43 protein-coding genes and 1 riboswitch (1 of these 44 only partly in view) are annotated in these 57,671 nt (G+C 53.0%); of the genes, 25 read left to right on the forward strand and 18 right to left on the reverse strand.

The genetic code is table 11. The annotated features are described in order from the left end of the window. The first annotated feature begins 192 nt into the window (after nt 1-192). From FF011L_RS15350 to FF011L_RS15365, 4 genes are all read left to right on the forward strand, one after another. The gene (locus FF011L_RS15350) at nt 193-969 is read left to right on the forward strand and encodes a cysteine peptidase family C39 domain-containing protein (RefSeq protein WP_145352523.1); all 777 of its coding nucleotides are present in this window, start codon (nt 193-195) and stop codon (nt 967-969) included. Next, nucleotides 966-2,444 (forward strand): RimK family protein, encoded by a 1,479-nt coding sequence (locus tag FF011L_RS15355; protein ID WP_145352524.1) that lies wholly within the window; start codon nt 966-968, stop codon nt 2,442-2,444. Before FF011L_RS15350 ends, FF011L_RS15355 begins: the two co-directional genes overlap by 4 nt. A gap of 98 nt (nt 2,445-2,542) precedes the next feature. Then, on the forward strand, nt 2,543-3,802 hold the full coding sequence (locus tag FF011L_RS15360; RefSeq protein WP_145352525.1) for a glutamate-cysteine ligase family protein: 1,260 nt from the start codon (nt 2,543-2,545) through the stop codon (nt 3,800-3,802). Then, complete coding sequence (locus FF011L_RS15365) at nt 3,799-4,521, forward strand: N-formylglutamate amidohydrolase (protein ID WP_145352526.1); 723 nt, start codon at nt 3,799-3,801, stop codon at nt 4,519-4,521. Before FF011L_RS15360 ends, FF011L_RS15365 begins: the two co-directional genes overlap by 4 nt. 382 nt (nt 4,522-4,903) lie before the next feature. Here the strand turns inward: FF011L_RS15365 and FF011L_RS15370 are convergent, their stop codons facing one another. From FF011L_RS15370 to FF011L_RS15380, 3 genes are read right to left on the reverse strand one after another with little or no spacing between them, the layout of a single operon-like run. Further along, nucleotides 4,904-5,950 carry a glutathione synthetase gene (locus FF011L_RS15370; RefSeq protein WP_145352527.1) on the reverse strand — a complete coding sequence of 349 codons (1,047 nt, stop codon included), beginning with the start codon at nt 5,948-5,950 and terminating at the stop codon, nt 4,904-4,906. Further along, a complete protein-coding gene (locus FF011L_RS15375; protein WP_246109432.1) occupies nt 5,950-7,899 on the reverse strand; it encodes a flavohemoglobin expression-modulating QEGLA motif protein in 1,950 nt (649 codons plus the stop codon). Before FF011L_RS15375 ends, FF011L_RS15370 begins: the two co-directional genes overlap by 1 nt. Before the next feature lie 7 nt (nt 7,900-7,906). After that, entirely contained in the window at nt 7,907-8,701 is a 795-nt protein-coding gene (locus FF011L_RS15380) for an N-formylglutamate amidohydrolase (protein ID WP_145352528.1), read from the reverse strand. Between the two features lie 315 nt (nt 8,702-9,016). Between FF011L_RS15380 and FF011L_RS15385 the strand changes: the two genes are divergently transcribed. Together FF011L_RS15385 and FF011L_RS15390 are read left to right on the forward strand one after the other, a co-directional pair. Next, complete coding sequence (locus FF011L_RS15385) at nt 9,017-9,487, forward strand: PA2169 family four-helix-bundle protein (protein ID WP_145352529.1); 471 nt, start codon at nt 9,017-9,019, stop codon at nt 9,485-9,487. A 513-nt stretch (nt 9,488-10,000) separates the two neighbouring features. Then, nucleotides 10,001-10,711, forward strand: coding sequence for a hypothetical protein (locus FF011L_RS15390; protein ID WP_145352530.1), 711 nt, complete (start codon nt 10,001-10,003; stop codon nt 10,709-10,711). 92 nt (nt 10,712-10,803) lie between these two features. On the opposite strand, the gene FF011L_RS15395 is transcribed toward FF011L_RS15390, so the two are convergent. Beyond that, complete coding sequence (locus FF011L_RS15395; RefSeq protein WP_145352531.1) at nt 10,804-11,697, reverse strand: PEP-CTERM sorting domain-containing protein; 894 nt, start codon at nt 11,695-11,697, stop codon at nt 10,804-10,806. Between the two features lie 259 nt (nt 11,698-11,956). Next, nucleotides 11,957-12,209, reverse strand: a riboswitch (cobalamin riboswitch). Here FF011L_RS15395 and FF011L_RS26370 point away from each other — a divergent pair. The 3 genes from FF011L_RS26370 to FF011L_RS15405 all read left to right on the forward strand — a co-directional run bounded on the left by FF011L_RS26370 (nt 12,168) and on the right by FF011L_RS15405 (nt 15,566). Continuing rightward, a complete protein-coding gene (locus FF011L_RS26370) occupies nt 12,168-12,659 on the forward strand; it encodes a hypothetical protein (protein WP_218932657.1) in 492 nt (163 codons plus the stop codon). It overlaps the preceding riboswitch by 42 nt. A 523-nt stretch (nt 12,660-13,182) precedes the next feature. Beyond that, a complete protein-coding gene (locus FF011L_RS15400) occupies nt 13,183-13,569 on the forward strand; it encodes a GxxExxY protein (protein WP_145352532.1) in 387 nt (128 codons plus the stop codon). Between the two features lie 1,289 nt (nt 13,570-14,858). Next, nucleotides 14,859-15,566 (forward strand): Crp/Fnr family transcriptional regulator, encoded by a 708-nt coding sequence (locus FF011L_RS15405; protein WP_145352533.1) that lies wholly within the window; start codon nt 14,859-14,861, stop codon nt 15,564-15,566. A gap of 46 nt (nt 15,567-15,612) precedes the next feature. Here the strand turns inward: FF011L_RS15405 and FF011L_RS15410 are convergent, their stop codons facing one another. After that, nucleotides 15,613-16,407, reverse strand: a complete 795-nt coding sequence (locus FF011L_RS15410; RefSeq protein ID WP_246109433.1) for a glycosyltransferase family 2 protein — start codon at nt 16,405-16,407, stop codon at nt 15,613-15,615. A gap of 327 nt (nt 16,408-16,734) precedes the next feature. Here FF011L_RS15410 and FF011L_RS15415 point away from each other — a divergent pair, with 327 nt between their 5' ends. Next, on the forward strand, nt 16,735-17,280 hold the full coding sequence (locus FF011L_RS15415) for a thioredoxin family protein (protein ID WP_145352534.1): 546 nt from the start codon (nt 16,735-16,737) through the stop codon (nt 17,278-17,280). A 7-nt stretch (nt 17,281-17,287) separates the two neighbouring features. On the opposite strand, the gene FF011L_RS15420 is transcribed toward FF011L_RS15415, so the two are convergent. After that, a complete protein-coding gene (locus FF011L_RS15420) occupies nt 17,288-17,746 on the reverse strand; it encodes a zf-HC2 domain-containing protein (RefSeq protein ID WP_145352535.1) in 459 nt (152 codons plus the stop codon). A 192-nt stretch (nt 17,747-17,938) separates the two neighbouring features. Here FF011L_RS15420 and nrtS point away from each other — a divergent pair, with 192 nt between their 5' ends. Next, nucleotides 17,939-18,169, forward strand: a complete 231-nt coding sequence (nrtS, locus tag FF011L_RS15425; RefSeq protein ID WP_145352536.1) for a nitrate/nitrite transporter NrtS — start codon at nt 17,939-17,941, stop codon at nt 18,167-18,169. Here the strand turns inward: nrtS and FF011L_RS15430 are convergent. Next, on the reverse strand, nt 18,148-19,722 hold the full coding sequence (locus FF011L_RS15430) for a hypothetical protein (RefSeq protein WP_246109434.1): 1,575 nt from the start codon (nt 19,720-19,722) through the stop codon (nt 18,148-18,150). The two genes, nrtS and FF011L_RS15430, sit on opposite strands and share 22 nt — an antisense overlap. A 392-nt stretch (nt 19,723-20,114) precedes the next feature. After that, on the reverse strand, nt 20,115-20,981 hold the full coding sequence (locus tag FF011L_RS15435) for a DUF547 domain-containing protein (protein ID WP_246109435.1): 867 nt from the start codon (nt 20,979-20,981) through the stop codon (nt 20,115-20,117). A gap of 238 nt (nt 20,982-21,219) precedes the next feature. On the opposite strand from FF011L_RS15435, the gene FF011L_RS15440 reads away from it, so the two are divergent. The 12 genes from FF011L_RS15440 to FF011L_RS15495 all read left to right on the forward strand — a co-directional run bounded on the left by FF011L_RS15440 (nt 21,220) and on the right by FF011L_RS15495 (nt 39,086). Then, nucleotides 21,220-21,495, forward strand: a complete 276-nt coding sequence (locus tag FF011L_RS15440; protein ID WP_145352538.1) for a hypothetical protein — start codon at nt 21,220-21,222, stop codon at nt 21,493-21,495. Between the two features lie 89 nt (nt 21,496-21,584). Next, entirely contained in the window at nt 21,585-22,760 is a 1,176-nt protein-coding gene (locus FF011L_RS15445) for a methyltransferase domain-containing protein (RefSeq protein ID WP_145352539.1), read from the forward strand. A gap of 111 nt (nt 22,761-22,871) precedes the next feature. Beyond that, a complete protein-coding gene (arsS, locus tag FF011L_RS15450) occupies nt 22,872-23,939 on the forward strand; it encodes an arsenosugar biosynthesis radical SAM (seleno)protein ArsS (protein ID WP_145352540.1) in 1,068 nt (355 codons plus the stop codon). Then, nucleotides 23,936-24,781: a phosphate ABC transporter substrate-binding protein gene (locus FF011L_RS15455; RefSeq protein ID WP_246109436.1), complete on the forward strand. Its 846-nt coding sequence runs from the start codon at nt 23,936-23,938 to the stop codon at nt 24,779-24,781. The genes arsS and FF011L_RS15455 overlap by 4 nt, the downstream gene beginning before the upstream one ends. Further along, the gene (gene pstC / locus FF011L_RS15460; RefSeq protein WP_145352542.1) at nt 24,762-25,628 is read left to right on the forward strand and encodes a phosphate ABC transporter permease subunit PstC; all 867 of its coding nucleotides are present in this window, start codon (nt 24,762-24,764) and stop codon (nt 25,626-25,628) included. The genes FF011L_RS15455 and pstC overlap by 20 nt, the downstream gene beginning before the upstream one ends. After that, nucleotides 25,621-26,499, forward strand: a complete 879-nt coding sequence (gene pstA, locus FF011L_RS15465; protein WP_145352543.1) for a phosphate ABC transporter permease PstA — start codon at nt 25,621-25,623, stop codon at nt 26,497-26,499. The genes pstC and pstA overlap by 8 nt, the downstream gene beginning before the upstream one ends. Further along, complete coding sequence (locus tag FF011L_RS15470; protein ID WP_145352544.1) at nt 26,496-27,368, forward strand: phosphate ABC transporter ATP-binding protein; 873 nt, start codon at nt 26,496-26,498, stop codon at nt 27,366-27,368. The genes pstA and FF011L_RS15470 overlap by 4 nt, the downstream gene beginning before the upstream one ends. A gap of 340 nt (nt 27,369-27,708) precedes the next feature. Beyond that, entirely contained in the window at nt 27,709-28,383 is a 675-nt protein-coding gene (locus FF011L_RS15475) for a hypothetical protein (protein WP_145352545.1), read from the forward strand. 700 nt (nt 28,384-29,083) lie between these two features. After that, complete coding sequence (locus tag FF011L_RS15480) at nt 29,084-29,962, forward strand: hypothetical protein (RefSeq protein WP_145352546.1); 879 nt, start codon at nt 29,084-29,086, stop codon at nt 29,960-29,962. Then, a complete protein-coding gene (locus tag FF011L_RS15485) occupies nt 29,959-34,704 on the forward strand; it encodes a PD-(D/E)XK nuclease family protein (protein WP_145352547.1) in 4,746 nt (1,581 codons plus the stop codon). Before FF011L_RS15480 ends, FF011L_RS15485 begins: the two co-directional genes overlap by 4 nt. A 393-nt stretch (nt 34,705-35,097) precedes the next feature. Beyond that, the gene (locus tag FF011L_RS15490) at nt 35,098-36,417 is read left to right on the forward strand and encodes a DUF1552 domain-containing protein (protein ID WP_145352548.1); all 1,320 of its coding nucleotides are present in this window, start codon (nt 35,098-35,100) and stop codon (nt 36,415-36,417) included. Nucleotides 36,418-36,560: 143 nt separating this feature from the next. Next, nucleotides 36,561-39,086, forward strand: a complete 2,526-nt coding sequence (locus FF011L_RS15495; protein WP_145352549.1) for a DUF1588 domain-containing protein — start codon at nt 36,561-36,563, stop codon at nt 39,084-39,086. 450 nt (nt 39,087-39,536) lie between these two features. Here the strand turns inward: FF011L_RS15495 and FF011L_RS15500 are convergent, their stop codons facing one another. From FF011L_RS15500 to FF011L_RS15545, 10 genes are all read right to left on the reverse strand, one after another. After that, entirely contained in the window at nt 39,537-40,043 is a 507-nt protein-coding gene (locus tag FF011L_RS15500; RefSeq protein ID WP_145352550.1) for an AAA family ATPase, read from the reverse strand. A 98-nt stretch (nt 40,044-40,141) separates the two neighbouring features. After that, entirely contained in the window at nt 40,142-41,485 is a 1,344-nt protein-coding gene (locus tag FF011L_RS15505) for an MFS transporter (protein ID WP_218932658.1), read from the reverse strand. Between the two features lie 169 nt (nt 41,486-41,654). After that, complete coding sequence (locus FF011L_RS15510; protein WP_145352552.1) at nt 41,655-43,388, reverse strand: DUF5060 domain-containing protein; 1,734 nt, start codon at nt 43,386-43,388, stop codon at nt 41,655-41,657. Nucleotides 43,389-43,568: 180 nt separating this feature from the next. Next, a complete protein-coding gene (locus FF011L_RS15515; protein ID WP_145352553.1) occupies nt 43,569-44,615 on the reverse strand; it encodes a nucleoside monophosphate kinase in 1,047 nt (348 codons plus the stop codon). A 276-nt stretch (nt 44,616-44,891) separates the two neighbouring features. Continuing rightward, nucleotides 44,892-46,184 (reverse strand): glycoside hydrolase family protein, encoded by a 1,293-nt coding sequence (locus FF011L_RS15520; RefSeq protein WP_145352554.1) that lies wholly within the window; start codon nt 46,182-46,184, stop codon nt 44,892-44,894. Nucleotides 46,185-46,480: 296 nt separating this feature from the next. Continuing rightward, a complete protein-coding gene (locus FF011L_RS15525; RefSeq protein WP_145352555.1) occupies nt 46,481-47,830 on the reverse strand; it encodes a DUF1552 domain-containing protein in 1,350 nt (449 codons plus the stop codon). Next, entirely contained in the window at nt 47,827-49,947 is a 2,121-nt protein-coding gene (locus tag FF011L_RS15530; RefSeq protein ID WP_145352556.1) for a DUF1592 domain-containing protein, read from the reverse strand. Before FF011L_RS15530 ends, FF011L_RS15525 begins: the two co-directional genes overlap by 4 nt. A gap of 482 nt (nt 49,948-50,429) precedes the next feature. After that, nucleotides 50,430-51,194 (reverse strand): amidohydrolase family protein, encoded by a 765-nt coding sequence (locus tag FF011L_RS15535; RefSeq protein ID WP_145352557.1) that lies wholly within the window; start codon nt 51,192-51,194, stop codon nt 50,430-50,432. Beyond that, entirely contained in the window at nt 51,191-52,120 is a 930-nt protein-coding gene (locus tag FF011L_RS15540) for an amidohydrolase family protein (RefSeq protein WP_145352558.1), read from the reverse strand. Before FF011L_RS15540 ends, FF011L_RS15535 begins: the two co-directional genes overlap by 4 nt. A 22-nt stretch (nt 52,121-52,142) precedes the next feature. Then, complete coding sequence (locus FF011L_RS15545) at nt 52,143-55,178, reverse strand: PVC-type heme-binding CxxCH protein (RefSeq protein WP_145352559.1); 3,036 nt, start codon at nt 55,176-55,178, stop codon at nt 52,143-52,145. Nucleotides 55,179-55,498: 320 nt separating this feature from the next. Here FF011L_RS15545 and FF011L_RS15550 point away from each other — a divergent pair, with 320 nt between their 5' ends. Beyond that, a complete protein-coding gene (locus FF011L_RS15550; protein ID WP_145352560.1) occupies nt 55,499-56,839 on the forward strand; it encodes a carbon-nitrogen hydrolase family protein in 1,341 nt (446 codons plus the stop codon). An 81-nt stretch (nt 56,840-56,920) separates the two neighbouring features. Then, nucleotides 56,921-57,671: the 5' portion of a neutral/alkaline non-lysosomal ceramidase N-terminal domain-containing protein gene (locus FF011L_RS15555; protein WP_145352561.1), read on the forward strand. The gene runs 584 nt beyond the window's last position; only the first 751 of its 1,335 coding nucleotides appear in the window; the start codon lies at nt 56,921-56,923; its stop codon lies beyond the right edge, outside the window.

Here is a 57,671-nt window from a genome sequence, read left to right on the forward strand (position 1 = left end):
GACGTTCTTTCACTTAGCGAAAGGCGGCAATCAATAACTCAGCTCCCTCCGTCCGACCGGAATTCATTGCGGCGGGCGTCCATTTGGTAAAAATGAGACTCGGTGTGACTTTCTCCCATATCCAAATTGGCCTGAGCAGTTCTATATTGCGCACTTAAATTCTTACGGGTACATTTTCACTTCGGAACGTGAATGAAACAAACCCTTCAGCTCCAAATTCAGACTCAGCCAAACGATAGCAGTTGCGGGCCAACTTGCTTGGCGGCGGTGTATCAATTTTGGAACGATCCAGTCGATTTGGATCAGCTGATTGGCTACTTTGGCGAATTGAGCGGCGGCGGGACCTTGGCGGTGCAGCTTGCCTGCCACGCTTTGCATCGCAACTATGACGCGAAGATCATTACGCACAACCTGCAAATCTTTGATCCAAGTTGGTTTTATGACCCACAGGGCCCTAGTCCCGAATGGTTGTCGGAAAAACTTCGACAGCAGTACGAACTAAAGAAAGAACGAGCCGACATCGATCGCGACCGATTGCGGGTCGCAACCGCGTCCTACTTGAAATTCCTTTCACTGGGAGGCCGGATCGCGATGCAGCCTGTCAGCGAAAGCTTGATCATGGCCATCTTGAAGCAGGGGACACCGATCCTCTGTGGCCTAAGCGCGACTTACCTCTATCAAGAAAGACGGGAACGATCCCAGGCGTCGAACGAACTCGGTGTTACCTCCGTTCCCGATGATATCGGTGGTGATCCAACCGGACACTTCGTCGTTCTGTACGGATACGATCCCGAAACCGAAAACGTACAGATCGCCGATCCCCTGCACCCCAATCCCATTGCACCGACCAACCATTACGTGGCGGCTCGATCGCGGGTGACAGCGGCAATCTTGCTGGGAATCCTGACTTACGATGCTAACCTCCTTACCATCACACCGCGCGATAGCGCGAAGAGAGTTCCTGAATGAGTGTCGTTCTCGTAGCCGAATCCAGAGACGACTGGTTAGGCGGTTTTGAGGGCGTTCAGACGATCGATCCAAGTGAGTACCTTTCACACTCCGATGGGGATCTTCGCCGTGGAACAAAAATTTACAACCTCTGCCGCTCCTATTCCTATCAGAGCATGGGGTATTACGTATCGTTGCTTGCCGAGGCTCGCGGCCAACGACCGATCCCCGACGTGATGACGATGCAGGACCTACGCGGAGTCGCCGCGGTGCGCCTGATCCCGCAGTCCCTTGAGGATGTGATCCAAAAATCATTACAGTCGCTGACCGCTGACGACTTCACGCTAAGCGTCTACTTCGGTGAAAACCTTGCCAAGAAGTACGACCGCCTAGCGAGAGAGTTGTACGGCCTATTTCAAGCACCACTACTCCGCTTTCGATTTTCGCGAAGGAGCAAATGGAGACTACGCCGGGCCTCCGCGATCGCGTTAAATGACATCCCGGTCAGCCATCGTGACTTTGTTGCATCCGCCGCCACACGGCACTTTGCCCGAGGCAATTCGCGCCGAGCCAAACGAGTCACCTCACGTTACGATTTGGCAATCCTTCATAATCCGGACGAAGGCCAATTGGCTCCGTCCGATCCCGTTGCACTCAAACGGATGCTTAAGGCGGCTGCACGTCTGGGGATCGCTGCAGAGTTGATCACACGAGAAGACGCGGGACGGTTGCTTGAATTTGACGCGTTGTTCATACGCGAAACCACGGCGATCAGCCACCACACGTATCAACTCGCCAGACGAGCTGAAGCGGCGGGGTTGGTTGTCATCGACGACCCGCTGTCGATCCTGCGTTGCACGAATAAGGTCTACCTCGCCGAACTGCTAAACCGGGCAAAAATACTAACACCGAAAACGATGGTCGTGCATCCTCGCAACATGGATCAAGTCGCCGAACAGCTGAAGTTCCCCTGTGTACTGAAACGCCCCGACAGTGCATTCAGCAAAGGGGTCGTCAAAGCAAACGATCCCGCCGAGTTAAGTGCTCGACTAGCTGAATTCTTTTGCGATTCGGAACTTGTCATCGCGCAGGAATACATGCGAACCGATTTCGACTGGCGAATCGGGATCCTAGACCAACGGCCTCTGTTCGCGTGCAAATACCACATGGCCCGTGGTCACTGGCAAATCGCGAAACATGCAGGAGACGAACAGACCAAGTTCGGTTCGGTCGAAACATTGCCTGTCGAATTGGCGCCACGAAAAGCGGTTGCAGTGGCTCTTAAAGCCGCAAATTTGATTGGAGACGGTTTTTATGGAGTCGACGTTAAAGAAGCCGAGGGTAAGTTTTTTGTCATTGAGGTAAACGACAATCCGAACCTCGATGCCGGCGTTGAAGATACGGTGCTGCGCGACGACCTTTACCGCCGCATCATGGAATCGTTTATTCGCCGGATCGAACAACGAAAACAGCCCAGCCTCCAGCGAATCCCCTAAAACATGTTTCAGAGGCTCCCCTCCGCATAACAGCCCACAACGCGTTTCGTTTCAGTCCAAGTTGTCCCAGCCCTTATTTCGCTTCTTAAGGCTTATAGATGTCGGTCCGCTCTTTTGGATTGTTTGAAGTTTTTGGCATTGAACTGGAATACATGCTGGTCGACCACCAGACACTTTCAGTAAAACCGATTGCCGACCAGGTCCTGGCTGCAATGGCAGGGTTCTCGTCAGGCGACGTCGAACGGGGCGCGATCACATGGTCCAACGAATTGGCGCTTCATGTGATCGAACTTAAAACCACGCACCCGGTCAAATCACTGGCAAGTTTGGCTGGCATCCTTCAAGAAGCAATCGACGACATTCGACCGATCTTGGACCGATTCGGCGCTCGCTTGCTGCCTTCGGCTGTTCATCCCTGGATGAATGCAAGCCAGGAAACTCGTCTGTGGCCTCATGACTACCACCAGGTCTACCAAGCCTATCACCGGATTTTTGACTGCCACGCCCATGGTTGGTCGAACGTCCAAAGCGTGCATTTGAATCTGCCCTTTCACACAGCGGAAGAGTTCGCTCAGTTGCATGCCGCCATCCGCCTGGTGTTACCGTTGCTGCCCGCGCTGGCGGCCAGTTCTCCCGTCCTGGAGGGAAGACTAACCGGACAACTAGATACTCGAATTTCGTTGTACGAAAATCACTGCCGGCAAGTCCCTTCATTGACGGGGCAGGTCATTCCCGAGGCAATATTTGACGAAGCGACCTACCGCAGCCAAATTTTGAATCGGCTTAAAGAGGACATCGCCCCGCACGACCCTGACGGCGATTTGCATGTCGATTTTTTGAATGCCCGTGGTGCGATCGCTCGTTTCGATCGCGGGTCCATCGAAATTCGTTTGATGGATGTTCAGGAATTCCCGCAAGCCGACATTGCGATCTGCGCAGCAGTCGTCGCCGTCGTTCGAGCATTATGTAAAGAGCGTTGGCTGCCTACGGCTGAACAAATGCTGGTCAACACGACACTCCTAAAAACAATCTTAGACCAGACGAGTAAAACGGCTGAAAACACTGTGATTGATGACGCCCTATTCCTCCGCCATTTCGGAATTCAGTCCAATTCGGTAACGGCAGGCCAATTATGGCGAGAGGTAATGAATTCGCTTCGCACCGACGATCCCCAGCTGAAGGCTCTCTTTCCGGAAATCGACGCATTGCTTTCCAAAGGCCCCCTAGCAAGCCGCATCGTGGCAGGGATTGGAGGTAACTTGACCAAGCCTCACCTACGGAGGGTCTACCAGGAGCTTGCAAATTGCCTGACCGAGGGGCGACCCTATTCACCTGCTCCAGCGAGTCAAAACCAATGACGACGCAGTCGATCTCCGTGATCGTCACCTGTGAACATGGAGGCAATCGAATCCCATCTCCGTACGGCACGCTCTTTCGGTCGGCCATCGCACAACAGGAATTGCAAAGCCACCGCGGGTACGACCCTGGAGCTCTCGCGATTGCGAAGATTCTTGCCAAAACATTTGCTGCCAACATTTTTCACAGCACGGTTTCGAGGTTGCTGGTCGACCTAAATCGATGCCTCGATTCCCCACAGTTGTTCTCGGAATTCGTTCCGGAGAGTGTCGAACAACGAAGTGAAATCCTTCGCCAGCACTACACTCCGTATCGACGACAGGTTACCGATGAAGTTGCCGCAAAGATTAGCGAAGAGGGCAGGGTGGTCCACCTATCGATCCACACTTTCACCGGTCAGTTTCGCGGAGAAGAACGAGACTTCGACATCGGAGTTTTATACGATCCCAAAAGGTGTTCAGAACGCAGGTTCGCGGAGAGAACGCTTGAATCGTTAAGGCTCCGAAGGTTCGCCGCGTTTGCCAACCGCCCCTACCTTGGGACCGATGATGGGCTGACAACCACGCTTAGGCAAACGTTTGCCGCCGATCAGTACATCGGCATAGAAATCGAAATCAATAACCGAATCGCAAGTCTTAGCGAAGCGACTCAGACCGATTGGGCGAAGCGTATCGGATCCGCCTGCATGGACAGTTTGCTGGACGCTGCATCCGAAAGATAAAACGCAACTGCAGCCATTGGCGGATTTCAATTGGGATGCTGTGATGCAAGGCATTGGACCACAAAATCCCAACCCGCTGCGTCAGCGAGAGACAGCAATCACGGAAAGCGATCCCTCGCTTACGCATTTTGAAGTTGCGTTTTAGAGGTGATTGCTGTGGTCAATCGTCCTGCTTTCCGAACTCTTGCGGAGGCCTCAAATCATTCGGCTATTCCAGCACCTTTTTAGCTCCAAGTATCGAGAGTTCCGTTTCCGGGCTCGCCCTGGCGGACTCGCAATTGGCAGCTACCTTATTGGGCGCTCAATAGGCTGTTCTCCGCTATCACCAAAATCGCAACGATAAACTTCCTGTTCCACACGGATTCGCGGTCGCCCAGTGAGACTACAGAGTCGCCAAATTTCGATTCAGCATATTGGCACCGTAATACCGTCGATACTTTGCCTTGCGTTCCAAGTCGTGAATGACGGTTTCTGTAAAATCGACGCCGGTGAGCGCTTTGCAGCTTCCCAAGCCTCCAGGGCTGAACACGTTGATCTCCATCAGCTTATCTTCCACGATATCCAAACCGACCAGGAACATTCCATCCTGCACCAGTTTCGGGCGAACCATTTCAACCAATTCCAACATTTTGTCCGTGACTTCTGCTTCGACTCCTTTACCGCCCGAGTGCATGTTGCTGCGAGCGTCGCCCGTGTCGTTTCGGCGGCGGAAAGCCGCGTATTTCCCGTCTTGTTGTAGCGGGCGACCATTCAGCACGAACATCCTGACATCTCCGTTGATGGCAGCGGGCAGGTACTCCTGGGCAATGCAGTAACCATCACGGATCACCGCTTCGATCATCTGATTCAAATTAGCTTTCTCATCTTCGCCGATCAAGAAGACGCTCTGCCCACCCGACCCCTGCAACGGCTTAATGACAACCTTGTCGTGCTGCTCGGCGATGAACGCCTTAATGTCGTTGGCATCGCGACTAATGCAGGTCCGAGGCCGCACCTGTTCTGGAAAATGTTGAAAGTAGGTCTTGTTTAGGGCGTTTGCCAAGCTGAATGGATCATTCAGCACGATCACCCCACGAGACGCGGCAAGCTGCCCAAAAAGAATCCCTGTGGTTTGAGCCCACGGTCGATCGGTCGCATCGTCGGAGGGATCGTTTCGAAGCAACAATACATCAAGATCATCTAGGCTGATCCGTTGGCTCGGCTCGTCCGGATCTTGAATCTTTCCAAGATACTCTTTGAGCGAATCATACTTGCCACCGTTAGCGGATCGAACATGTGCCTGTATCGATCCATCAGGTGCATAAATAAAGTCGCCGACCCCCAACAAAAAGCTCTCGTGCCCCATGTTCACGGCGGACATCGCCAATCGCGTAGTGGTGAAGCCCGATTGTTCAGTCATGACGTCATTGACAACAAATCCAATTTTCATCAATCGGTATCCGTAAGGTTGAGGACCGACTTGCCACGAACAGCTTCAAGCCGTTCGCGACATTTAGGGTCGTCCCAGAAACGAGGCAATAATTTTGGCGGCGTGATAATGCCACGGCGCCGCAGTTCCTGAATGTAGGGAATGTGTTGCAAGCCGATCTTTCCGACGTACAAGGGTTCAATGTCGTGCCCTGCTGCCAAGTATTCCAACAGATTTCGCAAGCCGCGAAGGTAGATCACATCTTTGGTTAATCCACCACCACGAAAGACCCTCAGCGTCGTGTTAAATGCCGACCGGTTCTTGAAACCGTAACGTTCGTTCAGTGTATCAACGACTTTTGCAAACGGTGTGCCGGAGACCAACAGGTCGGTCGCGATAACTCTTGCCGCCAAAGTACGCAGGCGACTGACCGTCAACCCGCCAACCAAATACTCTGCAAGAACCGCTAGCCCCTCTTGAAGTTCGTCGTAGCCAGCCAGCCCTGCGCTTAATTGCCTAAAGGGTTGGCAGCGACCATTAAAATAGGTCAGCAGATGCGTTCCAATTTCGTGATGCAGCAGTGGTCCAACGCGAGCGGCAGAAATATTGATCGAATCCGAGATGAGCAGTCGATCCTTCGACACCATAATCCCGGACGCAATCGTCTTGGAAATTTCAACACTTGGGCTGAATTCGCACATCTGTTTCTGGTAATAGCGGATCTCCTCGCGAGCAGCGGCTGCAAGCTGTGTCGCATTGACACACTCGGTCGCTGTCACGTCCTCTTTGCCGCACAGTCCAGTAGAGGCTCTAGCGCCTTTCTTTGACCGTTCGAGTATTGCCGTAGCAAGTTCCACAAGCGGATCCTCGGGGCCCCCGTAAAGCTGCAAACTGCTAGAGAGAAAATTGGAATACTGTGGATGATCGCCGATCGTCGTTTCCGGCAGATGTAAATCACGGAGCGACGTTAATTGCCGATCAATCTCGTCCTGTTTCTCCCAGAAAAGAAAAGCAAGGGTGGGGTCTTCGACTCGCTCGATTTCGATCGAAAACAACCTGCGTTTCAATAGGTTCGGATGATAAGGCAAGTGGCGGTATTGAAGGGGTAGCAGTTCGTTATCTGCGTCTTTGCAATAGTGATCACGAATCCTATCCGCATTGGTGGGAGTCACCTGGAGCAGGTAATCGAAAGAATCCGATACATCACACAACTGTTTGTCGACCACTCGCGCCGCCTTGACCAATGCCGAAGGCCCAAACGTCTGATGGTGTGTATCGCTGGGCTTTTCATCCCCGCTAGTGAATTCGGCAACGGCTCTGCGATACGCCCGGGCGAGTTGTTGGCGCAGACGCTGCAGGACGAGAGGAAAGACCTTGCCGGAATCTCCATCAAGATAGAAAGGTCTAACTCTCAAGCAGATGGAACAATGGGTCGTTCCACTGGAATCCGACGATAGACCACGGCTGAGGATTGTCTCGCATTTTGTACTCCGATCGACGCGGGCCGGTCGATCGCCGACCTGAATCGCCGACAGTTCTTTCTCCATAACATCTAGCGTCGATGGCAAAAAGGACTCATCCACCGAAGAGATCTGAAAGTCGAACGCAAGCGTATCGTCAACCGTCACTTCAATCAGCAAGAAGAGACCGAAGTGCTCCTGCATCGCACCGCGAATCTGGTCTACAAGGTACGTAAGACCTTCGTCATGCGACGGTTCCCCAGACGCGAACAGATACGCAGCTTCGGTTGTAACCAACTGGTGATTAAGGTCGGTGCCGGCTGCGGCCGAATCCGCCCCTGACCGAAAAACACAAAGAAATGGCAATTGGCGATCCATACGCAATCGCCCGCCATTGGGCACATTCCTGCGGACTCGCTGATTCTTAGCCAAACGTTCACAGGATGCATCCGCAGTCGATTTGTAAGCCGATGTGATTTCAACCATATCGTTATTGCTGTCGCGTTTCACTTGAATACTATTGCTCCTTCATTGCCGTGAGCGCGTCACGCACTCCTGGCAAAGTCGATCTCAGTGCATTGTAAATAGCTTCGACCTCGCTTGGGTCGGCTTCTCCTTCCCATTCATCCATGAAGAATTTTTTGAATTCAATCGAGATCGCGCAAACTTGCTTGGGAAAGGTTTGGTGAATCCATTCAGCGAAATGCCCTCCTAGAAATTTTACGTTCTCACGAACATCAAGATTGCGTCCACGGAAATCATAAGCCCGCAGGTCCGAGATAAACCGATCCACGACGGGCCCCCAGTATTCGCGATCCATCGTGCCAGTCCCGATATTCACCTCTGGGTTTTTCCTAGCATCCGCAGGAGGCCCATCCGCCCCATCGCGGCGGTGGTTGTACGTGTGCAAATCATAGACGACCACCTTGCCATATTCTTCAACCATTTCGCGAAGAAGCTCTTCGACATCTTCGTAGAATTGGTCGTATTCGGCCAACGATGCATCAATCATTTGCTGCTTAGGGGGGGTATCCCAAACCTTCATTCCCCAGGCATCGGCTGGCGTTTCATAGACCGCCTTATCTCGGGGACGATTTAGATCGACTTCAAATCGAGACCGCAGACCAACGATTTGCGTTTTCGCAATTTGAGTCCATTCGCCAGTGACCGGATCTTCTTCCCGGAGCTGCTGTTCCTCATCGATCGCCAAGTGGCGCTCGATGTTCTTACGCGTGTCGTGGCCGTTGTGGATCGCCGCCGCGACGACGGGCCCCGTGCCGCGCTGAAAAATGCAATGGGGTGAAAGTGACACGAGACGGTTCCTAAATGAAGGAAGTGAGACTTCTGTTTGTCAACAAACCTATCAAAGCGATCAGGTTGGATCTCGCGGGAGGGTAGCGAATCCCGTACCGATCCAACCGAACCGGTCGCTTTAAGCGCTGGGTCCACAACTGCCAATCCGATCGATTCCCGCTCAACTTAGGGCCGTTGGGCTACGCAAACCGGGCTAAATGACCATCGGCACATACTTTGCTTATCCATTTCAGCATTCCCCGCTGCCGTCGGAAGATGTCACGGGTGCCGATAATTTTTCATGACTAATTCCAAAGCTAACAGGATAACGAAAATGTCTTACGAAACGAAAACCGATTTGAACGACACGACCATCGAAAAACTGCAAAAATTGATTCAGGCAAACATCGACGCTTGTAACGGATTCCGTGAATCAGCCGAAGAATTAGACGATCCAGCTTTGTCAGCTCTTTTTCGTGAACTGGGCGATCAACGCTCGGAGTTGGCTACGGAATTACAGGAGTATGTTGTCTTCAACGGAGAGGTACCCGAAGACGACGGCAGTGTTGCCGCGAAGACCCATCGCATTTGGATCAACATCCGAGCCAAATTGAATGGCGGAGATCCCTATGTCATTTTGATCGAAGCCGAACGAGGCGAAGACCACGCAAAAGCAGCCTACGAAGATGTATTGAAGGAGACCGCCGGCAGCGCGATGAATGACGTCCTCACACGACAATATCGGGTCGTCAAAGCGGGGCACGATAAAGTCCGAGATCTGCGAGATTCATTCGCCAAGAAATAGGCAGCCTTTTTAGTGAGCCGCTGGAGACGTTAAAGGTTTGGGCGACGGTTGAGAGCTCCCCCCTCTCGTCGCCCCTGAACGCTTGCGGAAAAATGGTTTGGTTTCCAGTGCTTGCCGTCGGAATTTCTTTAGCCTAGCGGCGGCAGATGCTTCTCAGCGACGCGTGCCCTGTACCATCTGCGTTGGCATCTGCGGGCGCCCTCCCTAGCGGATCGGCATAAGGCGACCGGCAAATGCATCATGCTTTCAACACGATTGCCGGGCGGCTCGCACCGTTCCGCCAAAAAAGTTGGAAACATTGGGTTCGAACCGCCGGTAGAAAAAGAAAAAAGCAAAAGGGCCCACGACGAGGTCGTTTGCCTGCGATATCCGGACAAACCACAAAATCGCAAGTACAGCTTTCGAAGATTCAATCGGTGTTGCCGGTTGCTTCGTGGCACCCCAAATTTGGGGAGTAGGTTTCAGCGCCCGACCACTCCTCTTGCGAGCAAAGACTTTCCCATGGCGCGCCCGATGAACCCCATCCTTCGATTAGTGATTGCCGTTTCGATTGCAATCCCCATCACGATCGCTGCTCTTCTGATGCTTGTGGAGTCGCCGATGGCCATTGTCGACAACGTCGTCAGCAAACTGCCTGTCGAAACCGTCTCATGGACTGGACGCCAGCCAGCAGAGCCTGCGGTGGTCGGGACTTGGCCGCCCTTGAAAGGCGAACGTTATCCCGAATTGCTCCTCAACGATCAAAACGGAGACGCCGTCCGATTGAGCGATTTTGCGGGCAAGGTGATCTTTCTAGAGCTTGCCGCGATACCGTGCAAAGGCTGCCAAGCGTTCGCAGGTGGTCAGCAATTCGGCGGCTTTGGCGGGGTCCCAGTGCAACCCGACCTGCAATCGATCCATCACTACGCCAAGCGTTATGCCGGAGTCGACCTAGATGCGGACGACGTCGTGTTCGTGCAGTTGCTGTTGTATGGAAGTTCGATGAGCAGCCCAACGCCTGAAGAGGTCGCAGGCTGGGCAGATCATTTTCAAATGGAACGAACCGACAACAGAATCGTTCTTCGTGGCGACCCATCGATGCTAGGCGTCGAAACCTACGAAAAGATCCCAGGCTTCCACTTGATCGATGAGGACTTCGTACTCAAATTCGACTCCAGCGGCCATCATCCCGAAGATGATCTCTACCGCGATCTACTCCCCGCCTTGGGGCGCATGACCAACTAGATTCGTCCCCAAAGAGTCTTGCGGATTCCGCGTCCAGTTATCGAGCGACGAACGCCCGACAACTGGAAACGCTGAACCTGCTGTCAAATATCTTATCCTGCCCGCCCAACAGACAGGCGTTTTCGGTTTCTCTTAAACGCGATCAAACCTATCGACAAAGCGAGTATGGCGAAGCTGCCCGGTTCAGGGACGGACGCCACATTCAGCACGCCAACCCCCAAACCAGGTCCGAGTCGAAAATCGAAGCCTCCGGAACCACTTGTCACCCAGTTGTCTCGAATTGGATTGCCTAGGCTGTCCGTAAAAGCACCATTCCCAGGGATGTCGAACATCCGCACAAACTGAATGTTGTTTAGATCCAATAAACCTGCGGCGACCAACGGGTCAGTGCTGAGGTCATCCAAGTCGAACGGAGTCCCGTAACCGGCAGCATGTTTTCCAGCCAGGTTATACACATTGGTAACATCGAACCCGACAAATGATGTCCCAAAACCGCCGGCCAACGGTCCGCCGTTTAAATAGATGCTGGGAAACCTGGCAAAGTCTGTCCCATTACTAGAAACATCGACATAAGCGAACTCCGCAAACAGACCAGACACGCCGTCGCCATTGGTGCCGAACCGAAATCCATTTTCGAAAACTGCAAAATCAGCGCCACTACCGTTCCGTATTCCAGTTGGAAAACTAACGGTCAAATAGCCAGGCGAGACCCCCGCAGCGATCTGAGTCGCATCAAGATCGCCCAAGCTGTTAAAACCACCCGATTGATTGATCACCGTTGCACCACGCGGAGCAAAAGCGGTTCGATCCGGATCGATTGCATCGGCCCATTCAACAAACCGAACATCCCCCGAGGCTATCGCTCCATCGATCAAGTTGAAGGTGTCGGTAGGTCCTGAGTAGATTCCCGCCAGGGCTGTGGAGGGAAAGAGCAAACAGACAGCCGTCAAGGCTGTCAGAAAAGGAAACGGAAACGAGTAAAGCATGGAGTCATTCCTTCGCCATCGGAACCCAGGTCAGCGATACCTTCGACAGGCGCGCAACTTCATCTCAACCGAACATTGACTCAAAACTTCAAGAGGTCAATGCACGGATCAAAAGTGCACGCGGACGAGGAATCACAACACAGGAACGTGAGTATCAAGCAAATCCAACGAGCCGCGAACTACCGATGTAACCGCTAGGTTTCCATCCCAAAGGTCCCGCAAAGCTCATTGCAACGATCGCCCCAATCCAAGAGGGCACGTAACCGTCTGTTCCGTGGTAGGTCTTCTGACTCACTGCCTATCAATTTCCCTAGCTTTCTCACCCGGTTCCCCAAGCAATAGCTCTTCAATCAAGAAGGAAAGTTGACTTTAAAGCGTCGAAAAAAACGCCTAACGGCAGTTCACAGCGGCTGGACCGTCCCGGACTCACCTTCGCAAAAAGGCTCACCGGAGTTCCCTGTTCGCGAACCTTGAAAGAAACAAGATTCGCCACCACGAACGGGCGTGATTCTAACCAGCCGAACAGCCCAGTCAAGCACCGCCACCCACCAAGAAAACCACGTCGTCCTCTCCACGCAAAAGTAAAACAAGAAAAGAGTTTCAACCGCGAAAAACGCAAAAGACGCGAAAGAAAGAAACACCAACTTAAAAACCTGCCTGACCTTCGAGAATCCGTTTTCGCGTATTTCGAGTATTTCGCGGTTGAAAAAATCAGCAGGCACGGCTCTCATCGGCAACCAAAACAGGGAAAGGATTTCAACCGCGAAAAACGCAAAAGACGCGAAAGAAAGAAACACCAACTAAAAAACCTGCCCGACTTTCGAGAATCAGTTTTCGCGTATTTCGTGTATTTCGCGGTTGAAAAAAATCAGCAGGTGCAGCGCCCAGCCGCAACCAAAACAAGAAAAGGATTTCAACCGCGAAAAACGCAAAAGACGCGAAAGAAAGAAACACCAACTTAAAAAACCTGACTGGCTTTCGAGAATCCGTTTTCGCGTATTTCGAGTATTCCGCGGTTGAAAAAAACAGCAGGCGCAGCGCCCATCCGCAACCAAAACAGGGAAAGGTTTCAACCGCGAAAAACGCAAAAGACGCGAAAGAAAGAAACACCAACTAAAAAACCTGCCTGACTTTCGAGAATCCGTTTTCGCGTATTTCGTGTATTTCGCGGTTGAAAAATCAGCAGGCGCAGCTCCCCATCCGCAACAAAACCGGGAAAGGTTTCAACCGCGAAAAACGCAAAAGACGCGAAAGAAAGAAACACCAACTTAAAAAACCTGAGCTGACTTTCGAGAATCCGTTTTCGCGTATTTCGTGTATTTCGCGGTTGTAAAAATCTGCAGGCGCGGCTCCCCATCCTACGTCTAAACGGTGCCGCGAACTCTTCCTCTTTGTAGAATCGTTTTTCTGCGATTTCACTCTCGACGTGCCTTACCCGTACGTCGCCCAGATGATCTATGACTCAACAAATGGGGAGATAGAAGAATGAGTATCGTGTTCAAAGACGAATCGTATCGCATCATGGGTGCATGCTTTGAAGTCTACAAAGAAAAAGGCTGCGGGTTCCTTGAGTCGGTGTTTCAAGAGTGTTTGTCACTTGAGTTTGGTTTCTCAGAAATCGCATTTCTCGAACACCCCGAATTGAAACTGAGCTACAAGGGCAAACCGCTTCGGCAAGTCTTTAAACCTGACTTCCTTTGCTTTGGAAAGATCATCTTAGAAATCAAGGCGGTTTCCTCACTAAATGACGACCACCGCGCCCAAGTACACAACTACCTCAAAGCCACCAACCTCGAACTTGGTTTACTCGTAAATTTCGGTCATTACCCCAAAGTCGAATACGAACGAATCGTGCGTCAGCAGAAAAACTAGCTGACAGGGTTTTAACCGCGAAAGACAAGGACTCCAACGGAATCCCTGAACTAGTATTCGGGATTCCGTTTTCGCGTCTTTCGAGTATTTCGCGGTCGTAAAAAATCAGTCGGCGATACCCCCAACTGCAACCAAAGCAGTGAAGAGTTTCGACCGCGAAAAACGCTAAATACGCGAAAAAGGGCACGAACAAATACTTGCTCCGTTTTTCAGGAAACACTCTTTCGCGTCTTTCGTGTATTTCGCGGTTGTAGAAATCAGTCGGCGATACCCCCAACTGCAGCCAAAGCAGTGAAGGGTTTCAACCGCGAAAAACGCTAAATACGCGAAAAAGGAGCACGAACAAGTACTTGCTCCGTTTATCAGGAAACACTCTTTCGCGTATTTCGCGGTTGTAAAAATCAGTCGGCGATACCCCCAACTGCAACCAGAGCAGTGAAGAGTTTCAACCGCGAAAAACGCTAAATACGCGAAAAAAGGGCACGAACAAATACTTGCTCCGTTTTTCAGAAAACACTCTTTCGCGTCTTTCGTGTATTTCGCGGTTGTAAAAATCAGTCGGCGATACCCCCTACTGCAACCAAAGCAGTGAAGAGTTTCGACCGCGAAAAACGCTAAAAACGCGAAAAAGGGCACGAACAAGTACTTGCTCCGTTTTTCAGGAAACACTCTTTCGCGTCTTTCGTGTATTTCGCGGTTGTAAAAATCAGTCGGCGATACCCCCTACTGCAACCAAAGCAGTGAAGAGTTTCAACCGCGAAAAACGCTAAATACGCGAAAAAGGAGCACGAACAAGTACTTGCTCCGTTTATCAGGAAACACTTTTTCGCGTCTTTCGTGTGTTTCGCGGTTGTAAACAATCAGTCGGCGATCCCCGACTGCAACCAGAGCAGTGAAGAGTCTCGACCGCGAAAAACGCTAAATACGCTAAATACGCGAAATACGCGAAATACGCGAAATACGCGAAATACGCGAAAGATAAGAACTCCGATGGAATCCCGAAACGGGTTTTCATGATTCCGTTTTCGCGTGTTTCGTGTATTTCGCGGTTGGTCCATTGTGCGAGTGCTGATGGCGGGCTCGCTGAAAACTTGTTTTTACGGGGCTCCTTTCTTGTCAATGGAATCCTTCCGGATCAGACGAACTGCTTGTTTTTCTTTCTGATTATCTTTTTTGTGTCAGGACTGTAAGAAAAGAGTGGTTGCTGCGTCTTACGAGAGAACATTGCGATTATTTGGGCATGCGTGTGCCTGGAAACGCAGAATCAACTCGGCGGAGAGGAAACCAGTGTGCCTCAAAAAATTTGGCATCTAAAGAACAATGAGCTCTTTAGGAAGCTGCATCCAGACCAATTGAGCAAACTTGAATCTCGCTGCCGAGCTCGAGTCTTTGCGGCCCGCAGCCCGGTCTATTTGCCCAGCCAAACCGCTGACAGCGTGTTCCTGCTTGCCAGTGGGATGGTCAAGGTCTGCAACCTCACTAGCGATGGCAAACAATCGATCCTGGCGTTTGTTGAACCGGGAGAACTGTTCGGTGAGCTGGCGATCTTTGAATCGGAACAAAGGGACGAATACGTCGAAGCGATCGAAAAATCGACCGTCGTGATGATTCCTGCCAGCGAGATCCAAGAACTGACCGCTACCAACCATGACGTCTCCATTGCCCTAACGAAAATGATTGGGATAAGACGCCATCGCGTCGAACGACGACTGAAAAACCTTCTCTTCCTCTCGAACCGTGATCGCTTAGTCCATCTTCTGTTGGACCTAGCCGAACAATTCGGCATCTGCGAACCGGAGGGAATTCGCCTCAGAATCAAACTGGCTCATCAAGAAATTGCGAATCTGATGGGCAGCACCCGCGAGACAGTGACGATCTTGTTGGGGCAACTGAAATCGGAAGGGCTGGTCGAAGTCGGCCGACAACGGATCACTCTCGTGCACGCCGACCAACTGGCAAGCTCCGTTCAACGCAAGGTCCCAAGCTTGAACACTTAGGCCGACCTGATCGCCAAAATCCCCCTACAAAAATACTGTCATCCGATCACGACAACGCCGACTTCTGTAACGGAAGCTGTCGGCTTAACGCACCTGGCATAAGCCCATATTTGGCAATCGTGAAGAGGATTTTGTAACCCGCCTTAACCGAACCGCTCACCGTCCCACTGATCTTGCTTGTGCCGACTCTGGCCCGATAGGGAACAGGAATTTCCAGAAACCGCACCCCCAGCCTTGCCGCTTTGATCTGCATTTCAATCGTCCACCCAAAGTTCTCATCCTGCATATGCAGATCGCAAAGCCGATAATAGGTGATTGCTCGAAAAGGCCCGAGATCCGTGTATCGAGCCCTAAAGAACAGCCGCATCAGAGCGCAAGCGAACTTGTTTCCGAAAACGCTCTGCGGAGGCATTGCCCCCGGCTCACGTTTGCCCAGCAGACGCGAACCAAGCACAAAATCGGCTTTCCCGGCAGCGATCGGATCGACCAACTGAGGCAAAAGGTCTGAGTGGTCGCTGTAATCAGCATCAACAAAGGCAATCACTTTCGGTGACGCTTTGGCATCATTAATCAGCTCGCGAAGTTTCGACAAACCTTTAAGACATGCAGAACCGTACCCGCGTTTCGATTCGCTCACCACGATCGCACCTGCATCCTGGGCAACCTGAGCCGTCCGATCCGTCGACCCATTATCGACCACGATCACACCGGCAACAGCTGGCAAATCACGTAAAACCAAACCGACCGATTTTTCTTCGTTAAGCGCAGGGATAACTACCCAGACCGAATCTCGGAGATAGCTGGCGATATCGTGCATTTTCTCAGCCCCGGGCAGAGTCATTTATTTCGTAGGTGGGGTCGTGTTAGCGAAGCCGGCCTGACTGTCGCACATTAGAGGCTTCGGTTCTGTGAGGTCCATCACACTCGCGGCGACGGCAGATTTCCCGATTGCGTATGCGAGCTCACGAAGCACCACCTCGATTCGGACCGAATAGAGTCAGCAGGATCGAACACGCGCTGCAGACGCTCGGCCGACGGCTCAAGAAACCTGTGTTGTTTTTTAAGCCGTCCTTGCTGATTTAGGCGGAGAGCCTTTGCCAATCGCAATTGATTCCTATACCGATCAAATCGCTTGTCATTAGAAATTCAACTAGCAAAAAGATATCCCATGAAAACGATTTCCCTGGCCGCCCTGGTCGCCTCGCCTATCGCCATTCTGCTTTTGTCCGGATGCACCAACGTAGGAGCCCTGGCGTTCCGCAAACCATCCTCGACCGAACCACCGCAACAACTGACTGAATCCGTTGCTGCTCATCGACCCCAGGCAAAAGACATTCAGGTAACCGAGCATACGGAAACCTTTGTTAGCACGCCATCCGCAAGAGAATCCTACCAACCGGCTCTCGTTACGCTTGGACGCGGAGAAGACCTACAGGCGAAGGTCAACGAAGCTACTGGACCGGTTCTGCTTGATTTTTATGCCGATTGGTGCGGCCCTTGCAAAGTGCAGAGCAGAATCCTCCATGACCTGGAGCAGGAAGCTGCAAATCGTGGAACATTAATCATCAAAGTCAACATTGACGACCACCCGGAGATCGCCAGAAGCCTACAAGTCGAAGGGATCCCTACCTTGATCATGATCAGGGACGGTCAAATTGCGAATCGACAATCAGGCGTTGCCAACAAAAGTGAATTGACCGAGTGGATGCGGTAGAAATGCTTTAACCATCGGTGCCGAACGCAAACAAGACAACCAATGATTCACCATCGTCCGCAGGATTTTCAACGCGGCTTGATGCGGCTACGGGCGTTCCAGAATCTTGCATTGCTTCCAGCTTCGTTCGGCAGGCTGGACATTTTTGGAAGTGGACCGTAAACGCATCCTGTTTCACCGGCTCCAATTCCCCTAACGCGAACTCCAGCATGGAATCTTGGACTTCGCTACAGGTCACGCCACCAAAATCGAACTCACCAACCGGGTTTTGCAGACTAGGCGAACTGGCAACACCTCCAAAATTCCAGGCGACCAACACCAGCATCACCGTTAACACGACAGGAGGACCGAACCGCACAACCGATTTGCGGCGTCGTTCCGCTTTCAGCCGTTTCATCAAGCCGGTAATCGTCCCTGGGGCACAATCTTCCCAATCTGAATTTCCATCAAAATCTTGGCGGACCATAAGCTCATTCCCGTATTAGCTTCGAAGTGAGTGGCTGCAATCTACGAAACCGTTGGTTGTTTCACGTCTTCGTAGATACCTATCGTCGCCTCGTAGCGGCCTAGCGTCTGTGTAGAATCTAACATCGTTGCTTTTTCCTTTCATAATGGGCTGTCGAATAGAAGCCCGATCCAGGGGCCGTTGGTCGATCAAATGCATGAGTGGTTTCGTTTGGCTTTTTCCCGATCAATTGTTCTGCGTGGGCTTGCCTATAGCGTTGTCGTCGGGACGATCCTGACAGCGATCAATCACGGCGATAACCTTCTTAACGGCCAGCTTGAAACGCGGCATTTCCTGAAAATCGCGTTAACGTACACGGTTCCCTATATCGTTTCGACTCTTTCAAGCGTGGCTGCGTTGAATCAGTCCGTTGAAAACGCGTAATTCCGTTTGCTCCTTCGCCAAACATACATGCCGATCAGAACGGCGAACCAAGGGGCAAATTCAAGCCAAGTCACCACAAAGTCGTAGAACGCTGCTCCCGTATAAGGCGTTCCTAAAACGGCGGTCGACGGAAAGTGGTAGACCAGCCAAAACCGAAAATAGTAGATAAACACGAGACCGCTGACCGCTATCCAAGCACGTCCACGAGCAAAAGGCAGCAGTGGCAACGCCCAGGTCCAGTACCACGGATTGAGAGTGGGGCAAAGCAGCCAAAACCAAGCAATCGTCAAGAATGCAGCCTCGCAAAACCGCAAGCTGGTTGTGGCCGATCCCCACCAGGAAAGAGCCATCGCAACGACAAAGAAGATCGCTGCCGTCCCTCCACGAGCGAGCATAAACGGAGCCTCTCCGGGCGCAATACCCAGCGTCGACGAAAGCGATCCCGTCAGCGATTCTCGGATCGATTCCGGCACCACCGAGAACCACGCGATTTCATGCGAACCAAGGTGCCCGGTCGGTTTCAAATTCTCGATAGCGATCAAGAACAGGAAATCGTTCATCTCCCACTGTCGAAGAAAGGTGACGACTCCCAGACTAGGGTCATCGATCTGATCATGATCGGAAACGGAGCCTGAACCAGGGAACATCGGAAACAACACAATCACGGTTGTGACAACGAAGACGACGGAGGGTGCAACGGTCACTCGCCAGCCGAATTTTCTCAAAAGCGTAAAGAAAACCAGCGGAGCGAGGATGACCGGATAAAGCTTCGCCCCGACAGCTAGCCCAAGCACCATAGCCGACAGGAGAGAATACATCGTCCAACCAGTCCGTCTTTGCCGATCTGCTGACTGGAGATCGAAGCAACAGACGACTACGTACAAGCCAAGAGTCGTTAAGAAGACGGCGATGGCATCCAAATGCCCACTGTTAGCGAACTCCTTCATGATCAGTGGACACCATGCGTAGATAACACAGAGCTCCGCAGCCATTCCACATCGCCGTAGCAGAGCAACCACGACCAACAGCGTTGCCACGTCGAAGCCGATAAGCCAGGCCTTCATCACAAGCAGGCGCGTCGACACGGATGCCGAAGAGGGTGTGGAGAGATTTGCGACCGCAAAAACAAATTGACTGGTGGGCGGATAGACCGTCGGAATTTCCGGGAAGTGCACCCGATGCAAAATTTCAGCAAGAACCGGTTTACGGTCTCGCAGTTCCGCCAAGCGATTCAGTTCTTCGTCATCCGTCACCCCTGCGGATATTACGTCCTGGGGGCTATATCGAAACGGGCTAACGCCAGACGTGCTGACGGCTCCATCCCAAAGATAGCGATAAATGTCGACTTCCTGGATGGGCACAGAAAACAGCATCACAACGCGGAACACGATCGCGGTGCCGACGACCAGATGCAACGCTCGCCTGCTTGGCTTTGCCCGCCATAGGACCCGAATCGCTACCACGTAGAAAACAAACAGGACCGCGAACAGACACAACACGCCAACGATCGGACGGTCGGTTGGCTCGCTGCCGTAAGCAAACCACCAACTCATCAGCGCAATGATCCCGTACACGCATACTGACAACCCTGCCAGCATGGCAATTACGGGAACGGGATCGTTTTCCGGCCTTGGACCGGGCGTTCTACCTTGCGTCACTTACCGCCTTTGTATCAACGGGATTGGTGGATTACGGTTGATATCAGAATTTGCCAAACACCTGGCGAATCCGATGAAACGGCGGATCACACGCCAGCGATCGAAGGGCTCGGACGCGCTATCTTATTACGACCGAAGACAATTCATTAGGAACCGCGTTTAACGATAGAGGTCGTTTCGATTCCGCGGTAGTGAAGCCTACTTAGCGGGGACCTGATTCAGTCAACGCCCCGTCGTCAATAAATACAACCGGCCGTTTCGCAGCGAGACATTGGCAGCGCGGCGAATCAACGTCGGGCCGGAGGTGCCGTGGCCTGATCGTTTAAACCCCAGTCGTAATCGAGATAGGAGACAGAAACCGAATTCCCAATCGCAGCATCGTAAGCTGCTCGCGAGGGCAAGTAAGGAGCGATCGTGCGAAGCTGGGCAGCCTGATCACGACCGAAGTCTTCGCCAAACCAATCCATAATCGCCGAGAGACGAAACTTGCGTCCATTCACGTCGTATTGAAAATTTCCTGAATTGGCAAAGAAGACTTTTGCGTTAGCGGTCAACTGACCGTCCAGTTCCGCAGACGTATATGCTTCGGACAACAGGCGTGGACAACTGCGTGATGCACATACGATCGCAAAGTGAATCCGCGGCTCTCCCATCTTCCGAAGAATCTCATGCTCCATCTGATTCAGCGAGTAGGGCGTTCCGCCAACGGTCAGCAACAGATCATCCCAGATGTTGTAGCCAAACAGTTTTGCGGTGTGGTTACGGATGCTGGATGTCGGATACTCACGCAGAATCCCATGAACCGTTAACGCGTTGTAGGCATTAATCCAAAAGGCGACCTTTTCGGTCTGGCTTGCCCTCGCTTTCGGGTTCGCCGTCGAAAGGTAAGACAAGAACTGCTCCAGCGCCCGCACATCGGCGGGGGTCTGTTTCCATTTGGCGTAGTTGACATTCCCGTTTTGATCAACGTACCGTTTTAGCAAAACATCCCACTGGCCAGGGTCAATCTGATCGATTGAAACCTGTTGGCTCACAGGCACGCTAACCCCAACGACGACATCCGTTCCGGCAAAGCACGTCGCGTTTGAAAAAAGCGAGAGTGTTGCGGCCGTTAACGCAATCGCAAAAGAGGAGGCAAGAGAATCTTTCATCATGAGTGTCCGTACTTAGAGGAATTTGACCGCTCGGCTCCGCATCGCACCCTACGGTTCGTCACTCGCGAATTGCCGGGCCAATGGGATGAGCATTTCACCCAAGAGTCGCAGTTTGAGGGCGAAATGTCTGTGAGCCTAAACACATTTGCCGGAAAATTGATAAGTGAATCGCGGCCAATTCCATCTGCGATCCGGCAAGAGTCCGAATGATCACGATCCAATCCCAAGAATCACGGCAATGATTTCAACTTCTAAATATCGACCATTCCGTGCCGGTATCGAGTCGCTCCCACATCGCTACTCCTGCAATGTCGGCGAAAAATCAGCAACGGTGATCGATGTCACTGATGTTCGGCTCGGTGCACGATACAAAAGACTTTTCGCTGGAAGCTATGGCTCGCAGCCTACCGAATCAGACGTCGACCGCCTCGCTCGGCGGAACGGAGGTCGTTTGGTCAATTATCGAGAGAGCACAAAGCCTGCAGCGAATTTCCCGATTCCCGCGATCCATTGAAAACTTTATAGAATCTTGTAAGGAAGCCGCCACCGCAGCGTCCTACTTGGCGATCAGCCATGCCCCCCGTCCGAAAGGAAGTCGGTCCTATGAAAGCAGCCATGTTAAACGATACACACGTCGCCGAATCGTCTGTTTATCAGCGTTACGCAGCCGCCGCCCAAGCCGTTGAACCGGCTCTATGCTGCCCCGTTGAATACTCGTCCGACCTGCTGAAGGTGATCCCTGACGAGATCATCGAACGGGACTATGGATGCGGTGACCCAACTCCTTACGTACGCTCTGGCGAAACCGTGCTCGATTTGGGCAGCGGAGGTGGCAAATTATGCTACATCGCAGCTCAGGTGGTTGGCGCTGAGGGTCGGATCATCGGAGTCGATTGCAACCGTGAAATGCTGGGACTGGCTAGAAAGCACGCACCGGCGGTCGCGCAGCAGCTAGGGTATGCGAACGTCGACTTTCGATATGGTCTGATTCAGGATTTGGCGTTGGACCTGGATCAATTGGGCGAAGAGTTATCCAAAAGTCCTGTAAATGATCCCGCTGGCTATCTGGCGCTGCGGCAAGCCGAAGACCGCCTCCGTCGGGAACAGCCTTTAGTCGCCGACGATTCAATCGACTGCGTGTTGTCCAATTGCGTCCTGAATCTCGTTAGGCAACAAGATCGCCGTCAGTTATTCGCCGAAATATTCCGTGTCTTGCGGCGTGGTGGTCGGGCAGCGATCAGCGACATCGTAAGCGACGAAAGCGTTCCAGAACGCCTGCAGCAAGACCCCGAGCTTTGGTCTGGATGTATCACAGGCGCGTTTCGCGAAGACGAATTTCTAAAGGCGTTCGAGGAAGCGGGCTTCCACGGCATCGAGATCGTTAAACGGCAAAGCGAACCATGGCGCACGGTCGAGGGCATCGAATTCCGTTCGGTGACCGTCGTGGCCCACAAAGGAAAGGCAGGCCCTTGCTTGGAACGCGGCCAAGCGGTTTCGTATCGAGGTCCATTCAAGCGAGTCCAGGATGATGACGGACATACCTATTTCCGCGGTGAACGGATGGCGGTTTGCGATAAAACATTTAACCTGCTGCAACAGGAACCGTACACCAACATGTTTGATACGATTGAACCTCGCGAAGCGGTCCCCCTGGACGACGCCAAAGCGTTTGATTGCCGACGCAACGTACGACGTCATCCCCGTGAAACCAAAGGTCTTGAATACGACGCGACCACGGATGCGGCGAATAGCTGTAGTGAAGACGGCCCCTGCTGTTAGGCAACTTCCAAACATTGAAACATCCAACGTCGACCATCATTCGAACTTATCGACATACAAGCGATTCGATAGGCTCCGCGTCCAACAACATTCCTTGACACAAGCCACACCATGCAATTATCACTCCTACGACAGAAAAGCGAACTGGCAAACGCTGCGATGCAGCGAGATATCCTGGAGGGAGAAACGAACGCACGACTTCCTCACTTTGATCAAAAATTAGAATCAAGCGGTCTGGCAGGTCTCCAAGCCACCAGTATCGAAGTTCTGCAAATCAATGTCGGCAAGCTGTGCAACCAAACTTGCACGCACTGTCACGTCGATGCTGGGCCCGACCGGCGCGAGAGCATGTCACGGGAAACATCCCAACAGATCATCGATGTTCTCGCCAGCAATCCAATCCCGACGCTGGACATCACCGGTGGTGCCCCGGAGATGAATCCCAATTTTCGCTGGCTGGTCGAAAAGGCTCACGCGCTTGGACGACGCGTGATCGATCGTTGCAATTTGACGATTCTAATGGCAAACGGATATAAGGACCTACCTGAATTCCTCGCCAAACACGAAGTCGAAGTGGTCGCTTCATTACCATGCTACCTCGAAGAAAACTGCGATAGCCAACGCGGCGATGGCGTCTTCAAACGTTCGATTGACGCGCTCAAAAGATTGAATCAATTAGGGTACGGACAACCCGATTCCAATCGAAAGCTGACGCTGGTTTACAATCCCACAGGGATATCCCTGCCGCCAGCACAACACAAACTGGAAGCGACTTATCGCGATGAGTTAAAGGCTCGATACGACATTCTCTTTTCCGAATTGCACACGATCACGAATCTGCCGATCAGTCGATTTCTCGACGACCTACGGCGCAACGATCAACTCGATCAGTACATGCAAAAACTGATCGACAGCTTTAACCCACTGACCGTCGAAGGGGTCATGTGTCGCTCGATGGTCTCCGTCGATTGGCAGGGCAATCTGTTTGATTGCGATTTCAACCAGATGCTAAATATGGGCATTACCGGCGACCTACCACAGCACATATCGGATTTCGATCCTGTGAAACTTAGCAGGCGTATGATTCAGACCGGTCGACACTGCTTCGGTTGCACCGCCGGGTGCGGTTCGGGATGCCAGGGAGCGGTTGTGAAAGTCTCCGCCAAGGAGCAAGCGTGATTGTTCGCCCCCGATTCGTTTGCTTGCCCGCCCTGTTCGTACTTGGTCTGCTGCCATCGTTTTTGTCCGGTTGCACATCGGATGACAGCCCAGAGAACGACAACCAGATCGTCGTAACAGGGTCCAGTACCATTGCCCCGCTGGTTGCAGAGATCGCGAAGGATTTTGAAGCATTGCATCCCGGCGTGCGGATCGATGTGCAAAGCGGCGGGTCGTCCCGCGGAGTAGCCGACGCCCGACGAGGCCTTGCCGACATTGGGATGGTATCGCGAGACCTTAAAATCGAAGAAGGCGACCTAACAGCGTTCACAATCGCTCGAGATGGAGTCGGCGTCATTGTCCACCGCGACAATCCCGTTGATTCACTCTCGGACGATCAAATTGTGGCGATCTACACCAACCGCATCAATAACTGGAATGAGGTTGGCGGACCAGACGCACCGATCACGGTCGTCAACAAAGCGGAAGGCCGATCCACGCTGGAGCTGTTTGTCGAACATTTTCAGTTGGACAATAAGCAGATCCAAGCGGACACCGTCATCGGTGATAATGAGCAGGGAATTAAAACGGTCGCCGGCAACCCTAACGCGATTGGTTACGTATCGATCGGAACCGCCGAATACGATGCCACACACGACATACCGATCAAACTGTTACCACTGTCAGGCGTTGCAGCGTCGATCGAAAACGTCCGTTCGGGAACTTTTCCGCTTTCACGCCCACTGAACCTAGTCGTCAAAATCAAGCCAACAGGCCTTGCCGCGGAGTTCATCGAATTCGCTCGCTCACGTGAAGTCCATCCGATTATTCTGGAGCAGTACTTTGTCCCACTTTCCCAGTGACACGGTACTCCTTTGGTTGGTTCGCGGATGCGGATTACTGACAGGGACGATCACGGTCGTGATTGTCGGCTTTTTGCTGACCGAATCACTTCCGGCGCTTCAAGAGGTCGGGATTCAACGCTTTGTATCCGACCCATCTTGGCATCCTTCCGCAGGATCTGCGGAGGGAGAATTCAACCTCGTTCCGATGATCGTTGCGACTTCGTTGGCGACCGCAGGAGCCGTTCTTCTAGCAACGCCGCTGGGCATCGGGTCGGCGATCTTTGCACACTTCTATGCTCCCAATCGTCTGAGAAAGATTTATGGCAAAATGATTGAACTGCTGGCCGGCATTCCTTCGGTCGTCTACGGGCTGTGGGGACTGGTGGTGTTGGTCCCCATCATCGCCCGTTGGCATCCACCGGGGACCAGCCTCTTATCGGCGATCATCGTTTTGACGATCATGATCCTCCCGACCATTGCGTTGCTGGCCGGGGCTTCGTTTGACAACCTATCAAGTGAACACCTGCGAGCCTCCGCGGCGCTGGGGTTGTCGCGCGGACGAACCGTATTCAGTGTTGTATTGCCCGCGTCCCGATCGGGACTGTTTACGGCTGTCCTGCTGGGAACAGGGCGGGCCGTCGGCGAAACGATGGCAGTATTAATGGTTGCGGGAAATGTCGTCCAGACGCCGACCAGCCTCTTTCAGCCGGTTCGTACGATCACGGCGAACATCGCTTTGGAAATGGCGTACGCGATGGATGGCCACCGCTCGGCGTTGTTTGTTTGTGGGCTGCTATTGATGGCGATGATCGTTCTGCTGGTCGGCACTGCCGAGTGGGTAAGCAAAGGACGTATCCATGGATAGCCCACACACCACTTATGACCGTTCTCGCTTCGGTCTTTCGATTGATTTCCTGATCACAGGTGCCGTGTGGTCGATTGCCGGGATCGTCACCGCCATCTTTGTATGGATTTTGGCTGACATTGCGATCGCAGGTTTGCCCTCGATCTCTATAAACTTTTTAACCGAAGCCCCTCGGAATGCCGGACGGGACGGAGGGATCTTTCCGATCATCCTTTCAACCCTGGCTATTTTGGCGGTCACGATGACCGTCTCCGTCCCGCTAGGCGTTGGAACCGCGATCCTGCTTAGCGAATGGACTCGGGCCGAAAGCGTTTATGGAATGCTGGTCCGACGGAGCTTGGATGTCCTGGCAGGTGTCCCCTCGATCGTTTTCGGATTGTTTGGCAACGCCTTTTTCTGCAGCTATCTAGGATTGGGATTTTCCATCTTGTCCGGCGGTCTAACGCTATCTTGTATGGTGTTGCCAATCCTAATCCGATCGGCAGAGGAAGGCTTTCGCTCAGTTCCAAACGAATACCGCACGGGGGCGGCGGCTTTGGGGTTGTCCCGAACCGCGACGCTTACTCAACTGCTGTTACCTGCTGCGATCCCAGGAATCGTCGTCGGATTGGTACTGGGCATCGGGCGTGCGTTGGCCGAAACGGCAGCGTTGATATTTACCAGCGGCTATGTTGATCGTACCCCCAGTTCGTTGCTCGATTCCGGCCGCGCCCTATCGGTTCACATTTTTGACATGTCCATGAACGTCGCGGGCGGCGATCAAAACGCCTATGCATCGGCGGTGGTGCTTATCACCATGCTGTTAATCATTAACGCAACGGCAAGCTGGATGGCCCATCACTGGTTAAAGAAAAGGATCTTGGTGACATGAATTCAGAAGCCCCCAAGACGCCGTCCAACAACGACACCCCGATTCCTCAAAAAGAGGATGGATTCACCGTTGGTCCGCTCGATCAAGGACCGCCATGTTGTATCCCACAGCCGTTGATCGAAATCGAGGACCTTGCGATTCACTACGGGAACGCTCGCGTCCTCAGCGAGGTCTCGTTGACCATCCATCGTGGGTGCATTACAGCATTGATCGGGCCGTCGGGATGCGGAAAGACCAGTTTCCTAACCAGTCTGAATCGGATGACAGACATGGTTCCCGGTTGCCACGTGGAGGGAAAGATCTCGATTGGATCGGTCGATGTCCGCCAGACCAAAGACGTGTTAGGTCTGAGGCGTCGCGTTGGAATGATTTTTCAAAAGCCCAATCCGTTTCCGTTTTCGATCCGTAAGAACATTGAAATGCCGTTAAAAGAACACGGGATACGGAATCGGACCGAGCGCACAAAAATCATCCAGGAGGTTCTCGAAGATGTCGGCCTGTGGGCTGAGGTAAAAGATCGACTTGATTCCTCTGCGCTAGCTTTGTCCGGAGGCCAGCAGCAACGGCTTTGTATTGCACGAGCACTCGCGCTCCGCCCAGAAATTCTGTTGTTGGATGAACCGTGTAGTGCCCTTGATCCTTTGGCAAGCAATGTTGTCGAAGAATTGCTGCTCCGTTTCCGCGGGCGGTACACCGTTGTCATCGTGACCCACAATCTGCAACAAGCGAGAAGAGTCGCCGACTACGCTGCCTTCTTCTGGGCGACCAACGGCACGGGCACATTAATCGAACACGGCAGCGGCACGCATATTTTCGACACGCCACAGCAGCCTTTGACTTCCGCCTACGTTAACGGTAAAGCGGGTTAGCTTTTGGCTGTTCGCTGGTATCTTTTTGCGACGGTCCATCCTGACTGACGATTGAACGGTCGGTTCTATCTTTTGGTGCGATCGCACGAATCTTAAATGTCCAGCCGGTCTAGGCTCAGGCATTCCCACCGCATGCGAACGAAATCGCCTTGCAACTTTGTGGAACGGACCAAGTAGACCGCTGCCGGTTTCAAAAGCAATCACGTCGGTTGTGAGGGAGCTCACAGACGGGGAGGGTTTTCCGAGCGAAACTAAATGGTGTGAAGTAGACGCCCCTATTCGCCTGTCCGCTTCCACTGGAAAACGCCCCTCACTTACCCACCGAAAAAGAAGAGATACGATGAATTGCCGCCTCAATCAATCGAAACGATCCATTGCCAGTCTATCGATAATCGCAGCGACCGCTTTCGTGCTCAGTTCACTTTCGACCAGCACCGCGGACGCTCAATCCGGAACTCGAACACGGCCGACCGCTCGACCTTCCGCAGCTCAGGCGGGAAGTGGCACCCGGACGGCCGCTAACGCTGTGGGACTGCAAGGTTATTGCCCCGTTTGCGTCATCGAAGCGAAGCAGTGGATGAAGGGCACGGCGCAGATCTCGGCAAATCACGATGGTAAGACTTACCTTTTTCCAAGTGAAGAACAGAAGCAAATGTTCCTCGCGAATCCTTCTAAGTACACACCGATCCTTGGTGGCGACTGCGTCGTTGCATTGGTCGAAATGGGAAAACGCGTTCCGGGGAGCGTCCAATTTGCCGCCTTACACGAAGGACACCTCTACCTGTTCGCAAACGAAAAAGCGAAAGGCATGTTCCAAGCCAATAAAGAGAAGTACGCTCACGCCGATGTTGCACTAGGCGGCAAATGTTCGGTTTGCCGAGTTGAAATGAACCAGGACGTGGACGGAGTTCCCGAATTCACCAGCCTCCACAAAGGGATGCGATATCTGTTCCCAGGCGAAAAGCAACAACAAATGTTCAATCAAAACCCTGCGAAGTACGAAGTGGCCAAATAGAGCCCTGGGGAAGCCAGGCAAAGGTCCAGAGTCTTCTCTCGCACCCGAATTGTCATATTTTGGGTGCGATACGAATTGGAACGGACAACGGCGTGGCGAAGAACGTTCACGCTATCGATCAACAACGCCTCTTGGAAATCGGAACGTACAAATAGCACGTACCGATCGAGAGGCGTTAGTCGTAAAATCGCAGACGATTTCTCTCGGCGGCATCTCCGTCACGCTGTTTCGAAACGGCATCTGCCTCGGCACTCCAGTAAGTGGACTTTCTTCGCCGCGGCCTACGTTCAATGCGATCTAGTGTCCCATTTTACCGACGGTCCTCTTAGCCGATCGGCGAGCGCCGACCGTTAGTAATCGGTTAATTGCAAGACGGTTTCCCAGTCGCCTTGCGCCGCGACACGACGATTTCTTTCCGCTGTTCCGCAAGCGTCTGTCGTTCATTCGATAACGGAAGATGGGGTGAAACAGCTTGGGCCAGCGGGCGGACAGACGGGGGCCGCTTGTAGGGATCATTTCAGCTTTCCCAGTACTGGTCGTCTATTGGTCTGACTGGATTAAACGATTTCTTTAACGGGCCCATTATTGTGCTCTATGTTTTCCCAGCCGTCCTTTTGGGGGCACGCAAACCCACAACAGGACAGTCCTTCAAGTGGAAGAACCCTTGACGGATGAATGAACGAAAACAATGGATCGGGGCATGATTTCAACAAAACAACCAGCGACCACCGGCGTAACGCCATCCGAATTGGCATCGGCGATGGTGGCAGCTTTGCAAAGCGACCGGGGGCAGACATCAATTCACTTCCCATCGACGCTATCGAAGTTAGCTTCCCAAATCGGATGGGAGGGGAGTCGCAAAGCGATTGTGAAAGCGTCTTGTCTGCGTATTTTCACGGACAACGTCATTGTCGCGAGACGACAGACCTGGGATGCCCCTTTGGCGTTGATCGACCATGTGTCAGCTTTGGCCGAAGATTCAGAAACGCTCCTTTTCGCGCTCAAATACCGTTCGCAAAACAAGACCAAAGCCCACACACCGGCTGAACTCGCATCCGTGTTGACGAATCGTCTCGGAGGCGACCTGCGGAAGCAATTCCGACAATCGTTGCAACAGCGAATCCAATCCCAGTCTTTACCAAGAACAGTCGGCTGCATCGCAGGTGGGCAGGGGCGACCGCGACTATTTCAATTGCAAGACCTACAGCCTCAGGCATGGCAGCTTGCGATCCTGGCGGCTGAAAACAACAACCCAGTAGAAGATCGCCAGAAGAAGAACGTTCAAGTGGAAACGGTCGCACCATCAAGCGATCGCTTTGAACTCTTGTTTGATGCAGCTTTTCAGCGACTGTGTCAATCACAGGGAGGACACAACTTCGTTGATCTTGCCAGTCTACGAACCGCGTTACCAGAATTCAGCTGCCAGTCCTTTGATACGGAATTACGCCGACTTCGAATCGCGCGACGCTATCGGCTATCGGGTGCCGAAAACCGCAACGACATCTCCCCTGCACAACGTAGCGCCGGAATCAGCGAAGCTGGTTCACTCCTCATTTACGCTCAACGAGTCGGATCATGATCACCACAACCGAAAATCATTCTACGCTTACCGATTTTGCCCGGCACGTTCGTTTTTCAAACCCCTTTGAACAAAATCGTATTAGCGATGCAGGCGGGCAACCGCCCGCATACAACGTGGACGCGATCCATGCCGAGGAGTACGAAGAACTTTTGTACCTGGTGCGCCGCGTTCGCGGTGCCGCTGCCAGCGGAGCAATCCTGTGGGGAGAACCGGGCGTCGGCAAGAGTCACCTGATCGCACGCCTTGGAAGCGCCGTTCAGCAAGAAGCGTGCGTGACCTTTCTGCACAACGTTCAGGTCCGAGCCGAGCGTCTTCCGCGCTACGTACTAAAAACGATCCTCTGTCAACTGGCTCGTGATTCTAATGGCAGTCTACATGACGGCAAACTAAACCAATTGCTGGCCGCCACAGTAAAAAACGCTGCGGAAAAATGTGCGACACCTCCTTCGCTTTCGACGATCTACCAATCCTATCGAACCGTCTATATCGCACCAACCATCGAAGCGGGGAACACCGATCAAGAGATTGCTTACGAAATGCTGTTCGCATACTTCGTGGCTGTCTATCAGGGGAGACGCAGAAAGATCGATAGTCCGATCGCCGCGGAATACGCCCTGCGATGGCTAACAGGGGATCCCCTCGACGCAGATCAAATCCGCGCGATTGGCATGCCGGAAAAAATTGCGGCGAAGGTCGAACAATTGATTCCGGATGACCAAGGCGTCGAAGCCGTCCTATCCGCTATCGCAAACCTTGCGAAACAGGCCGACAAAACCTTCCTGATGCTATTCGACCAGGTCGACAACCTGAATGAGTCTCAGGTTTCTGCCTGGGCACGTTTTGCCCATGCATTAATCGATCATGTCCCAAACCTGTTGGTCGTTACCTCAGGCGTGAGGGGACGTCTATTGGAGATGCAGGATTCTTCGGTTGTCAACGCAGCCAGTTGGGATCGCATCTCGCAGTACAAAATCGATATCGGTCGAATCTCTCCTGAGCAAGCTCGTGAATTGCTGCAGACTCGACTCGATACATTCCTCCAATCTTTTCAGTCCGACCCGACGATCAGTCAGCTTCGCGCATCCGATCCACTTTTCCCACTCGGCAGCAAGTGGTTTGACGATCGTGTCGGAACGGCATTGGAACTACGGCCACGCGACGTTATCAATTGGGCACAGGCACGCTTTCGTACGTTGGGAAAAGAACTACAAAACACGACCCCCGAGGAATGGTTGGCCGATCGAGCAACGGAGCAGAATGAACGGCTAACGTCAATCGATGTTGTGGAAACGGACACCGGTGCCGCTACCGGCAACGCCGCACAGCACACCGTGAATCGACAAGAGCTGATCGATACCACGATCGAAGACAAACTGATCGAACAGTGCCGCCGGAGGGAACTGAATCCTGAAACATTGCCTGCCGATGCCGAAAACCTACTTGGATTAACCGAACAGCTTTTGTCGCAGTGCATTGGAGAAGACCACGACTACAGCCTGCAGGCGTTCGAACGTTCTGTCGACGCAAAGAAAACGCCAAAGCCTGTCTTCGATCTATTGGTTTCAGAGCAGACACCCGCTGGAGAGCATCGCACAACCGGCGTTAAGTTCATCAGTACTTGCAGCAAAGTATCCGCCTACGCGTCTCTTCGCCGAATTGCCGAGAACCCGCTTCCACCCGAACACAGTCTAATTGTCACCGAATCGCGGGCGCCGCTGCAATTGGGCCCGAAAGGACAGGAACTCCTTGACAATCTTCTCGCTCAAGGCGAAGACGTTTTTGCGATTCGAGAACTCAGCTTTAAGAGCGTTGTCGAACTAGATGCCCTTCAGGCGCTTATTGGACTCGCACGCTCAGGCGACATTGAAATTTCCCTGCCGGATGGCCAATCCGAACCGATCGATGCCGGCCAGGTCGCCGCAGCACATCATCGCGCAGGTCGCTATTTGCAGCACGACCTACTGCGAGAACTGTTAACCGAAGAGTCGGCCGTTGCTGCCGAACCTGAACTGGAACAAGATTCTTCGATATCGGACGAAATCGAAAAATTTGTCATTGCACAACTTTCGCCAGACGAAGCGGTTTCCACTGCGGAGCTAACCGCGAAATTTCAAGGGGAATCATCAGCCGAAAACCGCCCAGAAGGGTTGCTGGAGCAACAGGTCGAACGAACGGTTTCGGTTATGCATAAGGCAGGCAAGATTATCGCCCAGCCTGAAGGTTCGCTGACGTTTGTCCGCTTGCCCAAAGCGATTAGTCTGCCCCAAGATTCTTCGGGCGAATTGCAAATCGATTCACAGCCTGCACGCTTTACGGTTTCACAGGTTCGCCAAGCTGCAGCTTGCCCGCGTCTGTTGCACCTTGATGCTGAAGCAACGCGCACGAAAAGCCTACGCCGCCCTCGTGTCACTCGCATTTGGCAAAACGCTGACAATCCAACCGATTTTGCACTCGGCAACGTATTCCATCGAGCGGTAGAGAAATTTACCGATTCGGCGACCCGTTCCAAAAAGCTGCACTCGGTTTTGGAAAAGTCCTCCGGCGTCAAAGACTTGGGGAAACACCTGCAACAATTGGTCAACGCCCAAATCCCAGTCTCTAGCCTGACCAAGGCGAATCCTGTTCACGTTCGAAATCTTCAACAAGCGATCCGTACCTACACGAACGAGATAGCCGGAATTTTGAACATGGGACTTACCCAGCGTCAGTCGCCAACGAAAATCATCACGGAGGTTTTTGGTGACTTACGCAGGCAGGTAGACGTGACCTTCCACGTCGGCCCCAGCGGACGCCAGGTCCACGTTACGGGCAAACTGGATTTCGTATTCTACGATTGGCAACGGCAGGGCCGCCGCATCATCGACTATAAATTGACTCCAGGAAAAAGTGTGCAAGCCGACCTGTTTCAGGTGGCTGCATACGCATTAATGCATCATCAGCAACATGGCTCTAAACCCGATGCCGGTCTGCTGTACCTTTATCCCAAGCGAAAAATCGTGGAAATGTCGTGGGCGCAGATCCACGAACAACGCCACCAAGTCTACGATCTTCTCTCTTCGATGGTGGAGTGGCAAGACTTCGAAAGTTCAAGCCAGATTGGCTTGCACCCACCCGGGAATTCAGCCTACTGCAACGGGTGCCGTTACAACAAAGAATGTCCATCACGGCTTGGACCTCTTGACGTTGGTGCTCAACGAACGTTTTGGTCGGATGCCAAAAAGAGCGGAGAAACCGGCGAACCACTCGTCCAACGGTCCGACGCAACGTGCAAAGCCCCATCGCCTTTGACAACACCCGTGACGACACCCGCGGTCCCTCAAACGAATGGCCCAGCGTCCGAAACGTTGACGGTAAAGGAACAGACGTGCAAAGACGACGTCGCTCCAGCACCTAAGAAGAACGCTTCGAAGGAAAACCTCGTCCCCTGCGAACCAACTTCAACCAAATCACCAGCGGAGAGTGGTTTGCTTTTGGGGCTGACGCCAGACGGGGTCGACGTCCAGTTACCACTGGATATTCTCCCGTCGCACGTTGCGATCGTCGGTGCTGCTGGCAGCGGAAAGACGTGGATGGCAAAAACGGTTGTGGAAGAAGCCATCCGCAAAGGAATTCCTGTGCTGGCGATCGACCCCCAAGGCGATTTGGTGCAGTTTATTCGCGAAGCAAAATCGTTCGCGGGGACGGATGATCAATCACGCGAAGACTACCTGCAACGAGTGGATCCCCGGATCTATACACCTGGGTCCTCACATGCAACGCGACTGAGTATCGATCCGATTCGCTTTCCGTCGGATTCCGAATTGCAAAGCATTGCAAATCCTCAGCGTCGTAACGAAGAGCGTGCTGGGATGTTGAATTCCACGATTTCTAATCTGATAAAACTTACGAAGACGGCAGGTGACAAAGATCTGCAATCAACCTTTCTATTGAATTTGTCGAAACTGCTTCTAGCCGCACAGACGACACCAAAGTCGACACTGCATTTGCGAGATTTAGCCGCCGGCGTCATGGCTCCGGATGCCGTCGGAATGGACAATGCCGATGACTATCTGCCAAAAGCACAACGTGAAAAACTTGGTCGCAAGCTGCGGACCCTTTTCGATGGACCGCAGGCCCGACTGTTTGGGGGTGGACAGCCTCTTGATATCGACGCGTTTTGTAAATCGGACGTCGCAGGCAAAACGCCTCTCAATGTCATCTATTTGAATGCGTTGGCGAATGAAGACGAGAAGCAGTTTTTCGTCGCGTCTCTTGCGACGGAATTGTATCGCTGGATGGTGACGTCCAAATCCAGTGGCGGGAAGGCAAAACTGCTCGTCTATATCGACGAAGCCAGAGATTTTGCTCCTGCGGGCGGACAGAAACCACCTGCCAAAGATCCCTTGATCCGACTGTTTTCTCAAGGGCGGAAATTTGGAGTCGCAGGATTGATCTGTACCCAAAGCCCACGCTCGGTTGATTACAACATTTTCAGCAATTGCAGCACAAAATTGATCGGACGTTTGGAGAGTGCACAGGATGTGGACCGAGTCAAAGAGTGGTTCGGCAATGATGGTGGGACTCCCCCATGGCTGAATCAGCGAAAATCCGCTGATCGTGGGACTTTCATCGCCCGTTGGCCCGGAATTCCCAGTGCACTAAACGGTAAAGCTTTTAAGGGACGTCCACTCTATTCATTGCACGAGGGTGCTTGGTCACCATCCCAAGTCGAAGAAGCGATGCAAGAGAATCAAAACTAACCGTTGCATCAATCCGGGATTAGTCGCATTTTTGTGGTTGGTATCGAACGGATTCGCTGCCGTGATTCCGAAAGCCGACCCTCAACGACTTTGGGAACCGCACAAGGCGAAGGTTATTTGCCTTGTTCGCGGAACGGCGGAAGTCCAATGCCAGCGCCGTTCTTAGCGGAACGGCGCGTGCCGTCCGACAGTCGTTCTGGAAGCTTCGCGTATTTGCCGGACGGCTCGCGCCGTTCCGCTAAGAGAATAACACGCAAGTTGCCGAGATCGGGTGTGGATTTACTCGATTTCGCGATGAGAGGGGCTGCGATTATCTCTGTTGCGGCGATCTCCTAGACAGTTAGAATGGAGACGTTCTGGCAAGCGACCGTTTAATACGTTGAAAGATCGAATATGCTCAATCGTCGAAGACTATTGCGAGGAATGGCTGCAGGGACCGGAGCCGCTCTTGGTGCATCGATGCTCCCCGATCGTCTATTGGCTTCGCCCACAGCTAGTGGGCCAGCAAAACGTGTTATCTTTTTTATGCAGAACCAGGGATTTGATCCCCAAACCTGTATCCCTGCTGGAATGACTACCAGCGGCTCGCTGGCGAAAGCGACGCTTCCCGAGCCCATCAGTGCACTGGAACCTTTCAAAGACCGCTTGCACATCATTAACGGTCTACACGGCCTCCATACCAGCCCTTCCCACAGCGCCTTCTTCGGAGCACTTGGTGGTTATCGCGGGAGCGACGGAGTGCCCCCCAGTGCATCGACGATCGATTACGAACTTAGCAAGGCTCTGCCGCAAACGCTTTTGCCCCATCTGTGCATCGGCATGGACTCCATCGAGAACATGAAGGGCAAACCGACAATTGCGACGCTGTCGGCCAGCGGCGCCGGGCAGCCGATCTTCATGCACTCGAACCCGAACCACCTTTACCAGATGTTGTACGGCGGTATTTCGACCGGAGCCATTCGGCAACAGCACGAAGCTCGCTCGGGGGTCATGAATCAAATCGAAAGATTGGCCGCGGCGAAAGGACAATCGCTTCCTCTGTCCGACCAACAGCGTTACGGCCAATTTGTCCAAGGTTTTAAAGATGTGAATGGGCTCCGTGATCGCCTGGACACGGTTGCAGACCATTTGCAAAAATTTGCACCCAAAGTCGATGAACGCTACACCAAACCGGAATTTGAAACCGACTGGCATGATGTCTTGCTGGATCTTGGTATCTCCGCACTCACTTCCGGCATCACCAACACCCTGACCATCGGATCGGGTCGAGGCGAAATCTTCGGTGCCTGGAAGGGTTTGGGCATCGATCAACAGGGACATAACCTGGGGCATATGGATCAACCGGACAATCCGATCTGGATCAAGATTCGTCAGTACAACAGCCGCATGCTGGTTCGGATTATGGAAACGCTGGAAAGCGTCCCGGAAGGTAGCGGGACGATGATGGACAATACTGTAATCGTCTACACCAGCAACAACGCCGACAAACAGCACACCAACGGCGGGAACTGGCCGGTCATGCTGCTTGGCAACTTAGACGGCGCTTTCAAATCGGGTTGCTTCACACAACTGGACGGCAAGCGACCGATCAACGCGCTCTACACGTCGCTCCTTCGCGCCGCTGGCCAGAACGTCGATCGCTTCAACATGGACGACAAAATGGCGAAAAAATTCGACGTCGCGAACGGTCCGCTCAAAGAAGTTTTGTCATAAGCAGGGAAGGCTCGTGCGGCTCATCAGCCCTGCACAGCTTCATCCTCCCGTTTGCGGGGAGGGTCGGACGCGGTAGCGGTTGAAGAGGGCACGCAGTCTGCCGTCCCCGAAACGACGCCGCACGCTCACCAAAAGAATCCGCGATGACACAACTCCGCAGCAAGTTCCTGACATCGCCTCGAATCTTTGCCCTGCTGGTCCTACTAGCCGGGTTGCCGTCCGTCGCAATCGGGCAAACCTATACGCCGGGCCAACCGGGCATCAAAGATTTTGATTCTTTTGCCGCATCGTTTCTCGCGGCCCACTGCACCGATTGCCATGGGCAAACCGACCCCGAAGGCAATCTTTCTCTGGAAGATCTCGGTCCCATCGACGAAATCAACGCAGGGATTTGGAGAAGCGTCTGGGCCCAAGTCTCGTTAAGAGAGATGCCGCCCGCTGATATGACGCAGCCCGAGGTGATCGAGCGTCTGGAATTTACCGACGGCGTCGTCCGTGAGCTGACTCGGGTGATGAAGGACCGAGGCGGGTTTCACGATCATCTTGATCCCAACAAAGGGAACTTCCTTGATCACGGACTGCTATTCGGAACGTTGCCCGACGGCATCCGCCTGAAACCGACCTCTTCGCCGGCTCGGCTCTGGCGAGTCACCCCACAGGAACACATCACGCGTCTGAATGAATTGATCAACACCGAACCGACCTTCAATCCTGAAAAACCGGGCCTTCGCACCCATGGCGATGTCGTTCCCACCAACCATGGCGGCGAACTGAAGCTTTACTTCGGGACGGACCGGATCATTAAGTGGCAAGGAGGAACCGTCGCCTACGCAACGGCGGTCAAAAGCGTCCCCGCCGTCCTCTCGTCGGCTCGAAATCACGGCCTCGAGAACTATCCGAACTTCTACACCGTCAACAGCGCCGAAGCGACTCAGATAATGGGGATCGCGGCAGACATCATTCGCTACATGGCTTATGGTCCGCTTAGCATCGCCCAGCCCTATCAAATCACGGACGACCCGAAATCGATCGCCGACAAAATGGCGGGCGACATTCGCGGTCTGCCCACAAGCATCGTTTATGGGACCAAAATTGTCCGCCCGCTGACGCCTGTTTACGACCTCATGAACGAAGAGGGTGTAACCGAGCAGCGATTGCGTGCCGCCGTGGATGACCTTTTCGAAGCGTTAACCTTCCGGCCGCCAACCGCAGCAGAGTCCGACGCCTACGTACAGATTGTCAACCAATCAATCGAGAAACTGGGAAAAGAGGAAGGCGCCGTTCTTGGGCTCTCCTCTATTTTCCTCGATCGCGACGCTCTCTTTCGACCAGAACTAGCGGAGACCGGCAAACCGGATCAATACGGTCGCGTCATGCTGCAGGACTGGGAGTTAGGCCTAGCAGTCAATCACGCGCTGCGATACATCAAGCCCGACGAACCACTCCGCGCCGCGATTGTGGACGGTCGAATGCGGACCAAAGCCGATGTTCAACGTGAAGTCGAGCGTATGCTGGATGACGACAGCATACGAAAACCCCGTATCCTCCGCTTCTTCCGCGATTACTTCGATTACGACCTTGGCGGGTACATCTGCAAAGATTCGAAAGCACTGGCGGATACAGGAGCAAGCAATCGCGGACAAGCTCATTACAACGCCATGTTCGATGCAACGGCCAGCACCGATCGCCTGATCGAATTGGTCCTCCAAGAGGATAAAGATGTGCTCAAACAGTTGCTGACAACGAACAAAGTCGTGGCGACCAACGCCGACAACGTCTACTTCGGCACCAAACGGTCCCGGAAAGAAATCGCCGCGTCCGTTGCGGCCGAGAGAAAAGCAAAGGCCGCAGCCGCTAAGCAAGCGGCCGCCGAACTGGAAGCCTGGAAAAAAGCCAACCCAGGGAAAGAACCGCCTGAAGCAAAAAACAAGAAGAAGGCAATACCGGCCAATCACAAAGTCATCAAAGCCAAACTCAAGGGCCCCAAAATCTATGCCCGAGTCAGTCGACGAAGCTTCGGCAATGGGTCGATGAAACCTGATCGGATTTTGGCGACAGTTCCCGAAGGCGAACGCCTGGGAATCCTTACCCATCCCAGTTGGCTGGTGTCGCACTCCGATGCGATGGACAACCACGCAATCCGCCGTGGCCGCTGGATACACGAAAGACTGCTCGGAGGCGGCATCCCGGACGTACCGATCACGGTGGATGCAATGCTGCCTGACGAACCGAAAAGCACGTTGCGCGAACGTATGCGAGTCACCCGTCAGGACTACTGCTGGACCTGCCACAAAAAAATGGATCCACTGGGAATGCCGTTCGAGATGTTCAACCACGCAGGTTTGTACCGCGAAACGGAACTGAATAAGCCAGTCGACACGTCCGGCGAGATTATCGAATCGGGCGATCCTCAGCTTGATGGCGAAGTAGCCAACGCCATCGAAATGATTCAGAGGATCGCGGAAAGCGAACGAGCTGAACAGGTCTTCGTCCGCCACGCTTTCCGTTTCTGGATCGGCCGCAATGAAACCCTCAATGACGCCCCCACGCTCCAACAAGCTCACCAAGCCTACAAAACCAGCGGCGGAAGCATGAAAGCCCTGCTGGTATCGCTGCTAACATCCGACGCATTTCTCTACCGCACAAGAAATGAACAACCGGAAAGCTAAAAAGGTGCAAGCAACTTCTTGCAAACCGGCCTCGATCGTCCATTCAGCTTCTAGAGAACGATACGCTATCGCACATGAGAATCGACCGCGCATAACAAGCTGGATCATTCGCGTCGATTGGCGTCATTCGCGGGCAAAATACCACGCGCAAATTTGCCCGCCAATAACACGAATTTCGCGAATCGATGCGTCAGGTTTCCCCGAGTCCAAAACCAACAATCACGCCCAACACCTTGAGCTATCGCGTATCAGTGTCGACCGCGCACAACAAGCTCAATCATTCGCGTCGATTAGCGTCATTCGCGGGCAAAACACCACGCGCAAATTTGCCCGCCAATAACGCTAGTTTCGCGAATGGATCCTTAATTTGCCACTGCCAATAACATTCGTTGACGGTCCGCTAGTCTGCCGCTCTCATAGTGCAGCGTTCTTTCGACGATTTGCCAATAGTCAGGAACCGGTGTCGATCCGATTGACTTGGAACGCAGGCTTCGTTACCGGGGCCTCCCTGACATGCTGATCCCAGTCGATCAATTTCGCTTGGTCTCGCGGATTGCCACGATTCTCGATGCGCTGACGCCGCACTTCGTTATCGCAGGTCAGGTACCAAATCACCGGTTCGATACCAAACCGTGTTTGTAGTTTCTGCGGCCACTCAGGATCGGTCAATTCACGTGTAAACGGACCGACGATCACGACGCTCACATGAGACAAATTGTCGGCGGCGGTCTGAAATAGACACTCATAGACAGCGTCGCGAAAGAGACGCTTGTAGTCTGGACTGTCGCGGTCCTCCGGTGACATGCCTGCTCCAATCAATCCGGCTCGAACGACCGGCTCGGTCACGGTATCGCTGTCTAGTAGAGCCGCCGAGTGTTTAACGGCTAAACTTTTTGCAAACGTGCTTTTGCCGACGCCGGCACCACCTGTGACAATATGAAGACTGCAAGGGCTCATTTGAATTCCAACAATACCGGACGACTTCGATACACGTCTTTAGCATAACCGGCTGAACGAGACAGTCTTTCGCATAGCATCGATTGACGAAGGAAGACCTAGTGTGGACGATCGGCCCGCGGGGACAAAGCAAGCAAGATGATTGCCAGGACTGCACACAACAAGGTCGCCGGACGGTATGTACCGAACTGGTCGTGCGCCAAACTGAACAGATACGGCCCGACTGCAGTTCCGGCGACCACGATGGAAGTCGAGAACCCTGAGATCGCACCCAAGTGCTTTCGGCCGTAAAAACGGGGCCAGGTCGCAGCGGAAATGATCCCGAACATGCCTTGCATCAGCCCCATCCCCAGAACGACCAAATAGACCGTTGGCCCGGATTGCAAAAAAGAAAGGCTTAGCGACAACGTTAAGATCCCCACCAGTTGGACCATCGCTAGGTACTTTAGCTTGACGAAGTCACTGAACCAACTGCCAACAAATTCGACGACAACGCTGACGCATGCCGCTGGCACAAAAATCGCAACAGCTTGACTACGCTGCATCCCACCATCGCCAAAAATGGAAACAACGTGAAAGGAGAAGGCGGTTAGCACTAGTCCCGACAACCCCACGCTAAAGGTGAACACCCAAAAGCTATAAGTTCGCCGAGCCTCCGAGAGCGTGAACTGCCGGCCGCTTAACGTTTCGGCATGCGTTTTCCGGTTCTCTTTCGCAAATGGTCCGTCAGGCGTCAGATTATGGTCTTCGGGTCTCGCTCGTCCCAAACAAACTGCGATCACCGCGAAGGCGGCGACCATTGCGGCAATCGCCTGCCAAGCCCACGACCAGCCGCCACGTTGGATCAGCCATTCAAAAAAAGGTGGAGTGATCGAAAATCCAAAGGCGACGGAAATCCCGATGAACGCCAATGCCATTCCACGTCTCTGCTCAAACCATTCCAGCACCATGTTGCGGGAGGACAACGTCAACATCCCTTGCCCAAAGAAACGCATCGCGAAAAAGCCCAACGTCAACACGACAAACGATGCATAGGTGCTGTAATTCTGTGGCAAAAATGAAGCAGCAACATCTGCGATCCCGACGGAAAAACTCATCCCGGTCAGTACGACTGCAAGCATGGCGGCCGAACCGGCCGACACCCAACGCCCACCAAATCGGTCGTACCAGCGACCGGCACGCGTGATCAGAAACGCACTGGCAATCGTGCCAACAAAGTAGGCGAAACTAATCCAGCTCCGTGACAAATGATGGGCTTCGATCAGGAAATCGGTAAAGACCGACACGCCCACGGTTTGACCGGGCGCGCTAGCCAATACCCCCAGCGTCCCGCAAACCAGGACAACCGTTCCGTAGAAGAACGGCAAGCGGTTAGGGTCAAAGGGGAAATTGATGAACCGGGGACGCTGATGAAGCTCCGGAGTCTCGCTATCAGATTTCATGCAAGATGCCATCACAATTGAGGACGAAGCGAACATTGAAGTTCATTTCGCGTCAAAAGTCAGCGGGGATTGACATAAAAAACGCTGATCCCCGACCTGCGATCCGGAAATCGCTCGCCATTTCATAGCAGGTCACCACAGCCCCCCGCTCAAACACCCCTCTATGAAACTAGTTGCCCTCTGGCAAATCTTTCAGGCGGATTCGATACCCCCAATTACGCGTGGCGTCTGGAGTGTTGGGCCAGGTCAGCGTTCCACTGTCGTCGGTTTTGCAAATGGTCGACGCTTGCCATCCACCATCTTCGACATTCCACCACTCAAATTGATATTCACGATTCGGCGGGAGCTCCTTGACCGAAGTGACAGGAAATCCCTTCATACAAAACCCTAGTGCAAAACTCTTGTTGTCCTTGGAGATTGCCAAAGCGTGCATGTCCCCATGGCTATCCCCCAGATGGGTATCGGATGCGGGTTTTAAAAGTCGGTAGTCGTGTCCTTCATCAAGTACAAAATCTTTCAAATGTCCCATACCAGCGGACTTCCATTTCGTCAGCGCGTGTTTCTGCTGACGCTCGTCTACCGGAATTGGAGTCTTTTTGTCGATCCAAAAGGCAATTCCACCGAAATAGGCGTCTCCCCAAGCATGCCCACCGAAACCGCCATTTAAAACGGATCCGTACATCTGAAACTGAGCCATTTCAGTCGAATCCAGCCCCTCGACGGAACCTACGGGGACCGCGGGGTAATAGGGTTCGACATTGATCGCGGGCCGTTGTGGCGAACTGCGAAAGATCTCTCGCAACCACAGATACATTCGCTCATCGCGATACTTGTTGCTGACATTATGAAGATCCAAAAGTTCGGGATCATCCTTCGCCCAAGTTTGCAAACTGCTTCCGTACGCCATTGCCGTGCGGGGTTGTCCGTAGGGTAACTGGCCCGTGCCGTTCTTGGTTTTAAGGTAGGCGTGTGCATTTTCCACCAGAGGCAACCAGTCAGGGTAGACCTGATTGACCGTATCCCAGTGCAGCCAACTGTAGATCATGTTGTAACAGCCGTAGCGCGCGATCAAGTATCTCGTGTAGTTGGTAAACGCGTTTTTCTGGGCCGTGCTTTTTCGCGGCCAAATTTCATGACGTCTGACCGATTCTAAGAACGGAACGAAACCGTTGTCGGAGAAGTATTTCATCTTCTTGTCCGTCTCCTGCCAATACTCAGGATTGATCTGAGTGTAATCCGCTTGGTCGGAAACGATTTTGAATGGAGTCAGCCCGGTTTCGGAAATCTTTTGTCCACGAACCTCGCGTGCCCACACGGCCTCTGCGGATTCCGTCGTATCAGTGGGATAACTGGCAATCACGTTGACGCCGTTGAACCCCTGACGTTTTCGTTCCGCAAAGTAGTCCTGAAAAGAAATCCCCGCGATCCCTTCCCTCTGCCAAGGGAAGATCTTCGTGAAGGCGACCCAAACGGTGTCGGCGGTAAAGAAAAATGGGGTACCGTCGGCATACTCCAAGGTCGTCCCCCGAGGACGAATGAAACCACGCCGATTCGGATTCTGCTTTTTCTGAGCTTCAGTCGCCGCGATCGCACTAAAGGATCCACTTTTGTTATCTAAGCCCGGATCGTTAGTCGCGGCTCCCGTTGACCAGGACCACTTCCCAGGTGAAGTCGCAACCAAACGAACGCGAAATCGATCGCCACCATCCCAAAAGGCAGGCAGGTGGTAGGTTTCTCCGCGAGGCCCGGACAACGTGACCCACAAATCGACATCTAGGTACGGGTTATCGTATTTTTTTGACGCGTTAAAGCCAACTTCATGAACCTCCATCACCTCCACCGCATGAGCCACCGAAGCTACTAGGCAGAAGAGCAGAGAAATGGCAATTCGAATATTTTTCATCGTGCTGAAGTTAGTAGGAGTGAAGTTCTTCTGACCCTGTAAACCGTATCGGTAGGCTGCCGCGATCGGGCCCCTGCAACGGTCTGCGTTTAGCCTGCCACCGATGCAGACCTTCGCTGCGAGAAACGTGGCACCAGGCCTCGATTTCGCTCATGCGATTCCACCGACGGCGTTGCCTCTTTATCCCGCGTCATCGGGAAAAGGTTTTAATCCAAGCAGCATTTGAGCACGCTCGGAAAGCGGCTTAGAGACCAATTCTTCATCCGTGAATTCAGCAAGCTGGCTGGCGACCAAGGTATAGACCGCTTGCCGGCTTTGCCCGCTATCAACCTCCACACATTTGTCTTTGCTTTTGAATAGCTCGACAGTCGGTAACGTTTCCGCCTTGAAGGTATCAAACCTCTGTTTCACGCTGGCAACATTATCGTCGACTCTACCGGTGTATTTGGATCGGGCCAAAATGCGTTTTTCCAAAACGTCGTAGGGGCATTCAAAATAGAGCATTTTCGGCAGCTCGGTTTGCTCACCAAAGATCTGATACCAGCCGTCCAGGTTATCCAAAGAACGGGGAAAACCGTCCAGAAGAAAATTGATTTTACCCGTCGTACGTGTGATGGTTTCCATTGCATCTTTCAGCAACGTCACCACGATCTCGTTGGGCACCAGTTTTCCGGCGGCGATAAATTCGTTAATCGTGCTCGCCGCTGGGCCCCCCGCCTCTCGCTCTGCCCGCAAAAGATCGCCAACGGAAAGGTGTGTCCAGCCGAGCTGAGATTCCGCAAGTTCACACATCGTTCCTTTGCCGGCACCTGGGCCTCCCAGAACGAAAACCACATTCGGTTGAGGACAAGGTTGCCTGGGGTCAAAGTGATGGATGACGACCTGCGGTGCCGGTTCCACTCCCTTTTTATAGACATGCCACTGGCGATCCGTCGGTGGCAGGTCTTCTTCGCAGGTCATGTCGTAAGCCAGATGGCCGTCCAATCGACAGATTCGCCAAGATTTGTAGCTGTTGGAATAAGAGAGTGCGGGGCTTCTGGCGGATTTGCCATCGGCGCGATCCCAAGCCATTTTGCCATTCCAATATCCCAGACTGGACACCGTGCCCGATTCAGATTCTGCCGGAGGGGCCGTTGAAGGAATAAACAGCCCGTCGACTTCCGGTAGCCCCGCCCCCGAGACTTCAATGTACAGAGTGTTCGGCTTAGGAATATTCGGTTCTGCCATGGGATTCCTTGCTTACGCTGTTGAAATAAGAGTCGTGTACCAATTTGGCTGATGGGGTTTTAGCTTCGGCGATGTCTGCTGTCGATGCGCACTTGGACGTTCAATCGCTTAATCAAGGTTTCTGCAGTGCTGCTGTCAGTGCTTCACCGCAATCTCTTACGGCTCACCGCGTGTCGAACTTCATCAGCGCGTGCGTGCGACCATCCACAGCAATTTTTCTTTCTTAGTGAAGCGGACGAACAACTTTCCGTTCGCTCTAATTTGGGGCACTACGGCTTAGGGAGCCGGAGACGAGATCTTCATCGTTTGAGCATTGCTGATGCTTACGTTGCGAACGTATTCGGGGCCCGACTGGTAAGTAATCGGCTCTCCTGCGGCACCGTATTTGAGCACATTCGAGATCGAGGATTCGGAAAGCGAACCACCAATCAGAATCGTGTGCCGAGCCCGACTGATGATATTGCTGATGAAAATATGATAGGTATCGCCCAGCGGCGTCACACCACCCCAAACGGGATTCGCATCCCCAATTTTGACGGCGGCCTTTGGATTACGCCCCGTCGATGTATCAATTAATCCATCCAGAATCACGTCGTAGATTTTCAGGCCCCTGGCGTTTAATAACCGCACAATGTGATGCCCGCCAGCGGTATGACCGCGAACATTTCGGATCGTAATATTTCGAATGTCGTCCAAACCGTTTCCACGATTGTTTGGTTTGCTGACCATCATGCTTTCCGCACTGCCGGCGACCTGTTTGTCATTCACGATATTGGTAAGCGCAATAAGGTCATCGCCGCTGTAGCCAGAGATATTTGAGATGTCGATATCATGGCAGCCTTGGCGAAGGTCCAGTCCATCCTGATTCAGGAAGACGACGCGTTTTCCGTTGACAAGATTGCTTTCGGTGGCTGCAAACTGAAGATCACGGACGACTCCGTGTGCACATCGTTCCAAGGAAATCGTCCAGCCGTGTGCGTTTTTGAGAAAAAGGTTTTCGATACGAAAGTGTTCGACGTAAGCCAGCAGGATCCCGATGTTCCGCCAATCGCCTGTTTGGCTTTCGCCGGCGACGCCAGCGTCGGTGCCGTAGGTGCGTTCTCCGAGGACTTTCGCACTATCGCCAGTGGAGCGTGGATTGTCTGCCCCTTCTAGTGTGACAAACCCTTTGCCGATGATGGTGACATTGTTTATTGGTTTGATGTCGGTGATCCCCATCCCGCAATTCGCACTGCGGATCATGTTGTCACGCGAACGATCGGACAATTTGATGTGGCAGTTTCGCAGTTCCAAATAGGTGTTTTCCCGAACCAAAATGGCTGAATCGAGAAGCCATACCGCTCGATCCCCCTCTGCCGAATGGTTGATGCGAGGAACGACTACCGGTTCGCCTGTTTTTGCCGCAGCAACGATCGCTTGATTAATACGCTCGGCGTCCGTCCCCTCAAAGTCATTCGGAGTAATTTCGGCCAAGGCCGAAACAGAGTATGTGGAAGCCACGACCAAAAGCAACATCGCAACCAAACGAGAGAAAGCAGATCCTGTTGTCGCACTAAAAGCTGAGAACACGCGAAAACTCCTAAGATGGCCTGAAAGGACCGTGAGAGGTGGGGAAAGATGCTGAACGGCCGGTTTGGCCTGCAGCAAGGTAGGCGAGTGACGGTCCTCCATAATACTCTCAGGAGAAACGAAGACACTCAGGAACGGATTCTACTCCGTTCGGCCTTGGACGTGTTCGGGGGACAGCAAATGGACCACTTTTTAATTCGACCATGCTCACGCGGATAGATGCCTAACCGACGGCAACCGATCGGCGGTTAACGCTGCCATGATCACTGCCCCCCACCTAAGTCGTCGCTTCGTTTTTACGTCTTCAGCAGCGACTTGATGATCCCTGTACTATCGGCGAATCGTTCCAGCGGAACGCCCATCATTTTGGCTTGCGTCAGCCATAGATTCGCCAACGGTGTCCCTTCAGGCATGTTGATATGCTGTCCCGATTGAACGTGCTGACCACCTCCGGCGACAATGATCGGAAGGTCGTTGTATTGGTGGGTCGATCCATCCCCTAGTCCCGATCCATACGTGAACAGCGTATTGTCCAACAGCGTGGTCCCACTGGACTCTTGGATTGAATCCATCTTCTTCAGTAGGTAGGCAAATTGCTCCATATGGAATTGATCTACCTTTAGCAGATCATCGATCATCTTGGTTTGGTTATGGGACATTTGGTGGTGACTGCGCGGTTTGTCGAACAGTCCCTCAAACAAGTAGGGTGTGTCCCACCGTTCAGGTCCGATCATAAAGGTCGCCACGTTCGTCAAACCGGTTTGCAAGGCGACAACCATCAAGTCCCCCATCAAGCGAATGTATTCACCACGGGGAAGGTAGTCCGCGCTCGGTTCATCGAAAGAGACCGATGCCAACTCCGTTTTCATCGCTTCCAGTCGGTCCATCTGATTTTCAATGGTTCGAATAGAATCGAAGTATTCGGTAAACTTTTGCCGGTCAACGTATCCAAGGTCCTTCTTCAACGACTTGGCATCCTCAAGGACCAAATCGGTTATGTCCCGGTACTGGTTAATCTCTTTGGTGGAAAAGAGCCGACGGTACATCTTTCGAGGGTCGCGGATCGACGGTGCCACATGCCCGGTTCCGTACCAGGAGATATTGTCGAAATAGATCGACTCTTTGTTATCGCGATGGCTGTTGCAACTGAACTCCAACGTCGGAAAAGCCGTTTTACCGGAAACATGATCGGCGACCAGATGATCAAGCGTACGATCCAGGGGCCATGCGGTCCCTTCGATGGTGTAGGGAACGGCGCTGCTTAGATAGCAGGATGCACATTGAGCGTGCACATCGGTCCCTTGCTGAAAAACGCGATCCATCCCGGTGATCAGATTAAGTTTGCTTTTCATCGCCTCCAACGGCTGCAATGTCGGAGTCAACTGATCAAGCGGCTTGGCGAAGAAGTTCGGGTCTTGCTTGCCGAGGGATTTCATCACATTGCCAAGGTTCCCTTTAGGGATCACGCTCTCGGCTTCGCCTGGAAAGAAACCACGTCGGACCACTCCGATAGGAACATAGTAGTGAGCCATTCGCAGCGGACGCCGGGCGGCCGGTTTTGCTGCGGCGATGCTATCCAGCCAAGGAAGCGACAATGCCGCCCCTCCCATTCCACGGAGGACGGTTCGACGCGAGGTGGTTTTCATGGCTGGGTTCCAGTCGATTGGACGGCAGGATGTGCAGGGGTGTATTTATGGCGAAACGGTTTGCTGAGCACAACTTGCTTCAACAGTGTTTGAATTTTGTAGTCATCCGCCGCACAATCGACCACGATTTGGTCGAGGGCAAAATGATCGACGGCATCCAGTTCCCTAGCCAACGCGAATGAGAGCAAGTGCCCTCCCAAAGCACGCGTGAACCGATCTTTTTCGGCCAGCATCGCATCTTTGAACTCGATCACATCCGAGAACTCGTGCTTTTGAAAAAGCTTGCCTGCCATGTCGACATCTCGCCCGTTCTCATACTGATCCCGCCAGACGCCAATGGGGTCATAATTTTCAAGAGCAAAGCCAAGAGGGTCGATCTGTTCGTGACAGCCTTTGCAGTCCGATCGTTGACGATGCATTGCCAATCGTTCACGGAGCGTCAGATTCTGTTCCGCCGCGGAGGGCGTGTCGTCCAGCGCCGGCACGTCGGCTGGCGGCGGATCGGGTGGGTTATTGAAAATCACCGACGCAATCCAGGCCCCACGGGTGATCGGCTGGGTTCTCTCAGGACCCGAAGTCATCGTCATCACCGCCGCATTGGTGATCACTCCTCCGTTGCGACGGTCTGTAACAGGAATTCTTCGAAACCGAAGTGCGGTAACCTCCCCGCCGCCGCCTGCCTTTTTCTTGGCCCCCGGTTGATAGGCTTCTGCAAGCAGCTTCGATCGATAGGTGAAATCAGAATCGATCAGCTGGGTGATCGGTTGGTTTTCGATAAGCACCGTCTCGAACACCAGCAGCGGTTCGATCATCATGTGCATGCTATCGCGATACTTGAGGTAGTAGAATTCAGGATATTTGTTCCGATTGGGGACGGATGAAATTATCCGTTCCAACTGAAGCCACTGTGTTGGGAAACTGTCGCAGAACCGTTTCAGTTTCGGATCCTTCAGCATCCGTTCAACTTGGCCAATTAGAACCTCCTGTTCTTTCAAACGCCCGTTCGAAGCAGCGTCTAACAAAATCTGATCGGGAAGGCTCCCCCATAGAAAGAAAGAGAGGCGCGAGGCGAGTTCAAAATCATCGACTTCTTCGGTTGCATCCGTTTGGCTGGAAGTTTCATAGAGGTACAGAAACCTCGGCGAAGCAAGCACCGCGGCAGCGACCGCCTTCATCGCATCCGGAAAGGGAACTTTGGATTCAATTTGGGCGATGGCGAAACCGACGTATCGCTCCCGGATTTCCTCGCTTACCGGACGCCTAAAAGCTTTGTACAGAAACCGATCCAGACGCCGCCGAACCTCGACGTGCAGTTCCTGTTCGACCGCTGGAGCCGCAAAGAAGTCTTTCCAGATGCCAACGTTCTTCGCGTGAAAGTCAGGGCTCTGTGTAATGGACTGGCCCAGTTGCAAAAAGGCTTCCATCAATAGCGGTGACAAGGAAAGGTGATCCCCCTGATTGTCAAATCCGTGTTCGGCTCGAAGATCTTGAGGAAACGCCGTGACCCCAGCAAGTCGAGGTTCAATCATCTGCGACTTACCCAGCGGTCGACTGCCGACCGCGACGACATCGGCCATCTTTCCCGATTTCGGTTTGAAATATCCGTTATGCCCGCGCATCATCCGTTCAGGCAAAGTAAAGACGACGCACTTCAGTTCAAATAGATCCGTTACCGCATTGTTATATTGGAAACGATTCATTCTCCGGATCGGTGTTTGCGAGAACCGCTGCTGCTTGGCGATCGAGGTGTGCAGGATCGAAGTCAGTTCGCCGATCAGCGTTTCCCGGAGTCCCGGTTCCAGAGGCGGTTCGTCCTGGGGCGGCATCTCTTTCAGATCGAGCGCATCCACTAGGCTTCGAACTAGTTCCGCCCGCTCCAAGAGGTCACCTCGATCCAGTGCCAACAGGTTCAGATCGGCTTCGCTCTCCTCTTCAGATCCGTGGCATTTCGCGCAATGTTGCTGAAACGCAGGAGCAATGATTTGAGCAAACGGGTCGTCATCGCTTGCCTCAAGCAGGGCAGGGAGTGCGAACAACGCCAACAGAGGAATCCCCACGCTTCGAACGATTAAGCGTGGAGAAAAGGTTTTAAGATCTAATGGTTGAACAAACCGCATCTCGATCCATTTCCTTTACCGCGACAAGAAAACGATCCTCGTGCCAGCGAATCGCGTTACTACAGTCTAGCAACGTCGACTTCCCAAATGCTTTCTCGGACCATTTTTCTTTCGCTTCGCCTGAGTCGGTGTTGCTGACATCCCTGCAGAGATTCACGAACAAAGATGCGTGAATAACAAGGTTTGAAGCTGGATCCCTTGGGCTCTCCGCCTGCAAAAGACTTTCGCAATGGCCAATCTGAAGAAGAAAATCCCGACAAAATTCGTTACGGTTCATGTAACGCTTGGGATCTGTCTGTGATCTATAGGTAGGAGGAATGTTTGTTGCGGTCCGCTACCCGAAATTCCAAGCAGGTGAAATTTGCTTAGGATCTTTGCTGGCGAAGATGCAGATGATCCCGGAATTCGGCACTACACGTTCTCATTCGGTGATGCATCTACTCCAGTAACACCGTTTCCCCTTCCGGATGTCAGACGCTGGTTTACAGAAGTCTTTCCGCATTGCCCGCCTGAATTGCGGACGTTGCCAAACCACCCAATTTCGATTCTTGAAACTTTAGTAACGACGCTTCAAGATCAAAGAAAGGAAAATACGAACCAAACAGAAGTCGCTGCAAGGGGACCGCTTGAACCCAATTTTCCAAAGCGCCAACGGTTTCGAAATGAGATATTTCGAAGTAGACGTTGCCGGCTTTCGCTAGATCGCTTGCCTGGCCCGATTTCACCGCGACGTAATTGTTCATAATGATCAACGGCAAACGCGGATATTTCTTCACGACCGCTTCTAAGGGTGCGGTATCGACGACCGGCACCTGCATCAGCGGATGTTGGACGCGGGTGTCCTCCATGGCAAGAACCAACTGGACATTCAAACCGCGATCCTGTGCCGCTTGAAACAGCTGGTTGCAATGGTCGGAATCCAACGTGTATCCGTGATAGTTTGGGTGGATTCGAATCGTCTGCATCCCGTGAACTTCATGGCATCGGCGAAGGTCCTCTTGCCAATCGGGGAGCATTGGGTTGACGGAACCGACCGGTACGAGCAGGCCTTTCCCATGTTCTTCACAGTCTGCGACCAATCGCGAATTCACCGCCGAAAGATCTTTGTGCAACAATCCATCAAAACTTCCTGCCCAAGCTTGATCGATACCGCGTTGACGCAATTTCCGCACCAGCGATTTGGGATCATCATGCGGCAAGCGTCGGAAAGGCCACCGTGACAGATAAACATTCACGTCGATAATCATTGCTGCATCCCTTTACGATCCATGATCGGTTTCAACATTCGGCGGAGGTTCTCCCCCAACACTAAGTTGCGATGTTCGTCCGAGATCTGAGCACCGTACACCTTCGCTAATTGGGAAGCAAAACTACGACCACCAATATCACTGCCATACAGAACGCGTTCAGGGCCGAGTTCACGAACGGCCATTTCGACAAAACCAGCCGCCGGGTCACTGCCTCCGATCCCGACGGAGACGTTTGGGAATTGACGAATGGAACGTATCCCTAACGTCCAATCACCTCCGGTGTGACCGCAAATCAGAGGGACATCAGGATGACGTGTGGCCAGCTGAGCGATATCGTCAGGCGTTGACTCACCCGGTAGGTTTCCGGTCACCTTGAAAAACGTGTGCTGGAAAACCAACGCGTTCAATTCACCGCAGCGACGAATCAACGGATCAATATCTTCATTGTCACATCTACCTCCGACCCACAACTTGACACCCAGCATCGGCCCGTCCTGGATGCAACGCTCGACTTCCGCAAGCGACTCTTCCGGATAGCTTGCATTCACATAGGCAAACCCAAGCAGCCGATCGGGCCATCGCTCAAGGACGGTTAGCACTTGATCATTCTGTCTGCGAAATTCGGCCGGCTCCGGAGTCTGCGAAAAGGGATATCCCATGAAGAAAATCAGCCGTTCAACATGCATCCGATCGGCGTACTCGAGCAGTTGTTCTGCCCGCTGTTCAGCTGTCTTGCCCGTCACTCCGGAAAGATGGCAGTGCAAATCCCAAATCGAATCGTTTTCAGGAATTCGAAAAGGAGTACGGTCGCGATCAGGCTGAGCGGCGTTTGCTGACACACCTGAAATCGTTGGCCGAACGATACCACTTGCGACACCGCCAGCGCCAATCGAAAGGAAGGCTCGTCTGTCAAAAGGTTTCATGAGCATTTTGTCTTTAACAGGACTATTTCCCTAGTGATAGCAGATAGCCGATCAGATCCGCCATTTCCGCTGGTGAGATAACTTCTTCCATTCCTTCAGGCATCAACGATTTTCCACTGGAGCGGAACTCTTCGATGTCGCCTCGCTCAATCGTCGTTTCAATTCCCTCCGGCTGTCGCAGGGTGATGCTGTTGGGATTTTCGGCTGCAATCATCCCGCTGACGATCCGGCCGTCTGTTGAGAGCACCGTGTACTCAAGGAAATTCGGACTCACTTCTCGGCTGGGATCCAGAATATTTACCAGCAACTGACCGGCGGTTCGGTTTTGAACCGTGGCAAGGTTTGGCCCGACGTCAAATCCCGTGTTCTTGTACCGGTGACAGTTCAGACAGTTTTTGCGAAAAATCTTTTCGCCTCGTGCTACGTCGCCGTCCAAACCGAGTACCGATTGATATTTGGAAAGGACCTCATCACGAGAACTGGTCACGTCGTTGGCAAACAACTTGACCGCTCGCTGCTGAATCGCCTGCGAAGAGCTCTTCATGTAGGCGGACCGACGATTCGCGGTGATCAATTTTGCAGGCACAATACCAGCACTGACCGCATCCAGAACCTCCGGAATCCAGAGAGTGCGTTGCAATAGTTGAGCGACAATTTCCGCCTGAATAGCGGGAGTCGACTGCGGAAACTTTTTCAATAACAGCGAGGCAGTCTGTGGGCGTGCGGTACCGGCCAGTGCCGTGACGGACGCCGACTGTAGCGTCGGGGGATAGTGAATACTAAGCAGTTCCTCAAGAGTCGGCGCGACATCCTGGTAACGTCCATAACCAAGCAGTGCGATCGCGTCCTGCCGCTGATCGAGCGTTGCCGAATCGTCAATCGCAATCGTCGCGGCGGCGTCCAAGATGGAAACGATCATTGGCCCGCTCGCAAAGGATTGGTTATCGATGATGGCAGTAAGCGGTTGCTTGCCACGCCGCAGACCGCTTGCAAAGCTTCTTGCCATCGCTTCCTGTACCGCCGGAGCGTGCAATGCAACGGATTGAAGCAATTTGTCGGCCAGAGCCAGCGAACCGGAAGAACCGATCATCTCCGCTAGTTGCGAGATGGTTTCTAAACCGGGACTCGATTCCGCAAAAGCATGGTCCTGTAGGAGAAGCTTTAGTAGAGCCGTGTCAGAGCCCGACACAGAACTCATAATCGCTGTTCGCATCTGCGGGTCATCCGAATCACGTTTAGCAATTAGCGCGAGTGCAGTCGTCGCACGGGGATCATCGATTTCGCCAAGAGTAAACGCCACCTGAAAACGCACCCGTTTGGCGTCATCGGACGCTGCATCGATAACCGTTTCCACGAATTCAGCGGATTGCGGCAAGCGAAATTCTGCCAGACGGATTGCATGTTCGCGTACATGGGGATCCGAGTCCTTCAACGCAGCAGCAAGATCCTTGTCTGAAAGCGATTCCAAGCCTTGCAACGTCCATAGCGCGTGCAATCGGGCGATCGGAAGTTCGTGATTTCGAAGCATCGCAATCAGCGCTGCATTCTCGCTTCGATCTTGCCGTTCGAACAGCAAACGGTGCGAGGTTTCTCTCCACCAAACATTAGGATTGGCAAGTTCTTGGACAAGTGTTTTGGTCGTCGCGGTTCCTAAACGCGGAACGGGCGGTTTGAAAAAACCCTCACGATATCGATCGGGCACCAAACGATAGATTCGTCCACGGTCTCTGCCGCTGGTGAGGTCGACCTGAGATTTTAGATCGTCCGGCATGGACCAGGGGTGTTCGATGGTTTCACGATACATATCCAGCACGTGCAACGTTCCATCGGGTGCGTTGATAAAATTGACGGGCCGAAACCAATTGTCATTGGAAGCGAGGAATTCAGAGTTCTCATGTGCACGTTCCCCTTTGAACGAAACCCCATCGGCTTGGATTCGGTAACGCATCACTAGGTTTCCGGCGACCTCTCCAATAAAGGCATTCCCATAATACGGTTCAGGGTAGGCAGCCCCTCGATAGATCGTGACTCCGCTTGAAGAGGTAACAAAACCTTTTGCGACCGTCGAATCGAACGGTGATTTCTTTGCGTTATCCCCAGCTAAACGTTCGGCATTGATGGCCCGCCAAGGTTCCGCAGGACTGATTGGAAAGACGGCAAGACTATCGCCTGACGGAACGACATCATGAATGGCTCGAGGCGCCGAAAAGCGGGGGTTCCGCTGCAGGTAATGCGCCGGAAATAGAACATGCTGAACAGGGTTTCGAATATCGGTTAGGAATCGATTTCCCCAGTCGTCCTGGGCATGACCAAATCGAGCTCCTCCAGAAATGGCTTCAAACCGTTCGTCTCTGGGATCAAAACGAAAATCACTACGACGAATCACGGTTGCCGGCGATGCTTTCTCTTCAGAGTCGTCTGACCTTTGCGATTCAATTGCACCACCGTTACTTGACCCTGCTGCGTAAATACGATGATCCAGGCCCCAGTGCGGATTATTCATCACCGCCTGGACATTGTATTTCCGGAATCCGGTAAACACCTTTCGGCGAATGTCGGCGCGACCATCCCCATCGGTGTCTTTTAAGTAAAACACATCGGGAGTGGCCATGACGTAAATGCCCCCTTTCCAAACCGCCACCCCGGTTGGCCAGGAAAGCTGATCAGCGAAGACGGTCGATTTGTCGAAAGTTCCATCACCATCGGTATCTTCAAGAAAGCGAACACGCCCGATTGGTTCCGATGTCTGTGTCTGCCACGCGCGATCATGCGATTTGTCCGAATAGGGGTAATCGTTCATTTCGATCACATAGGCAGAACCATTTTCGTCATATTGCATGGCGATCGGATCGGTCACCATCGGCTCTGCAGCAACCAGTTCTGCGCGAAAACCATCCTGCATTCGAATGGTTTCCACAGCCTCTTGAGGACTTTTCGGAGCAACCCGCAGCAGATCATCGGCACACAACCAACCACAATGTGAAAGTAGCGGCAATCCAACAAACGTTAGCAAACACCACGGGATGAACGGCAACTTAAACCGACTTAGATTACTCAATGGATACGACCTATCCGATGTTTTGGCGAGCGGCAATGTCCAGCGGACTGCCGTGACTGGGAGTGTAGTGAAAACCGATTCAAATGTCTAATTTGCGAGAGAGGCACGTGAAATCAACAGTTAACGGTTACCGAGCAGGAACCACCGTCTGGCGACGGTAACTACAGCAGTTTCGCCGTTACTACTTTCAAATTATTTTTGAACTGGATGTAAGCCCACGTCATTCGGGCCAAGCCTGGAAACGTTCTTCCGCGGAGCGAACCGCGACAAACAATAGTACAATGGTTGCGGTCCGCACTTCCCACCTTCGGAAATCTTCGATGAAACATGTTTTCATTCTTACTCTTGGATGGCTCCTCTTATCGACCGTGGTTCGCGCGGGTGACAACGGCCCAGATGGCTGGACGACGGAGGCGCCTCGTGCTGAAATCCGACCTGATTTCAGCTGGAATGAATCCGAAAAATCGCTAGATAGTTCGCTGACCATTCGTGCTGATAACCGCAAAGGGTTGATGGGTTCGTGGACTCGCACCATTCCGGTCGAAGGCAAGCAACATTATCACTTCACTGTTGATCGTCAGACCGAAGGAATCACGCTGCCTCGTCGAGCTGCGATTGCTCGTATTATTTGGCTAAACAAGGCTGGCAAGAAGACGACGCATGCCGAACCGAGCTTCCTCTCCTATCGGCCAGGCGAACGTCCTCTAGCCGAACCGGAATTTCCCAAAGTTGTGTCTACAGACGGCCAATGGGATCGTCTGGAAGGTTTTTATCTCGCCCCACCCGAGGCGACTCAGGCGAAAATCGAACTCCATTTCCGCTGGGGAGAACCGCATTCGTCGGTCCGCTGGCGCAATGCCAAATTGGAGGCTTGCGAAGCGCCCGATCCACGGATCGTCCGTCTGGCCACCATCCATTACCGTCCCGAATCGGGCAAGACACCAAAAGAAAAACGAGAACAATTTGCGCCGTTGATTGCCGATGCCGCGCGAATGAAAGCGGACCTTATCGTGTTGCCAGAAACGTTGACATCCTTTAAGTCAGGCGGCAGGCCCGCCGATGCTGCCGAACCGATTCCCGGTCCCTCGACCGACTACTTCGCAAAGCTTGCCAAGCAACACGACACCTACATCGTGGCTGGATTGGTCGAGCGCGACGGCCACTTGATCTACAACGTCGCTGTGCTGATCGGCCCCGATGGAAATATCGTGGGCAATTATCGCAAGGTCACGCTGCCACGTGGGGAAATCGAAAAAGGCATTACGCCTGGAGAAGAGTACCCCGTATTTGAAACTCGGTTCGGTAAAGTTGGCATGATGGTTTGCTACGACGGATTTTTTCCCGAAGTAGCTCGCGAGCTTTCTAATCGTGGTGCTGAAGTGATCGCATGGCCCGTGTGGGGATGCAATCCAATGTTGGCGTCGGCACGAGCCTGTGAGAACCATATTTTCCTGGTTAGTAGCACCTACACAGACATCAGTGCGGATTGGATGCAGTCTGCAATCTACGGACGCGATGGAACAACAATCGAACATGCAACCGAGTGGGGGAGCGTGGTAATCGCCGAGGTTGACCTGAACAAGCCCGCGCTGTGGCAAAGCCTAGGCGATTTCCAAGCTCAAATCGAAGCTCACCGTCCGGCTGTCGATCCCGTACCGTAATTTTCATGCATCGCGAAACACTAAACTTTATGGCTTCCCTATCAAGAGCCAATCGTTTTAATTTTACTAGGAGTTACTACAGTGGTTACTAGCAGAGCGTCCAGCAGAAAATGGTTAGAAGAAGGAATTCTCCAGCACCAAACTCTTGCACACCGTGCGCTGCTGGCGGTGGTCTTGGCGGTAATGCTGATCGGCGGACGCCCCTGTGCAGCTGAAGAACTGCCGATTGCGGAGAAAGCAGAATGGCATGTTGGCGTCGCTTCCGCAAAGATTACTCCCGAGCAAAGATTGCATATGGCGGGCTATGCAGCACGCAAAGAACCTGCCGAAGGGACGCAACAGGAACTTTTTGCCAAGGCAATGGCGATTGAGGACCAAGCAGGCACGCGAGTTGTCTTCGTAACGCTTGACCTAATCGGTGTCCGCGAAGAACTGCAATCCCGAGTCGCCGAACAGGTTGAGAAGCAATTCAAGTTACCCGCCAGCATGCTGTTGATGAACGCCTCGCATACTCACAGCGGCCCAGCCTATGAGCGTGAAGACGCACAGGGCTATTTGAATTCACTCGTAGACACACTGGTCGATTTGGTTGGCCGGTCGCTTGCAGAACGACAGCCAGCAGAACTCTCCTATAGTTTCGCAAGTTGCAGTGTGGCCATGAATCGGCGCACCCCCTCCCAGCATGGCTTTCTCAATCACCCGAACCCGAACGGACCGACCGATCACACGGTTCCCGTCTTGAGTGTTCGCAATCCCGATGACGACTCCCTCCGTGCGATCCTATTTGGTTATGCCTGCCACAACACGACCTTAGGCCTTCTGCGATGGCAAG

The organism is Roseimaritima multifibrata (genome assembly GCF_007741495.1).
GTDB classification, from domain to species: domain Bacteria; phylum Planctomycetota; class Planctomycetia; order Pirellulales; family Pirellulaceae; genus Roseimaritima; species Roseimaritima multifibrata.

Bases quoted from the DNA above. Each gene is read 5' to 3' on its own strand.
- FF011L_RS15540 (WP_145352558.1), bottom strand. From the start codon at position 52,120: ATGAAACCTTTTGACAGACGAGCCTTCCTTTCGATTGGCGCTGGCGGT.
- FF011L_RS15365 (WP_145352526.1), top strand. From the start codon at position 3,799: ATGACGACGCAGTCGATCTCCGTGATCGTCACCTGTGAACATGGAGGC.
- arsS (WP_145352540.1), top strand. From the start codon at position 22,872: ATGCAATTATCACTCCTACGACAGAAAAGCGAACTGGCAAACGCTGCG.
- FF011L_RS15420 (WP_145352535.1), bottom strand. From the start codon at position 17,746: ATGGTCCGCCAAGATTTTGATGGAAATTCAGATTGGGAAGATTGTGCC.
- FF011L_RS15370 (WP_145352527.1), bottom strand. From the start codon at position 5,950: ATGAAAATTGGATTTGTTGTCAATGACGTCATGACTGAACAATCGGGC.
- FF011L_RS15530 (WP_145352556.1), bottom strand. From the start codon at position 49,947: ATGCGGTTTGTTCAACCATTAGATCTTAAAACCTTTTCTCCACGCTTA.
- FF011L_RS15440 (WP_145352538.1), top strand. From the start codon at position 21,220: ATGATTTCAACTTCTAAATATCGACCATTCCGTGCCGGTATCGAGTCG.
- FF011L_RS15385 (WP_145352529.1), top strand. From the start codon at position 9,017: ATGTCTTACGAAACGAAAACCGATTTGAACGACACGACCATCGAAAAA.
- FF011L_RS15550 (WP_145352560.1), top strand. From the start codon at position 55,499: ATGAAACATGTTTTCATTCTTACTCTTGGATGGCTCCTCTTATCGACC.
- FF011L_RS15470 (WP_145352544.1), top strand. From the start codon at position 26,496: ATGAATTCAGAAGCCCCCAAGACGCCGTCCAACAACGACACCCCGATT.
- FF011L_RS15390 (WP_145352530.1), top strand. From the start codon at position 10,001: ATGAACCCCATCCTTCGATTAGTGATTGCCGTTTCGATTGCAATCCCC.
- FF011L_RS15415 (WP_145352534.1), top strand. From the start codon at position 16,735: ATGAAAACGATTTCCCTGGCCGCCCTGGTCGCCTCGCCTATCGCCATT.
- FF011L_RS15435 (WP_246109435.1), bottom strand. From the start codon at position 20,981: ATGATGAAAGATTCTCTTGCCTCCTCTTTTGCGATTGCGTTAACGGCC.
- FF011L_RS15350 (WP_145352523.1), top strand. From the start codon at position 193: ATGAAACAAACCCTTCAGCTCCAAATTCAGACTCAGCCAAACGATAGC.
- FF011L_RS15485 (WP_145352547.1), top strand. From the start codon at position 29,959: ATGATCACCACAACCGAAAATCATTCTACGCTTACCGATTTTGCCCGG.
- FF011L_RS15490 (WP_145352548.1), top strand. From the start codon at position 35,098: ATGCTCAATCGTCGAAGACTATTGCGAGGAATGGCTGCAGGGACCGGA.
- FF011L_RS15395 (WP_145352531.1), bottom strand. From the start codon at position 11,697: ATGCTTTACTCGTTTCCGTTTCCTTTTCTGACAGCCTTGACGGCTGTC.
- FF011L_RS15535 (WP_145352557.1), bottom strand. From the start codon at position 51,194: ATGATTATCGACGTGAATGTTTATCTGTCACGGTGGCCTTTCCGACGC.
- FF011L_RS15500 (WP_145352550.1), bottom strand. From the start codon at position 40,043: ATGAGCCCTTGCAGTCTTCATATTGTCACAGGTGGTGCCGGCGTCGGC.
- FF011L_RS15360 (WP_145352525.1), top strand. From the start codon at position 2,543: ATGTCGGTCCGCTCTTTTGGATTGTTTGAAGTTTTTGGCATTGAACTG.
- nrtS (WP_145352536.1), top strand. From the start codon at position 17,939: ATGCATGAGTGGTTTCGTTTGGCTTTTTCCCGATCAATTGTTCTGCGT.
- FF011L_RS15510 (WP_145352552.1), bottom strand. From the start codon at position 43,388: ATGAAAAATATTCGAATTGCCATTTCTCTGCTCTTCTGCCTAGTAGCT.
- FF011L_RS15445 (WP_145352539.1), top strand. From the start codon at position 21,585: ATGAAAGCAGCCATGTTAAACGATACACACGTCGCCGAATCGTCTGTT.
- FF011L_RS15505 (WP_218932658.1), bottom strand. From the start codon at position 41,485: ATGAAATCTGATAGCGAGACTCCGGAGCTTCATCAGCGTCCCCGGTTC.
- FF011L_RS15410 (WP_246109433.1), bottom strand. From the start codon at position 16,407: ATGACTCTGCCCGGGGCTGAGAAAATGCACGATATCGCCAGCTATCTC.
- FF011L_RS15525 (WP_145352555.1), bottom strand. From the start codon at position 47,830: ATGAAAACCACCTCGCGTCGAACCGTCCTCCGTGGAATGGGAGGGGCG.
- pstA (WP_145352543.1), top strand. From the start codon at position 25,621: ATGGATAGCCCACACACCACTTATGACCGTTCTCGCTTCGGTCTTTCG.
- FF011L_RS15400 (WP_145352532.1), top strand. From the start codon at position 13,183: ATGAGTATCGTGTTCAAAGACGAATCGTATCGCATCATGGGTGCATGC.
- FF011L_RS15430 (WP_246109434.1), bottom strand. From the start codon at position 19,722: ATGAGTTGGTGGTTTGCTTACGGCAGCGAGCCAACCGACCGTCCGATC.
- FF011L_RS15475 (WP_145352545.1), top strand. From the start codon at position 27,709: ATGAATTGCCGCCTCAATCAATCGAAACGATCCATTGCCAGTCTATCG.
- FF011L_RS15355 (WP_145352524.1), top strand. From the start codon at position 966: ATGAGTGTCGTTCTCGTAGCCGAATCCAGAGACGACTGGTTAGGCGGT.
- FF011L_RS15495 (WP_145352549.1), top strand. From the start codon at position 36,561: ATGACACAACTCCGCAGCAAGTTCCTGACATCGCCTCGAATCTTTGCC.
- FF011L_RS15480 (WP_145352546.1), top strand. From the start codon at position 29,084: ATGATTTCAACAAAACAACCAGCGACCACCGGCGTAACGCCATCCGAA.
- FF011L_RS15515 (WP_145352553.1), bottom strand. From the start codon at position 44,615: ATGGCAGAACCGAATATTCCTAAGCCGAACACTCTGTACATTGAAGTC.